At 40.5% G+C, this 57,671-nt stretch carries 50 protein-coding genes, 1 tRNA gene, 1 riboswitch and 1 other annotated feature (2 of these 53 cut by a window edge); of the genes, 10 read left to right on the top strand and 41 right to left on the bottom strand.

Annotated elements, in window-relative coordinates:
* From cas7c to lctB, 9 genes are all read right to left on the bottom strand, one after another.
* Positions 1-659 carry the 5' portion of a type I-C CRISPR-associated protein Cas7/Csd2 gene (cas7c, locus tag FZC41_RS11335; RefSeq protein ID WP_243136707.1) on the bottom strand. The gene continues 220 nt to the left of window position 1, outside the view, so the window shows 659 of its 879 coding nt (coding positions 1-659); its start codon is at positions 657-659; the stop codon falls past the left edge of the window.
* Entirely contained in the window at positions 659-2,425 is a 1,767-nt protein-coding gene (gene cas8c, locus FZC41_RS11330; RefSeq protein ID WP_148567523.1) for a type I-C CRISPR-associated protein Cas8c/Csd1, read from the bottom strand. Before cas8c ends, cas7c begins: the two co-directional genes overlap by 1 nt.
* Positions 2,422-3,105, bottom strand: coding sequence for a type I-C CRISPR-associated protein Cas5c (gene cas5c, locus FZC41_RS11325; RefSeq protein WP_148567566.1), 684 nt, complete (start codon positions 3,103-3,105; stop codon positions 2,422-2,424). Before cas5c ends, cas8c begins: the two co-directional genes overlap by 4 nt.
* Before the next feature lie 11 nt (positions 3,106-3,116).
* On the bottom strand, positions 3,117-5,321 hold the full coding sequence (gene cas3 / locus FZC41_RS11320; RefSeq protein ID WP_148567522.1) for a CRISPR-associated helicase Cas3': 2,205 nt from the start codon (positions 5,319-5,321) through the stop codon (positions 3,117-3,119).
* Between the two features lie 497 nt (positions 5,322-5,818).
* Positions 5,819-7,093: a nickel-dependent lactate racemase gene (gene larA, locus FZC41_RS11315; protein ID WP_148567521.1), complete on the bottom strand. Its 1,275-nt coding sequence runs from the start codon at positions 7,091-7,093 to the stop codon at positions 5,819-5,821.
* 101 nt (positions 7,094-7,194) lie between these two features.
* Entirely contained in the window at positions 7,195-8,736 is a 1,542-nt protein-coding gene (locus FZC41_RS11310) for an L-lactate permease (protein WP_148567520.1), read from the bottom strand.
* Between the two features lie 7 nt (positions 8,737-8,743).
* Positions 8,744-10,144, bottom strand: a complete 1,401-nt coding sequence (gene lctD / locus FZC41_RS11305; RefSeq protein ID WP_148567519.1) for a lactate dehydrogenase subunit LctD — start codon at positions 10,142-10,144, stop codon at positions 8,744-8,746.
* 1 nt (position 10,145) lies between these two features.
* Positions 10,146-11,384 (bottom strand): lactate dehydrogenase subunit LctC, encoded by a 1,239-nt coding sequence (gene lctC, locus FZC41_RS11300; RefSeq protein WP_148567518.1) that lies wholly within the window; start codon positions 11,382-11,384, stop codon positions 10,146-10,148.
* A gap of 14 nt (positions 11,385-11,398) precedes the next feature.
* Entirely contained in the window at positions 11,399-12,193 is a 795-nt protein-coding gene (gene lctB / locus FZC41_RS11295) for a lactate dehydrogenase subunit LctB (RefSeq protein ID WP_148567517.1), read from the bottom strand.
* A gap of 291 nt (positions 12,194-12,484) precedes the next feature.
* On the opposite strand from lctB, the gene FZC41_RS11290 reads away from it, so the two are divergent.
* Positions 12,485-13,192: a FadR/GntR family transcriptional regulator gene (locus FZC41_RS11290; protein WP_148567516.1), complete on the top strand. Its 708-nt coding sequence runs from the start codon at positions 12,485-12,487 to the stop codon at positions 13,190-13,192.
* A 100-nt stretch (positions 13,193-13,292) separates the two neighbouring features.
* Here the strand turns inward: FZC41_RS11290 and FZC41_RS11285 are convergent, their stop codons facing one another.
* The 5 genes from FZC41_RS11285 to FZC41_RS11265 all read right to left on the bottom strand — a co-directional run bounded on the left by FZC41_RS11285 (position 13,293) and on the right by FZC41_RS11265 (position 18,482).
* Positions 13,293-14,783 (bottom strand): phosphohexomutase domain-containing protein, encoded by a 1,491-nt coding sequence (locus tag FZC41_RS11285; protein ID WP_148567515.1) that lies wholly within the window; start codon positions 14,781-14,783, stop codon positions 13,293-13,295.
* 48 nt (positions 14,784-14,831) lie between these two features.
* Positions 14,832-15,815 carry an ornithine carbamoyltransferase gene (gene argF / locus FZC41_RS11280; RefSeq protein WP_148567514.1) on the bottom strand — a complete coding sequence of 328 codons (984 nt, stop codon included), beginning with the start codon at positions 15,813-15,815 and terminating at the stop codon, positions 14,832-14,834.
* Between the two features lie 94 nt (positions 15,816-15,909).
* Complete coding sequence (locus tag FZC41_RS11275; RefSeq protein WP_148567513.1) at positions 15,910-17,142, bottom strand: arginine deiminase; 1,233 nt, start codon at positions 17,140-17,142, stop codon at positions 15,910-15,912.
* Positions 17,143-17,280: 138 nt separating this feature from the next.
* Positions 17,281-17,559, bottom strand: a complete 279-nt coding sequence (locus tag FZC41_RS11270; protein ID WP_148567512.1) for a Veg family protein — start codon at positions 17,557-17,559, stop codon at positions 17,281-17,283.
* 239 nt (positions 17,560-17,798) lie between these two features.
* Positions 17,799-18,482, bottom strand: a complete 684-nt coding sequence (locus FZC41_RS11265; protein ID WP_148567511.1) for an HAD family hydrolase — start codon at positions 18,480-18,482, stop codon at positions 17,799-17,801.
* A gap of 124 nt (positions 18,483-18,606) precedes the next feature.
* Here FZC41_RS11265 and FZC41_RS11260 point away from each other — a divergent pair, with 124 nt between their 5' ends.
* On the top strand, positions 18,607-19,242 hold the full coding sequence (locus FZC41_RS11260; RefSeq protein ID WP_148567510.1) for a lactate utilization protein: 636 nt from the start codon (positions 18,607-18,609) through the stop codon (positions 19,240-19,242).
* Positions 19,243-20,139 carry a prephenate dehydratase gene (pheA, locus tag FZC41_RS11255; RefSeq protein ID WP_148567509.1) on the top strand — a complete coding sequence of 299 codons (897 nt, stop codon included), beginning with the start codon at positions 19,243-19,245 and terminating at the stop codon, positions 20,137-20,139.
* A gap of 105 nt (positions 20,140-20,244) precedes the next feature.
* Here pheA and ileS read toward each other — a convergent pair whose 3' ends face one another.
* Positions 20,245-23,340: an isoleucine--tRNA ligase gene (ileS, locus tag FZC41_RS11250; protein ID WP_148567508.1), complete on the bottom strand. Its 3,096-nt coding sequence runs from the start codon at positions 23,338-23,340 to the stop codon at positions 20,245-20,247.
* Positions 23,341-23,395: 55 nt separating this feature from the next.
* Positions 23,396-23,603: a binding site (T-box leader), on the bottom strand.
* A gap of 148 nt (positions 23,604-23,751) precedes the next feature.
* On the opposite strand from ileS, the gene FZC41_RS11245 reads away from it, so the two are divergent.
* Positions 23,752-24,354 (top strand): hypothetical protein, encoded by a 603-nt coding sequence (locus FZC41_RS11245; RefSeq protein ID WP_148567507.1) that lies wholly within the window; start codon positions 23,752-23,754, stop codon positions 24,352-24,354.
* A gap of 91 nt (positions 24,355-24,445) precedes the next feature.
* Positions 24,446-24,943, top strand: a complete 498-nt coding sequence (locus tag FZC41_RS11240; protein ID WP_148567506.1) for an ECF transporter S component — start codon at positions 24,446-24,448, stop codon at positions 24,941-24,943.
* Positions 24,944-25,016: 73 nt separating this feature from the next.
* Here FZC41_RS11240 and FZC41_RS11235 read toward each other — a convergent pair whose 3' ends face one another.
* Complete coding sequence (locus FZC41_RS11235) at positions 25,017-25,490, bottom strand: gamma carbonic anhydrase family protein (RefSeq protein ID WP_148567505.1); 474 nt, start codon at positions 25,488-25,490, stop codon at positions 25,017-25,019.
* A gap of 133 nt (positions 25,491-25,623) precedes the next feature.
* On the opposite strand from FZC41_RS11235, the gene FZC41_RS11230 reads away from it, so the two are divergent.
* Positions 25,624-27,513: an ABC-F family ATP-binding cassette domain-containing protein gene (locus tag FZC41_RS11230; protein WP_148567504.1), complete on the top strand. Its 1,890-nt coding sequence runs from the start codon at positions 25,624-25,626 to the stop codon at positions 27,511-27,513.
* A gap of 175 nt (positions 27,514-27,688) precedes the next feature.
* On the top strand, positions 27,689-28,450 hold the full coding sequence (locus tag FZC41_RS11225) for an exodeoxyribonuclease III (RefSeq protein WP_148567503.1): 762 nt from the start codon (positions 27,689-27,691) through the stop codon (positions 28,448-28,450).
* A gap of 265 nt (positions 28,451-28,715) precedes the next feature.
* Here the strand turns inward: FZC41_RS11225 and FZC41_RS11220 are convergent, their stop codons facing one another.
* The 6 genes from FZC41_RS11220 to FZC41_RS11195 form a co-directional block, all read right to left on the bottom strand.
* Positions 28,716-30,188: a UDP-N-acetylmuramoyl-L-alanyl-D-glutamate--2,6-diaminopimelate ligase gene (locus tag FZC41_RS11220; protein WP_148567502.1), complete on the bottom strand. Its 1,473-nt coding sequence runs from the start codon at positions 30,186-30,188 to the stop codon at positions 28,716-28,718.
* A 145-nt stretch (positions 30,189-30,333) separates the two neighbouring features.
* The gene (locus tag FZC41_RS11215; protein WP_148567501.1) at positions 30,334-31,023 is read right to left on the bottom strand and encodes a DUF1638 domain-containing protein; all 690 of its coding nucleotides are present in this window, start codon (positions 31,021-31,023) and stop codon (positions 30,334-30,336) included.
* 22 nt (positions 31,024-31,045) lie between these two features.
* Positions 31,046-31,750, bottom strand: a complete 705-nt coding sequence (locus FZC41_RS11210) for a GntR family transcriptional regulator (RefSeq protein WP_148567500.1) — start codon at positions 31,748-31,750, stop codon at positions 31,046-31,048.
* Positions 31,751-31,767: 17 nt separating this feature from the next.
* Positions 31,768-32,427, bottom strand: coding sequence for a cobalamin B12-binding domain-containing protein (locus FZC41_RS11205; RefSeq protein ID WP_148567499.1), 660 nt, complete (start codon positions 32,425-32,427; stop codon positions 31,768-31,770).
* Positions 32,428-32,634: 207 nt separating this feature from the next.
* Positions 32,635-32,820, bottom strand: a complete 186-nt coding sequence (locus FZC41_RS11200; RefSeq protein ID WP_148567498.1) for a hypothetical protein — start codon at positions 32,818-32,820, stop codon at positions 32,635-32,637.
* Between the two features lie 287 nt (positions 32,821-33,107).
* A complete protein-coding gene (locus tag FZC41_RS11195) occupies positions 33,108-33,737 on the bottom strand; it encodes a cobalamin B12-binding domain-containing protein (protein WP_148567497.1) in 630 nt (209 codons plus the stop codon).
* Between the two features lie 241 nt (positions 33,738-33,978).
* Here FZC41_RS11195 and yedF point away from each other — a divergent pair, with 241 nt between their 5' ends.
* A complete protein-coding gene (gene yedF, locus FZC41_RS11190; RefSeq protein ID WP_148567496.1) occupies positions 33,979-34,590 on the top strand; it encodes a sulfurtransferase-like selenium metabolism protein YedF in 612 nt (203 codons plus the stop codon).
* A complete protein-coding gene (locus FZC41_RS11185; protein ID WP_148567495.1) occupies positions 34,587-34,847 on the top strand; it encodes a putative Se/S carrier protein in 261 nt (86 codons plus the stop codon). The genes yedF and FZC41_RS11185 overlap by 4 nt, the downstream gene beginning before the upstream one ends.
* Here FZC41_RS11185 and FZC41_RS11180 read toward each other — a convergent pair whose 3' ends face one another.
* From FZC41_RS11180 to fdhF (FZC41_RS11135), 10 genes are all read right to left on the bottom strand, one after another.
* Positions 34,848-36,020: an aminotransferase class V-fold PLP-dependent enzyme gene (locus FZC41_RS11180; protein WP_148567494.1), complete on the bottom strand. Its 1,173-nt coding sequence runs from the start codon at positions 36,018-36,020 to the stop codon at positions 34,848-34,850.
* Positions 36,017-36,778, bottom strand: a complete 762-nt coding sequence (locus FZC41_RS11175; RefSeq protein ID WP_148567493.1) for an acyl-CoA dehydratase activase — start codon at positions 36,776-36,778, stop codon at positions 36,017-36,019. Before FZC41_RS11175 ends, FZC41_RS11180 begins: the two co-directional genes overlap by 4 nt.
* A gap of 8 nt (positions 36,779-36,786) precedes the next feature.
* A complete protein-coding gene (locus FZC41_RS11170) occupies positions 36,787-37,938 on the bottom strand; it encodes a double-cubane-cluster-containing anaerobic reductase (RefSeq protein ID WP_148567492.1) in 1,152 nt (383 codons plus the stop codon).
* Positions 37,939-38,165: 227 nt separating this feature from the next.
* A complete protein-coding gene (locus tag FZC41_RS11165) occupies positions 38,166-39,542 on the bottom strand; it encodes a [FeFe] hydrogenase, group A (RefSeq protein ID WP_148567491.1) in 1,377 nt (458 codons plus the stop codon).
* A 17-nt stretch (positions 39,543-39,559) separates the two neighbouring features.
* On the bottom strand, positions 39,560-40,120 hold the full coding sequence (locus tag FZC41_RS11160) for a 4Fe-4S dicluster domain-containing protein (RefSeq protein ID WP_148567490.1): 561 nt from the start codon (positions 40,118-40,120) through the stop codon (positions 39,560-39,562).
* A 22-nt stretch (positions 40,121-40,142) separates the two neighbouring features.
* Positions 40,143-40,931, bottom strand: coding sequence for a formate dehydrogenase accessory sulfurtransferase FdhD (fdhD, locus tag FZC41_RS11155; RefSeq protein ID WP_148567489.1), 789 nt, complete (start codon positions 40,929-40,931; stop codon positions 40,143-40,145).
* A 131-nt stretch (positions 40,932-41,062) separates the two neighbouring features.
* The gene (locus FZC41_RS11150; RefSeq protein WP_148567488.1) at positions 41,063-41,596 is read right to left on the bottom strand and encodes a 4Fe-4S dicluster domain-containing protein; all 534 of its coding nucleotides are present in this window, start codon (positions 41,594-41,596) and stop codon (positions 41,063-41,065) included.
* A gap of 3 nt (positions 41,597-41,599) precedes the next feature.
* Entirely contained in the window at positions 41,600-43,768 is a 2,169-nt protein-coding gene (gene fdhF, locus FZC41_RS11145; protein ID WP_148567487.1) for a formate dehydrogenase subunit alpha, read from the bottom strand.
* 334 nt (positions 43,769-44,102) lie between these two features.
* Positions 44,103-44,639 (bottom strand): 4Fe-4S dicluster domain-containing protein, encoded by a 537-nt coding sequence (locus FZC41_RS11140; RefSeq protein WP_148567486.1) that lies wholly within the window; start codon positions 44,637-44,639, stop codon positions 44,103-44,105.
* Positions 44,636-46,810 carry a formate dehydrogenase subunit alpha gene (gene fdhF / locus FZC41_RS11135; RefSeq protein WP_148567485.1) on the bottom strand — a complete coding sequence of 725 codons (2,175 nt, stop codon included), beginning with the start codon at positions 46,808-46,810 and terminating at the stop codon, positions 44,636-44,638. The genes FZC41_RS11140 and fdhF (FZC41_RS11135) overlap by 4 nt, the downstream gene beginning before the upstream one ends.
* 238 nt (positions 46,811-47,048) lie before the next feature.
* On the opposite strand from fdhF (FZC41_RS11135), the gene mobA reads away from it, so the two are divergent.
* Positions 47,049-47,621, top strand: a complete 573-nt coding sequence (gene mobA / locus FZC41_RS11130; RefSeq protein ID WP_148567484.1) for a molybdenum cofactor guanylyltransferase — start codon at positions 47,049-47,051, stop codon at positions 47,619-47,621.
* Positions 47,622-47,662: 41 nt separating this feature from the next.
* Here the strand turns inward: mobA and FZC41_RS11125 are convergent.
* The 9 genes from FZC41_RS11125 to FZC41_RS11085 all read right to left on the bottom strand — a co-directional run.
* Positions 47,663-47,759 (bottom strand) — tRNA-Sec (locus FZC41_RS11125).
* Positions 47,760-47,893: 134 nt separating this feature from the next.
* The gene (locus tag FZC41_RS11120) at positions 47,894-48,454 is read right to left on the bottom strand and encodes a P-loop NTPase family protein (RefSeq protein WP_148567483.1); all 561 of its coding nucleotides are present in this window, start codon (positions 48,452-48,454) and stop codon (positions 47,894-47,896) included.
* A gap of 53 nt (positions 48,455-48,507) precedes the next feature.
* Positions 48,508-50,397, bottom strand: coding sequence for a selenocysteine-specific translation elongation factor (selB, locus tag FZC41_RS11115; protein ID WP_148567482.1), 1,890 nt, complete (start codon positions 50,395-50,397; stop codon positions 48,508-48,510).
* 14 nt (positions 50,398-50,411) lie between these two features.
* The gene (gene selA, locus FZC41_RS11110) at positions 50,412-51,800 is read right to left on the bottom strand and encodes an L-seryl-tRNA(Sec) selenium transferase (RefSeq protein ID WP_148567481.1); all 1,389 of its coding nucleotides are present in this window, start codon (positions 51,798-51,800) and stop codon (positions 50,412-50,414) included.
* Between the two features lie 63 nt (positions 51,801-51,863).
* Positions 51,864-52,304, bottom strand: a complete 441-nt coding sequence (locus FZC41_RS11105) for an MOSC domain-containing protein (RefSeq protein ID WP_148567565.1) — start codon at positions 52,302-52,304, stop codon at positions 51,864-51,866.
* 354 nt (positions 52,305-52,658) lie between these two features.
* A riboswitch (molybdenum cofactor riboswitch) is annotated at positions 52,659-52,782 on the top strand.
* A gap of 185 nt (positions 52,783-52,967) precedes the next feature.
* Complete coding sequence (locus tag FZC41_RS11100) at positions 52,968-53,204, bottom strand: MoaD/ThiS family protein (protein WP_148567480.1); 237 nt, start codon at positions 53,202-53,204, stop codon at positions 52,968-52,970.
* Positions 53,205-53,256: 52 nt separating this feature from the next.
* Positions 53,257-55,056 carry an aldehyde ferredoxin oxidoreductase family protein gene (locus tag FZC41_RS11095; protein ID WP_148567479.1) on the bottom strand — a complete coding sequence of 600 codons (1,800 nt, stop codon included), beginning with the start codon at positions 55,054-55,056 and terminating at the stop codon, positions 53,257-53,259.
* 284 nt (positions 55,057-55,340) lie between these two features.
* A complete protein-coding gene (locus tag FZC41_RS11090) occupies positions 55,341-57,281 on the bottom strand; it encodes a molybdopterin biosynthesis protein (RefSeq protein ID WP_148567478.1) in 1,941 nt (646 codons plus the stop codon).
* A 44-nt stretch (positions 57,282-57,325) separates the two neighbouring features.
* Positions 57,326-57,671, bottom strand: the end of a protein-coding gene (locus FZC41_RS11085; protein WP_170253962.1) for a molybdopterin molybdotransferase MoeA. 878 nt of this gene lie beyond the right edge of the window; the window shows 346 of its 1,224 coding nt (coding positions 879-1,224); its start codon lies off the right edge, out of view — the gene reads right to left on this strand; it ends in the stop codon at positions 57,326-57,328.

Genomic DNA, 57,671 nt, shown 5'->3' with positions numbered 1-57,671 from the left:
TCGAACATATTAATAATTGCTTCCCACAATAATTCAATATCTATATTTGTAAAACCAGTAACATTCTGAGCCAATGCTGCAGAAACAAAACCTTCTGCTTTATACAAACCATAGGGTACAAAGCTTTTCTTGCCCATCTCAGTGGTCCCTTTACTTGCATCTTTTTGATTTGTTATAGCCATTCGTGTGATAGTTATTTCCTGAGTGGCAATCGGATCAATACTCTTTGCAAAATTAATTTGAACCGGCCCCCGCACAACACCACAAGGATAATCACCAGTACTCATAACTGCACCAAAAGTTCTTACGTCAAAATAATTTTCGCACATAAAACCTTGTGCTATTGCTATTTTATCCTTGTCACCTTTTTTTTCTTTTGTTAGTCCCTTTTCTACGTAAGCATTTTCTAATTTATCATTAAGTATTTCTTTTATGAATATTTTATAACCTGGTGTATCATTCTTTACTAACTCTATATAATTTCTGATTTTTCTTTTTATACAAACATCCGTAACAAGACCATGACCGGTTTCAGCATCAACCCTAGGCATATTTCCTGCATCAGGATCGCCGTTTGGATTTCCATTCTCTACATCAAATAAAACCACAAATTCATATCTGTTTTTAATTGCATTTTCAAATTTCATGGTATCTTCCATTATAAAGCCTCTACTTTCACTTCTCTTTTTTCATAATTTTTTTGATTTTGCTGATAATAACCTAAAATAAAACGCCCTTGATTTTCCATGTCTAATATTTTTGGAAACGTATCGCCTTCTATAAGACTCAAGCATTCTCCCAACTTTATATCCCAGTAATTCCCCTCAATTTTCGCCAAATGGTGCTGGGTCAATTTTAATAAATTGGGAAATACTAATGAAGGATTGGCGCAGGCTGAAGCAAAATACTTGTCCTTTATTGTTGAATTAATACTGTCACCAAGTGCATTTTTTTGAATCATTTCAAGAATTGCAAATGTTCTTCCTAATACATAGGCCGGTTTTGTCGATTTTTCATTAAGATACATTGTTAATTCCTCCTTCTTTTTTTGAATTCTATTTTTTCTTATTAAATAGCCTTTGATAATTGAAGCCCTTGGCTGGGTTATCTGTGTTTCAGCTTTTACCCGTATGATGGTTTGATTTAATAAGATTTGTGGATACTGTTCTCCTGTGAAAATTGAACGGGCCACTGCACCACCTAAAAGTGGGTTTACTTTTTTATCTTTACTTTTTGAGCTGATGGTAGCATTTAAAAGACTCCATATTTTTATATGATCTTTTCCGCTTCCCCCCCCATAAATCGAAATATCATCATAATGCTGTTTAATCTTGTCACAAAAATTACCAAAGGTATCCCTATAGAAAAAACGGACCGATAATCTCCCGGCATTGGGTGATAAGCCTAATATGAAGAACTTCGTGTTGGAATCGAGTTCCGTATCATTGTATATTCCTTTTGAACCATCTGCCAAAATACTCTTTATCTTTTCTCTTGTTTTTACATCCTCAGCAACTATGTCCTCTTCAATGGCCTCCGGATTGTTCATCATACTTTTAAATATATTGGTATAGGCGCTTTCTATTTTTCCTGCCCAGAAAACAGTGGTTGCATCACCAATTTGAATTTTTTGTTCTCTGTCTGAAAGCATATATTGAAGAGCAGTATAATATTTAAACGCAACCTCTTCACTGACTGCTGAATTTCTTGATTGTTTTAAACCGTATGATTCATCTGCATCCTTATTAAAACATACCAATGATGCTCCCATAGTGCTTGCCCCATCTACACCTTTAAACTTGTCATGCAAACGTGCAATTGGTGCTGTTACACCAGAAATGGCACACTGTGCTACTTCCATTCCTTCTTCTTTTAATTTTTCTTCATTCTGTTTTTTCCAGATTTCAGTGATTTCGTGCTGTTCGTGAAAATATTTTTTACTCCCCAAAAACTTAAAAACCACATTTCCTGAAAAGGCTTTTCCTTTATCTGAGTAATGTTTTAGGATATAATCATTTTCCCAAGCCTTATCGATATCCCAATTTTCGAAATATTTTCTAATTGCGATTCCTTCAGAAGAGCTTGCTTCTTCAAACATTTCTAAATGCAAACTCTTGGCCTTTTCGAATTTCGTTTTCTCTATTGCTTTTTCACCCTTCTCACCACCAACACCAAAAATATATTCAAAATTATCACAAACCGGTGATGATGAAATGCTTGAAGTCTTCATACTTATTGGCATTTTAAAGCTTTGAGATCGATTATTATTTAATTCTTTTAAGGATATTATATCCAATAATTCTCCTTCTTCTGATAATGTTGCAGCATAACTTACTGGTATATTTTGAAAACCAAATGGACAAATATCTATATCCTTTTGTTGACTTAGCAAGTCGTAATAGTCGCATAATGCGTTTAAAATCAAATTTTCACCTCATTTCTAACTTTTGATAAATTTAACACTCCATCCTCAAGTTTAGCTCTGAAAAAGCTCGGATTAACGGTTTGTTTTGTTTTACTCTCATCCAACGTAAAGTTCATATCATATAGCATATAACCCAAATCAACGTCTCCGATAATTTTACTTTTTGGTACAGCCGTTTCATCCTCAATCAGTTCAAAGGATGCACCAAATTCCCTGGTACCCAATGAAGGATGATGAAAATACTGTCCTTGTCTTAATCGCCTTAACGCAATATTATAGTGTTTTTCCACAGTGTCAGTTTCCCCAGCCTTCTCCTTATTTAAATCAAAATGTGCTTCTATTACATATTCAACATCCCTAAGAATAAGAGCTGCTCGTTGATGTCGATTTTCCGGAGCAATGATGTGATAAGGTTCTGATTGATCCATTGCTTTTTTGATGCTTCCTAATTTTGCAACCTCTGATACTTCATTTCTTCGAACATTTGTGAACCTAATTGGGTTAATTACATGAATTTTATCAATAGTCCATTTTATCGCCGGTTTCCAATAAATTGCTTCAATAATGCCCCTGGCAGCTGAAGGAGTCATCATGTCATAACTCACCCTTTCCACTTTCATTTCTGGACGTGTAAAACATGCATAATCGCCCCAAACCCGAATTTTCACACCATAACCCATACTTAATCCTCCTAAATTATACTGCATTCTGCATTTTTATTATTATCTGTGAATATATCTAACCCTGTTTCACCTTTGTAGTACTGATTATTATTGAGTATATTAAAACCACTATCTAATACTTCTAGTGCATTTTCTTCTAATAATTTTTGATATTCATTTTTATAAATAGAAACCGAATACTGTTGCAGTTTTCTAGTGCTAACCCTTTTAAATATATGCTGTCGTAATTCTTCAGTTAATTCCTTTGATTCCTTTGAAAGGTTGATAATAATATTTTCTGTATTATCTTCAATGATTTTGTATTTTTTTGCTACTGTTTCAAAATTAAATCTATAACTGTTTCCTTTAATTTCGAATTCATCTAAAATATTTTTTGAATCTAAAATATTATCAGAACTTGATGCATGATATAAATTTTCAAAATACATTGTTACCCCTTTCATTTCAAAAGCCTCTTCGCCTAATACTGCGATCACCTCTTTTGTAAGACTGGCCATGCTTTGGATGACTTTTGGTATCTTTCCGGCATCACTTGTCGGTTCAAATACTAAAACCCGCCCCTTTTTCAATTTTCCTTCCCGATTGGCTCGCCCTCCTGCCTGTATAATATTATCTATCCCAGCAATACTTCTCATCACAACAGGAAAGTCGATGTCTACTCCTGCTTCCACCAATGATGTCGCAATTAAAATAACATCATCATTTTTTTCCAGTCTTTCTTTGACTTTTTTTAGCACTTCACGCCGATTTGTACAGTGCATCAAGGTACTGAGGTGATAAATATTCTTAAAACGTTCATCCTCGGATACTAACTTGTAAAGTGCGTAAGCATGTTTACGGGAGTTTACAATACAGAGTGTTTTTCTATTCTCAGCAAACATTTCCAAAATATCTTCATCACTCTTTTTACCAATCACTTCATATTCCACACGCTTTAATTTCTTTGCAAGTTCTCCTGGATTGCCTATGATTTCTGAAATTTTTAATTTTTCATATTTATATTGACTGATTGCCGGTTGAGTTGCACTGCACAAAATCGCTGTTACTTTATAATTTGTGACTAACTCAGAAATGGCATACATGGATGGGGATAACAATTCTCTAGGCAACATTTGTGCTTCGTCAAAAATAACCACACTTTCTGCAATATTATGTAGTTTTCTTGCTTTTGAAGGTTTGTTTGAAAAGAAAGATTCGAAAAACTGAACATTTGTGGTTAAAATAATCGGTATATCCCAATTTTCACTGGCCCACTTTATTCTTTTTTTTATATCTTCCTCAATATCATCTTCTCCAAGAATTCCCTTGGTTTCATCAACCTGGCTATGGTGTTCTAAAACAAATTCTTTACCAAGAATATTAGCAATAACATCTGCATTTTGTTCAATAATGCTGGTATAAGGAATGACATAAATAATCCGTTTGAGATTATGTTTTAAAGCATGTTGTAATGCAAATGACAAAGAAGACAATGTTTTGCCACCGCCAGTAGGTACAGTCAATGTAAATAGTCCCTGTTCCCTTTGGGAAGCCTCCTGACAATCTTTCAGTATTTCTGCACGAATATTATTAATAAAGGAACCATTATTGGCTGGTATACCACTAATTAATTTTTTATCTAATTCTTGAATTGTATACGGAAGACTGTCTCTGCTTATATCTGTAATATATTCTTCGGTGTCTGTCCAGTCAGCATCCACCAAGCAAGAGAAAAGCATTTTAAAATAGGTTGCAAAGGCAAAACTCATTGTCTCATTATCACAATTAATCATCTTAGGTTTGAAATCACTGGGTATATTTATTTCATTACTATATTCTGTATCTTGGCCCTGATAATTATTAATTCTTGAAGAATATGTATTATCTCCCATATTTGACCCACATCCACTATCTTTAAGACCGGTATGATGACCAGCAACCACCATTCCATGAAGCCAGCCCATTTCTTTCCAGCTTTCAGCTAGTACTTTTGCACCTAATGTGGCATGATCTACTTTTACTTTACTTCTTCCTCTGATTCGATCCTGAAAATTTATTTGATATTTGCCAAGATCATGAACCAATCCTAATAATGCACCCATTTCACCAGCATCAAAACTCATTGCGAACTTTTCAGCATAATTTGACACATTTTTGAGATGAGTTATTAATTCTTGCGAATTCTCCTCTCCTGTAAAACACTTACCATCTTTTGTATGACCTAAGTATTTCAAATTATCACCTTCTTTTAATAAAGATCATCGACTTTTACAATCGTTTTCTTTTTTTGTATGCATATGCCTTACAAGATTCTTATTCAACTAAATTCAGTATCTTTGTTGTATATAACGCTATTATACTCCTTTAATTCTCAAATAAATATGATAAAGTTTCACTATTTTAATTTCTCCTCTCTCATGTATAAATTCATATTAACAGAAGCATCCTCCCATTTTTGGTACAAGCGAACTATTTTTTTGTTTTTTTTATCTAGGAAGCTATAAATACTTATGAATGAAGTGTAAATTTTTTCAGCACTGAATAATTATTTTCCATTCAAGATCCTTTATAACTTATCATCATAAAAAATCAAAGAGGTCCTTTGACCCAATAGTATGTTCTCTATTAGACCAAAGCACCTCTTGACGATATGCTCTTTCTATTTCATTTTCAATCTCAGTTATATCCGCTATCTGAAACCCTCATAATATAACTACACTTTAATTTCTCTTTATTCAACAATCACCGCTACCCCATCCGGAATAAGCGTTATTCTTGCCTGGTCATTGTTCAGGTATTCTCGGGCGATTGACAATGCTTCTGCTAAATCTTTTGCCGGTGTCATCTGAAACTCGCGGATCATTGCTTCCGGTGCCGCAGAAATATAGATGACTTTCGCTTTTAACAGAATTCGTGCCAGAATCTGAGCTTCCCACTGATCGGGAATGGTTTCATTTCTTGGTGTTTTTTCAAAACGCTCTGACATTGCCTCAATATTTTTCTCATCTTTAAAGGTATTAAAAAAAGAATCTCCCCCATGGCCATCATTTGACTTTGCTACCATAATAATAACGCCCCCCGGCTTCACGGCGGCTTCCGCTGCCGTCATCCCTTTAACGGCCTGGTAGATGTTTTGGTCCAGAGGATACCCGCCGTTGGAGGTGATAACAATATCGCTGGGGATTGCCTTAACTCTGCAGAGACTTTTTAAAAACTCACACCCCTTTGCATGGGCGCTGCCACAATCACCGGCCACCGCATGGATCACTTCTTTTTCAGAATTAATGACCACATTAACGACAAAAGCCAGCTTTGCGGCTCTTGCGGCATAAAGCATGTCGATATGGAGCGGGTTTCCCTCAATGCATCCTGTTCGGGCCTTGGGATGGGCGATAAATTCGCCGCAGTGATTGGCCAAAACGGTGACCCGGCTGGCGATTCCCGGCAGCACACTTTTTCTGCCTCCGGAAAACCCGGCAAAAAAATGCGGTTCAATGAAGCCTTCCGAAACAAGCAAATCAGCCTCTTCGGCTAACTGATTAATAATCAGCTCGCCCCCTGAAGGTAAAATCCCAATCTTTACAAGGCTGTCGGCATCGCCAGAATCATGAACCACAATTTTTTCTTTTTCAACAATTGCCTCTCCAAATTTCTGAATCATTTCTTCTTTGGTAGTTAATCGATGAAAGCCGGTGGCAATGAGGATGGTAATTTCGGCATTGGGATTGCCCGCGCGAATTTCCGCCAGCATCAATGGCATAATGATCTTGCTGGGGACTGGTCGGGTATGATCACTGGCAATAATCACGACTTTCTTCTTTCCTTTGGCTAGTTCTCTGAGTCCTGGGGAATCGACCGGATTTAACAACGCTTCTTTGACGATGTCAATTTGTGATTTTTGAGGATCATAATTCTCAATTTGTGATACCAGGACACCATTTAAGATGGACTCATCTAAATCTGCAGTCAGCTTTTCTTTTCCATAAGGCAAACTTATTTTCATCATTTTTTCCTTCTTTCTTTTAAAAGAAAGGCATCAGAGGAAAGCGTTCTCCCCTAATGCCCTTTATTTGATTGAAACAATTTATATTTTTTTTAATTAAAATTCTAACGGAAGGTACTCAAAAGGCCTTCGATGAGCGGTGCTCCAAAATACACAACCAACCCAATCACAACAACATAAGCCAGACAAACTTTAAGTGTGGTCTGTAATATTTTTCCCTCGCTGCCAATAATTCCAGTCGCCGCTGTTGCCACAGCAATGCTTTGGGGCGAGATCATCTTTCCGGCCGTGGCACCGGCTGTATTGGCTGCTGCCAGCCAATAGGGACTAATCCCGATAGCCTTGGCCGCCTCCACCTGAAGGCCACCAAAAAGAACGTTGGCTGACGTATCACTGCCGGTTACAAAAGTCCCCATCGCTCCGATAAACGGCGAAATCAGCGGATAGTAACTTCCCGTTAGTAAAACTAAAATGGTTGCAATGATACCAATCATGCCGCTATAACCCATTACTTTGGCTACTGCGACAATGGAGATAATGGTTATCGCTGATTTAAGCATCTGCTTAATGGTGTTTCCGAGAATTTTACTGATTACCCCAAATTTCACGCCCTGGATCAGACCCGCCAGGTAAGTGGCAAAAATGATCAGTGTCCCGGGAGTTGCCAGCCAAAGGAATGTAAAAGGCTTTCCGTGAGGGCCGGTATAGATCTGTACCGATGTTTTAACCTGAGACAAAGCGCCATTAATTGCTGGAAATAATGAGGAACAAAGAATAATAATCATAAACACCAATATGAATGGCAGCCATGCCATCACCGCCGTTTTTAGATCAATTTTCTCCTGATCCTTTGAGGCAGTATCTTTATAAAAGACCTTGGCAATGAATATGGTTACCGCCATGCATAAGACGGATCCTACAATTGCCGGTAACTCGGCCCCTAAAAACTTTGCCACAAATATTTGCGGCAATGCAAAGGAAATTCCGGCAAAAAGGGTGATCCAGAAAACACCTTTAAGTCCTTTAATTCCTTTGCCCGTGAACATAACCAGAATAAACGGCACCACGACAATCATAATAAAAAGTTGAATCGCAATGGTGAAGGATAGATCGTTTACATTAAGTCCGGTAACCTGTGCCAGGGTACTCACCGGTAAACCGATCGCCCCAAAAGCGGTTGGGGTCGTGTTGGCAATTAAACAAATAATAGCGGCAAACACCGGATTAAACCCAAGTGCTGCCAGAATGCTGGCGGGAATGGCTACCGCTGTTCCAAACCCGGCAATGGCTTCTAAAAATCCGCCAAAGCCCCAGGCAATAATCAATACCAATATCCGTTGATCCGTGGAAACCGTGGTCATCATCTTTTTAATCGTTTCCATTCCTCCGGTATGCGTGACCAGATTATAAGTGAAAACAGCTGCGACAATGATCAGCATGATCGGCCAGATGGCCATCGCTCCGCCTTCCAACGCCGCGGTAAGACTATCCACCACCGGCATTTTCCATACCAGCAAACTTAAGATAATGGTAATGACCAAGGCAATGGGACAGGCTTTGTGTCCGGGGATCTTTAAGATCCCCAGAGAAACAATCAGCCATAATACCGGAATTAATGCGATTAAGAAAAGTACAATATCATTCATACTCCACCTACATCTGACATACTTTTTTAGGATTAAGTAGGTTTTTGGGATCAAAGGTTTGTTTGATTCCGGCCATTAAAGCCAGATGTTCAGTTCCAAAGTCATTTAGAAGATACTGCCGTTTAGCATAGCCGATGCCGTGTTCTCCTGAAACCAAGCCATGGAAGGTGAGTGCTTTTGTATACATACGACCCATCGCTTCGTCAAGTTTTGCATTCCATTCTTCCTGGCCCAGTTTGTCCCGACATACATAGATATGAAGATTTCCATCTCCGGCATGTCCAAAACTCGGAATCCGCAGATCCATTTCTTTTGCTAAGTCATGGGTGAATTCAATGAATTCAGCGATTCGATTTCTTGGCACCACCACATCACATTCATCCATTTCAGTAGTGGACGCCTTGATTGCTTCTAAAAAAGCGCCCCGGGCCGACCAAACGGAATCTTTCCGTTCATCGGTATCGACAATAAAGACATCCTTGGCACCTTCTGCCAAGCAGAGATTAGCCACCACTTCATATTCGGCTTCTACCTGTTCTTTAGTATTGCCATCAAAAGTTAGCAGGATATAGGCGTTGCTGCTGGAATCCGGGAATTTTTTGCCCAGGAATTCTTCAGCGAATAGAATGGTTTGCCGTTCCATAAATTCAATCGCTGTAGGAATCGCTTTAGATTTGATGATCTTTGGCACAATTCCGGCAGCGGCCCCAATATTGTCAAAGGGAATCAATAAGCTCAGGGTCTTTTTAGGTAGCGGCAAAAGCTTTAAAATGGCTTCGGTAATGACACAAAGCGTTCCTTCTGAACCAATAACCAAATCTTTCAAGCTGTAGCCCGAGCTGTTCTTAACAATTTTTCCACCCAGCTCAATAATTTCGCCGTTGGAAAGTACCACCGTCAGCCCGCGGACATAGTCCCGGGTGACCCCATATTTTACGGCCCGCATCCCGCCGGCATTCGTACTGATATTTCCGGCAATCGTCGCCGATTTTTCGCCGGGATCCGGGGGATAGAAAAGATCACTTTCTTCCACAAATTTTGACAGTTCCATCAGGAGTACCCCTGGTTCGACCGTTACCGTCAGGTTTTCCGTATCCAGCTCAAGAATATTGTTCATCAGGGTGGTTTCCAGCATGATTCCGCCGAATAACGGAACGCAAGCGCCAACCAGGCCGGTACCGGAGCCTCGCACGACCACCGGAATATTATGATCATAGGAGAATTTCATGATTTTTGAAATCTCTTCTGTCGATTTTACCTTAATCAAAACTTCTGGATAAGAATGAATGGTTGCCAATTCATCATGGCTGAAATCTTCACCAATTTCGGTGCCCACAAAAATGCGTTCAGCCGGAATCAGTTCCTTTAAAAAAGTGATATCCGCTGCTGTAACTTTTTTATAATCCATCTTATACTGCCATCCTTTCTTCAGGCTCGGTTATTTCCTGCTCTGTTATTGTTTCCGACGCTTCGATCATTTTCAACAATTCCGGCAGTATCTCATACAGATCACCAACCATCCCACAGTGGGCAACATTAAAAATGGGTGCCTTGGGATCATTGTTAATGGCAATAATGTATTCGGAATTTTGCATCCCGGCGGCAAACTGTACCGCGCCGGAAATACCAAGGGCAATAATCAACTTTGGTTTTACCGTTCGGCCGCTAAGCCCAATTTGCAGCTTTGCGTCGAACCAGCCGGCTTCAATTCCGGGCCGGGTACAGGCCACGACAGCGCCAATTTTTTCGGCAAATTCATTAATCATATCTAAATCTTTTTCGCTTTTTACCCCTCGGCCGACCGCCACAATGGTATCCGCCTCAGAAATATCCAGTCCTTTTTCTTTTTTAATCACTTCCAGGACTTCAATGGATGAAATCAGTTTTTCTTTTTCGATTTCCATCATTTCAATGGTTCCCCAAGGATCTTTCACAAATTCAGGCGCGTTAAACACTTTATAGCGAACGGTGCAAAACTGGGGACGATTATTTTCGGTAACAATTTGGGCCATAATATTTCCGCCAAAAGCCGGACGGATCTGTACCAAATCGGTATTTTCTTTCATTTCTAAAATCGTGCAATCAGCGGTCAGACCGGTGCGGTAGCGGGCTGCCACTCGCGGAGCCAGCGAACGGCCGACATTGGTTGCGCCAACCAAGATGGAAGATGGTTTTATTTTTTCAATAAAATCTTCAAATGCGTTGGCATAGGGTTCAATCACAAAATGCTTTAATTCCGGTTCGTCATACACAAAAACCTTATCGACGCCGTAATTCAAAAGTTCCTCTGCCGGCTTCTTAATATTGGTTCCCATTAACAAAGCATAAACCGGATGATTAGTAACCTTTGCAAGTTCTCGGGCTTTTCCAATCAGTTCAAATGTGACGGGGTGAATCTTTCCTTCGATATGATCCACATAGACCGTAATTCCCCGGTATAAATCCTTGTCAATGGCGACTTTCTCGTCCTCTTCAAGAATGAGAATGCCTTCCGGTCCTTTTTTTAAACACATTTTGCACATCTTACAGGCGGCCGTCACTTCAAGCTTATCATTTTCATAACTGAAGGCTCCGAAAGGACAAATCTCTGCCAGTGCTTCATAGATCTCTCGACCTGCATTTTCATTAATTATTTTTATTCCTGCCATGATTTTTTTCCTTTCTAGCCTAAATATTTTTTCTCTGACAAAATTCCAAATAAGGTTTTCGCCAGGGTTTTGCCATCTCCGGCAAAGCTCGTTTTTTCAACATTGCTTTCCGGCGGAAAAATACGTTCAACCTGAGTGGCTGATCCGCTTAATCCATATTTTTTTTCATCGGTGTCATACATATCTTTTAACGTCAGAATTTTTATTTCCGGGTTTTCTGTAATTGCCATTTTCCGCTTGTACGAGGGTAAGCGTGGTGTGTAAATATCCTTGTCCACGGTAATCAGACAGGGGTATGGAATCCGTTGGATTTCAATCGAATCATCCATGTTCATCTGTAAAGTCAAGCCTTTTTCATCTGCCAATAAAATCTTAATGACATTTGTAATATGCGGGATTCCTAAAAACTCGGCCATTTCTGGTCCGACCTGAGCGGTATCACCATCGGTGGTTTGCTTTCCACAAACGATGAGATCAAAATCACCAAGTCTTTTAACTCCCTGGGCGAGTGTGTAGCTTGTTGCAACCACATCCGCGCCGCCAAATTTCCGGTCTGATAATAAACAGCCTTCATCTGCACCCATATAAAAAGACTCTAATAATACTTCTTTACTCTGCATCGGCCCCATCGTCAAGGTGGTAATGGTCCCGCCTAATTGTTCTTTCAGCCGGAATGCGGTTTCTAAAGCATACAAATCATAAGGGTTCATTTTTGATTCAACCCCATCACGAATCAGGACACCAGTCACTGGATCAACTTCCACATTGGATGTTCCAGGGACCTGTTTAATACAAACCAGTATTTTCATTCTTACCCTCCATTAAAATCACTCTGATAAAATCTCTTTGATAAAATTTTGCTATTGGTCAGTGGTCTGACCACCAACCTGTTGCCATTATATTCTTTTCGTAAATTCTTGTCAAGTATTAAAATAACGTTTTCATTATTTTTTTTATATTTTTATGATTTTGCATTTAAAAATCTCTGTGCTACAATTAAAACAAGCATTGAAATCTATAACAATTTTCTCTCTGCTATCATAATTCAACAAGCTGCTATCATGATGATATGAGCAAATAAAATGAAATGACGTGTATATATGTTTAAAGAAATCGAACAAAAAAAAATATATTTGCAAATCCTCGAGCAAATCAAAGATAATATTATCGAGGGAAATTTAAAAAGCGGTGACCGTCTTCCTTCTGAGCGGCAATGGGCAGAACAATTAGGCGTTTCCAGAGCAACCATCCGGGAAGCCGTCCGAGCCCTGGAAATGATTGGGTTGGTGCGATGCCAGCAGGGCGAAGGCAACTTTATTGCCGTCGATTATGAAGATACCCTAACCCAGCCCTTAACCATTATGTTCTGGCTAAGCAAAGCAAAAATCAGTCAGATTCAAGAACTCCGTCGCGCCCTTGAAACCGAATCTGCTAAACTGGCTGCCAAACATATGACCCCTGAGCGCTATGAAAAGATTGAAAAAATTTGTCGGGCGATTGAAACCGAAACCGATGAATCCATTCGGGCTGAATTGGACAAACGTTTCCATTATGAAATTGCCATCGCTTCTGAAAATATCATGATTAAAAATGTCCTTTTGTCATCCGCTTCTCTGATTGAAGCCCTGATCAAGGATATCCGCATCGCCATACTTGACGATCCCCACAGGGGCCCGCTCATCGATCAGCAGCATCACATTATTCTCCAGGCTTTTCAAAACCATGATCCCCTTAAAGCCGCGATGGCCATGTCCCAACATATGGATTTAATTGATGACTTTGTTTCCCAGCTGGAGCCTGATGATTAATCGGCGCAAAAAAAAACCGCAACAGGACTTTTACCCCTGTTGCGGTTTTTGCTGACTATATCTTACTTTATCTTACTATATCTAACTTCAATGGTCATTGCTATTGTTTCAAAGCCTCGAATTGATCTAAATACGCCATCAACGTTGTTTGGATAACGTCGCATCCGCCAACCGCGTCGGATTCAATATTTAGTGGCATAATGGGATCATGAAGGGACATTCTGAGTAAACACCAGCCATTTCCAGCCGTTTCATCACAGCTTACCCGGACCCCTTCATAATTAGGTTCGACCAACGTCCAGCCCGGCTGACTTGCTGCAAAGATTTTAAATTCTTCTAACACCTTTTCACCATATGCCTTAAAATCTTCATCTGCGATCTTAAAACGAATTTCTTTTGCTTCTTGCGGTTCCTTCATGCCCTTTAAAAAAGAACTAATCGGTTTGCCGGACTGATGAAGTTCGGCAAACTTTATGAGTGCCAGGGTAACAAGATGCGCACCGTCATCCAGAAAATAATTTTCTTTGATGGCTCCGTGTCCGCTGGTTTCCATTGCTAAATGTGTTTCAACTCCGGCTTCATTTAAACGAATAGCTTCGTTAATGACATTTTTATAACCTCGTTTAAAGCGGTGATGTTTCCCCCCTAAATTTTGGATATACTCGGTTAACCCGGTCGAAGTAATGGAATCGGTCACAATTGTTGATCCCGGATAATCCTTCAACAACAGGCTTGCAATAAAGGCAATAAATCCATTCCGATTAATGGCATTTCCCTTTTCATCAATAATCGCGGCCCGATCCACATCGGTATCAAAAATAATCCCCATATCCGCCTGATTATCCAAAACCGCTTTGGTGACGTGTTCAATGGCTTGTGGATCTTCCGGATTCGGAACATGATTGGGAAAATTTCCATCCGGATCAAGATAGAGACTTCCCTTGGTATCGGCCCCTAATGGTTGCAGAACCTGTTCGGTAAAAAATCCACCGGCCCCGTTACCGGCATCTACAACGATATGGGTTCCGGCTAACGGCTGCTCATGCTTTGTTTTTTCACGGATCAATTCTACAATATTTTTTGCATAAGAGGGGATAAAATCGTAGTCGACGGCCTGCCCCCCAAGAGTAAACGATGTTTCGACTGTTTCCGCCAGTTCCAGAATTTCGGCAATATCTTCTTTATTCAAGCCGCCCTCTTTGGTGAAAAACTTAAGTCCATTCCGATTGTAAGGCAGATGGCTGGCCGTTACCATCATCGCACCGTCCGTATTCAGGACCGGATCTACCGTGGTCATAAACATTGCCGGGGTGGTGGCAATGCCGCATTGATAGACCTTGTTTCCCTTGCTCACCAATCCCAGCGCCACGGCCTGGGCAAAGTGCGGCCCGGAAATGCGGCTATCCCGCCCCACGGCAATACTTAGCGGCGCTTTTTTTGCCAACTTATTCTCTAGCCAGATGGCAAAGGAAAAGGCGATTTTCATGACCATTTCCTGGGTGAAATTAACGGTTTCCCCAGGAACTCCAGCAATCGCAATGCCCCGTACGTCTGAACCGTTTTGCAACTTCCTAATATTTTTAATTTCCATAATTTCTTAATCTCCTGGCGATGATTCTAGTGAATACAGAGGGATAGTTTAGCCAACCAGAGAGGCACACATTACCGCCTTGATCGTATGCATCCGATTCTCCGCTTCATCGAAGACAACCGAGTGCCTGCTTCTGAAGACTTCATCCGTCACTTCCATTTCACTTAATCCAAATTTCTCTTTGACTTCTTGCGAAACCGTGGTTTCTAAATCGTGAAAGGCCGGCAGACAATGAAGGAAGATTACCTTATCATTTTCTGTTGCCTTAATCATTTCCATATTGACCTGATATGGCGACAATAATTTAATCCGTTCCGCCATTTGAGCCTCTTCACCCATCGAAACCCAAACATCGGTATAGATCACATCCGCCCCCTTCACACCGGCTTTAATATCCGTACTCAGGGTAATCGATCCTCCGGTGGTTTTGCACAAGGTTCTCATTTCTTCCACCAAGCCTTGTTCCGGGAAAAGGACTTCCGGTGCCACTGCCACAAAATGCATTCCCAATTTTGCGCATCCGATCATCAATGAGTTGCCCATATTATTTCTGGCATCTCCAACAAACACCAGTCGACGGCCTTTGAGCTCGCCAAAATTTTCCTGGACAGTCAGCATATCCGCTAATATTTGAGTCGGATGGTCGGTATCCGTCAGTCCGTTCCATACCGGTACGCCGGAACAGTCCGCTAATATCTGTACGGTTTCCTGCTGGAAACCCCGGAATTCGATGCCATCATAAAAGCGGCCTAACACCTTTGCTGTATCCTCAATGGATTCCTTCTTGCCCATTTGACTATTCGTTAAAAATGTGATGTTTGCCCCTTCATCAAAAGCTGCCACTTCAAAAGCGCAACGAGTTCGTGTTGATGTTTTTTCAAAAAGAAGCACAATATTTTTTCCTTTAAGAAGATTTCCCACCTCACCTGCTTTTTTCTTTGCTTTTAACTCTGCCGCGTAATCAATTAGATACTGTATTTCCTCTGGGGTAAAATCCTTTAGCGTCAAAAGATGACGTCCTTTTAAATTCATAGCGCTTCCTCCGTTTATCACTTCTTTTATCTATATTTTAACTGATATTCAGTCTATTTCACAAGGAAAATATTCTTCTTCATAAATTGACTGACTAAAATGAATCTCGATACAAGGGCATGGTCATGCATCGGGGGCCGCCGCGACCACGCACCAGCTCTGAGGCTTCAATCCCAATGACTTCAATGCCATTATCACAGAGCACCTCATTGGAACGTTCATTCCGTTCGTACGCGACAATCACACCGGGGGCAATTGCCAGGGTATTGGTGCTGTCATTCCATTGCTCTCGGGCGGCGGCAACCGGGTTGCCGCCACCGCTTTCAATCAGATTAATGGCCGGCAGCTCCAGAACCGATTTAAGAGCGTCTTTGAGGCTGTCCGCCCACTCATAAAGAAGATAGTCTTTGCCGCCTGGCGTCATCACGACGGTTTCAATTTGTTCTAGAATACCAGGGTAGACAATAAATTTATCATAATCCACCATCGTGAAAACAGTATCTAAATGCATAAAGGCGCGATTATTGGGAATTTTTACGGCCAGTACTTTTTCAATGCCCAAGTCCGCATTAAAAAGGTTTTTGGCCAGCTCTTCAACTCCCTGTACAGCAGTACGCTCGCTGCAACCCACCGCAACAACTTTGGGACTGAGAACCAGGATATCCCCACCTTCGAGAGAAAAAAAGTTAGTATCCTGATAAAATTTTTTATTTTCACAGGTTGCAAACAGCGGATGATTTTCATAAATGGCCGACATGTAGCGACTTTCCCTTTTTCTCGTCCGGGTAGCCATTGCCGAAATACTCAGTCCATCATGAATGGTAACGGCAGGATCTCGCATGAAATAAAGATTCGGCAAAGGATTTAAATAAAATGCATACGGTTCCGGCCCTTTTAAATAGTCCGTTAACACCCGATGCCGTTCCATATGATTCAGTTCTTTTTGCAAAACGCCGGCAATTAATGCCTCTCCCAAATCCTCACTATTCAAGGACATTAAATATTCACTCAAAAAGCCATCAATATAATTTCCGGATGATGGATTCTGGTCGATCACTTCATTGATTAGTTTCTCTCGGACGGATGTTTTTTTGAGAATATCTTTTAATAAATCTTCAACATAATAAACTTCTGCTCCCCGCCTTTTTAATATCGCGGCAAAAGCATCATGCTCTTCCTGCATGCGTTTCAGCCATGGGATATCCTCAAACAATAATTCCTTTAAGGAATCCGGAACAATCCGTTCCAGTTCTCTTCCCGGTCGATGAACCAACACTTTTTTTAATTTTCCTATTTCTGATTCTATATTTAAATTTTTATCTCCCATTTTTCATCTCCATTCTTCCCAATTCTTTTTATTATATCACCGCTTTGATGAAAATCCTATCAATTCGAAATAATTCAAAAAACAAAAAAAGAAGAACATCAGCCCTCCCTTTTTGTGCGGAACTTTTCTATGTTGTCATTATGAAACTAATAGTTTCTTTTCAGCTACAGCTTCATCATCATCAAGTAATACTATTTTTACGCTTTGAGTTAAAAGATCGGAATAACTAAAAGATAACTTTTGCTCTTTTCTTTTATCCTCTTTAACTCTTACGGTAAAAATACTGGGATAAGTTTCCTCAATAATCCCTTCTTTTTGGTAAAGTTTTTTCTTGCTCTTATGTGCTTCAAGTTTGACTCGTCGACCAAGATAATTTTCCACCTCGCGTCTAATGTCCATAATGGTTGCTTTTGGCATGAAATTCACCTCTCTTATGGTTTTCTCTTCCTTAGTATAGCACATATTTAATGGAAAGTAAAACTTTTTTATTATAACAATACCTAGAATCTTTGTCAACATGTAATTTATATTTCTATTTACATTCTGTTCGACGTTTACATTTCCACGCCTGCTAACTCTTAATCTTATCTCAAAAAAATCACCAATCCGGTGAAACCGCATTCGCCTGTTTTCCCGGATTGAAATCAGACTTTAGCTTAGACAGAATACACTTCTTTGCCATCACGCAATGCCTCAATAATCCGCATGGGGTTGTCTATCCAAAACGCATCTTCAAACTTTGAAATCACCTCAGGCGACTCAAACCCCCAGGTGCACAGCACCGGCAGCATTCCCGCATTTGTCCCAGTTTCATAGTCGACCATCGAATCCCCCACATAGAGACATTCTTCTGGATTGACGCCCATTTTTTTTGCTAATGCCAATGTTGTCGTCGGGTTTGGCTTTCTTAGATCATCACTGGTGAATCCCACTACGTCAACAAAATCATATTCCTTAAACAAAATTTGGATCAGCGATTTTGCCTCTGAATCCGGTTTGTTGGTGCAAACCCCATAGGGAATACGATTTGTTTTTAAATAATCCAGTACTTTTGTGATCTCCGGGTAGGGTTTGGTTTTTTTTAAATAGTTAACGCTGTATTCGGCCCGAAGCAGATCCGTCAGTTCATCGACGAAGGCATCATCACTGCGATATTTTTCAGGCATTGCATCACGGGTTAAATTTCTAAGACCCCTGCCAATTAATTTTTTGCCATCTTCATAAGCATAAGTTGGAAATCCATGCTGCGCCATGACGGTATTGCAGGAATCAATAAGATCCTCCAGAGAATTAATTAATGTGCCATCTAAATCAAAAACGATTCCTTTATATTTGTGCATTTTTACCTCCAATTATCTTTTGTTCATCATTTTTATTTTATTATAACCTAATTCAATAATTATTTTTGTTTTTTTTACGCTGTTGGTTTATAATAAGATTATCATTTTCCTTGGAGGTATTATTTTGGGTTATAAAGAAGAAAATTATTTGAATCTCAGTAAATCTTTAATTAAAAATTTTGAAAAGCGGAATTTTGAAGGCTATTACTGCAGCTCGCACGATGAAGCTTTAGAACTTGCTTTATCGTTAATTCCAAAGGGCGCCAGCATTACCCATGGTGGTTCCCAATCCATCAAAGAAATCGGTTTACTCGATGCGGTAAAAAACGGTAACTACACCTACCTTGATCGCGGTCTGGCCAAATCATATCCGGAAAAAAGAGACTTTCTCGCAAAGGCGGTTCTAAGCCACACGCTTATAATGGGGACCAATGCCATTACCATGTCTGGCGAACTCGTAAACATCGATGGTATCGGCAACCGCGTGGCTTTGCTTTGCTTTGGTCCTGAGCAGGTCATTATCATTGCCGGGATTAATAAAATTGTTGCCAATGTAGATGCCGCCATTTTCCGAACCCAGAACGTTGCCGCTCCGGTTAATGCTATCCGCCTGAGCCGAAAAACGCCATGTTATGATACCGGCCACTGCGGCAACTGCCATAGTGAAGATTGCCTTTGTTGCGATATTGTCGTTACCCGACACAGTGATATTCCCGGCCGCATTAAAATTATTTTAGTCGGCGAAAATTTAGGTTACTAAATGAAGATACTGGATGCTTTAAACCAAGCATTTTCAAAGTATCCTCAAGTTGTCGAAGCGAAATCCCGGGTTGCTTACGGCGGTGCCTGTGGTTCCTATTGCGAAGAAGCCAGCATCTCTTTTTTCAATGATTCATGCACGCTTTTTCCCTGTAAAACGTTTGAGGATGTCTTTGAGGCACTGAATCAGGGAAAAGCCGATTATGGGGTTGTTCCCATTGAAAACTCTTCCACCGGTTCCATTGCTGTCGTTTATGACCTGCTTTCCCGCTACCAGTATTATATCGTCGGTGAGGAAGAAATCCGGGTTCGTCACTGCCTTCTAGCTCCAAAAGGAGCGACTCTTGAAAGCATTGATGAAGTCTATTCCCACCCCCAGGGGTTTTCTCAATCTCAGGAATTTCTGAACACCTATCCGAACTGGAAATGCATTCCCTATTTCAATACGGCCATTGCCGCCGCCTACGTAGCTGAAAAAAACGAACCCCATATGGCAGCCATCGCCAGCAAACGAGCCGGTGAAATTTACGATCTTGAAATTTTGGCCGAAAACATCAATTTTTCACAAACCAATGTCACCCGATTTGTCATCATCTCCCGTGAACTTAAACTTTTTAATAAGCCAACTTGCGTCAGTATTGCTTTTCATCTGCCGCATCGTCCGGGATCGCTTTTTGAAGTCATTGGGATCTTTTCGGTCTTTTCGCTCAATTTATCCAAGATTGAATCCCGACCTTTGGCAAATCACAATTGGGAATATCTGTTTTTTATTAATTTTACCGGAAACATTTCTCAAAACACCCTCACCACCCTGCTTCCGATCATTGCGGAAAAAACTGATTATTTTCAATTTCTGGGTTACTACCCGCAATTTATCGAAAAAGGTCCAACTGTTTAAAAAATTAGTTTTAGTAACAAAAAACGTCCTGAAGACAACTGATGTTCCCATTGTCTTCAGGACTTACTTTTTGAATTATATATTCAATTTATAGGGACTTTTACTTTATTTCTTTTCAAGCTCAATCGTTGTATCATGTCCGTTAAGATTGAACGTTTCACCAGCTTCAGGCTTAATCGTAATATGATCGGCCAAGGTTTCGGTTTTTATGAAATCTGAATAGACTTCAATGGCCCGATCCATTTGTTCATCACTGGCATAAGTAATGTCGATCCGATCCATCACTTCATATCCATTGGATTTTCTTAACTGCTGAATGCGTGAAACGAATTCTCGGGCGCAACCCTCGTCCAGCAATTCCTGATTAAGAGTCGTATCCAAAATGATAAATTTGTTATTGAACATCTGGACATTGAATCCTTCCTTTGCTGAAATCCGAATGTCGATAAAATCCTTTTTAAGCTCAATGTTTTCGCCATCCAGATTGACCACGACACTTTCTCCTGATTCCAGTTTAGCAACCGCTTCGGCTGGATTCACTGTAGCAAGTGCTTTTCCCAGGAGCTTCACATTTTTTCCCAGAATCGGTCCGGCTACTTTAAAGTCCGGTTTCAGGGTGTAGTTCATGAAATCTCCAAGATTATCCTCAAAATCAACTTCCTTGATATTGAGTTCCTCTTCTAATAAAACACGTAAATCACCAATGGTTTCACGGTACTTGCCATCCACAATAATTTTGGACAAAGGCTGTCGCACCTTGATTTTCGCATCTTCTCTGGCGCCTCGTCCCAGACTGACCAGATCTCTCACTAAATCCATTGGTTCTTCAATGTCATCTTTAATCAGCGCTTCATTAACCTCCGGATAATCGGCTAAATGAACCGATTCACCGTCAGTCAGCTTTTGATATATTTCTTCCGTTACGTAAGGTGCGAACGGGGCACAAAGGCGGGTAATGCCCTCCAGTACTTCCCAGGTCGTATTGTAAACGGCTTTCTTATCCGCCGTCAGTTCGGTTCCCCAGAAACGGCGACGGTTGCGTCTGATGTACCAGTTGGATAAATCTTCGTTGACAAAGTTTTGAATCTTTCGCACGGCTCTGGTCAGATCGAAAATATCCATTTCCTGGCGAACTTCTTTGACCAGGCGATTGTATTTCGATAGAATCCAGGCATCAATGACTGGACGCTCTTCATAAGGGACAAAGAACTCCCGCGGATCAATCTTATCAGTATTGGCATATAAAGCAAAGAAATGATAGGTGTTTTTAAGGGTATTGAAAAATTTACTTTGAACTTCCTTTAATCCCTTGATATCAAAACGGGTGGGGGTCCAGGATGGTGATACATACAATAAATACCAACGCAGGGCATCCGCTCCGTATTCTTCAAACATTTTAAAGGGATCAACGGTATTTCCCTTGGTTTTGGACATTTTTTGTCCTTCCGCATCAAGGATTAAATCATTGACCAATACCCGTTTATAGGGCGCTTTTCCGGTAACAAAAGACGAAATCGCCAGCAGTGAATAAAACCAGCCTCTGGTCTGATCAATCCCTTCGCATATAAAATCGGCCGGGAATTGTTCTTCCCAAAGTTCTTTGTTTTCAAATGGGTAGTGGTATTGCGCAAACGGCATTGACCCGGAATCAAACCAGCAGTCAATGACATCTTTGACGCGATTCATCGTCTTCCCGCAATCCGGGCATTTGAAATGGACATCATCCACATAAGGGCGGTGAAGTTCAATGGTTTCATCGATGTTTTCAATGGCGCGTTCGACTAATTCCTTTCGGGAACCAACGGTTTCAATATGGCCGCATTCACAGCGCCAGACATTCAGCGGAGTTCCCCAGTACCTGGTTCGGGATATTGCCCAATCATTTAAATTTTCCAGCCAGTTGCCAAAACGTTTTTCACCAACATAATCCGGATACCATTCCACCCCATTATTGTTTTCAATCAATCGGTCTTTAATTTTTGTTATTTCGATGTACCAGCTTGGTTTTGCATAATAAAGCAATGGGGTTTTACATCGCCAGCAGTGCGGATAATTATGAACGATCTTTTCCTTCTTGAAAAGCTTGCCTTCGGCTTTAAGCCATTTTATGATGTCCAGGTCGGCATCCATAACGAATTGGCCCTTCCAGGGGGTATCGGTATATTTTCCATTTTCGGCAACCGGCTGAAGCACCGGCAATTTATACTGGCGGCCGACTTTATAATCGTCCTCGCCAAAGGCTGGTGCGATATGAACGATACCGGTACCGTCTTCTGTGGTAACATAATCCGCACAAGTTACATAAAATGCTTTTTTATCCGGCGTCACAAAAGGCATGAGCTGTTCATACTCAACATATTCCAAAGCGCTCCCTTTCATTTCTGCAAGGATTTCATAATCTTCGCCAAGCAGTTTTGGCGCCAAGACCTTTGCACAGATATAAACGTTTCCGTTGCTTCGGGCTTTAATATAATCCGCCTCCGGATGAACGGCAAGGGCAACATTGGCGGCTAAAGTCCAGGGGGTTGTGGTCCAAACCAGAAAATATTCATCGGCATCCCGGCGTTTGAATGCAACGACAACGGTATTGCTCTTGATTTCCTGATAACCCTGGGCAACCTCATGAGAGGCGAGGCCAGTTCCGCAGCGCGGACAAAAAGGCATGATTTTATGTCCTTCGTAAAGGAACCCTTCCTTGTTGAACTTATCTAAAATCCACCATACCGATTCGATATAATTGTTGTCCAACGTGATGTAAGGATCTTCCATGTCAATGAAATAGCCCATTTTTCGGCTCATTTCTCGCCATTGGTTTTCATAATTGAAAACCGATTCCCGGCATTTTTTATTAAACTTCTCCACGCCGTACGCTTCAATTTCCGGTTTGCTGGATAAGCCTAATTGTTTTTCAACTTCGATTTCAACCGGCAGGCCGTGGGTATCCCATCCCGCTTTTCTGACCACGCGATAGCCATTCATGACCTTGTATTTACAAACGGTGTCTTTTAATGTTCTCGCCAAAACGTGGTGAATCCCAGGCCGTCCATTGGCGGTTGGCGGTCCTTCATAAAATACAAAATTTTCTTTTCCTTCTCGATTATCAATGGTCATTTTTAAAAGATTCATTTTTTCCCATTGCTTCGAAATATTATCTTCCCGTTCTCCAACATTTCCTTCTGTTAATGTTTTAAACTCTGCCAAATCTCTACCTCCACTAACTATAGCTATATTAAACCAAAAAAGCCCCTTGAAAAATTCAAGGGACGAAAAATCGCGGTACCACCCAAGTTGACAGAAACTGCCCACTCATATGAATTTAACGATTCCCCGGGGTTCCCTACTTCATTAATTTCAGGAATCCTGTTCAAAGGTGATCTCCTTGAGGTATCTTTTAATAATCTTTCACCAAACCGATTACATCTCTGTTAAAGTTTTCCACAAGGCATCCTTATCATTACATTTTATATTGTTTCATTAATATTATTAATCGAAACGTCTGTTTCATATTCTATACAAAATCTTTAATAAAATCAAGTTTTTTGAAATCTTTATTCAAATATTTAAGAATATCGGGTATAATGATGGCATTATTAGAATAAAAAGGAGTTAAAAATGAAATTACGTTATATTCTGATTTCTGTCTTCATCATTGCGATTCTCATTGTTGGCACAATTTTTGTTTTTCCAAAGCTGATAAAAAATACAAATACCAGTGGAACAGCGAGCACTACTACACCAGCAACAGCACAACAAGAACAAACAACCAATACAACCAATACAACCAGCAATCAGCCATCTGCTACAGCGACAACAACCGTTACCGTGCCCCAAGAAATGCAGACTGTTATTGATACGAATACCGATGAAATCTTCGTTGATAATTCTAAAAAATTAGCCACCAGTTATCCAAATCAACTGATCCCACTTTATGGGGTTCTTGACGTTGCCGATTCTTATCAAATCACGAATGCAAACGGCGATCCCGGTTGGACGACGACCTATGTTTCAGGACTTGCAACGGGAGACATTGTATCTTTTTATCGTCCTCTTTTGGAGAATCAATCCAATTATTCTGAAGATACGGTATCCGATTCCACCTACCTCGATGCAACCGTTAGCGGATATTCAATCAGTATCACTGTATCTCCTAACAATTCGCAAAAAACGGATATGCCCGGCAACAGTTCCGTTACTATTTTCATCGAGCAAATCTAATGAAAGTCATCAAATATTTTCATCAGAATCTTGCATTTTGAATGAAATATGAGATAATCTATAGGAATACTATAGAAACTGAGGGCCTTTAATGAACAGTCAAACAAAAAAAATTACTTATTCCGCCTTAATGATGGCACTCGTCTTCATCATGACGTTTATCATCAGAATTCCCGTTTTCAATGGTTATATCCATTTAGGTGATGGCGCCGTCCTTTTATCGGCTTACATATTGGGACCCTGGGCTGGCCTTCTGGCCGCCGGGATTGGATCTGCCGGCGCGGATTATTTTGGCGGTTACAGCATTTACATGTTCCCTACATTTATAGCTAAGGGCTTGATGGCTTTTATCTTTGGATACTTCATCAAGCGCTATCCGGCAAAGAATATCCTATTCTTCGCATTTCCCGCGGTTATTGTCATGGCACTTGTCTATTATGTTTCGGAAGTAATCATGTATGGCAGCATCACCTCACCGCTTATCAATGTTCCTTTCAGCCTTTTACAAGGTTCAGTTGGGGTTGTCATTGTGACCATTCTCTACAAACCACTGGAACAATTTCAGTTGACTCCAGTGAAGTCGAAATAGAAAAAAGCTGTTGCAAACCCTATAAAGTGGTTTGCAGCAGCTTTTTTAATCTCATTTTTCAGCACCCCGTATTTTACATATAACGTTTCATCGTATCCAAATACTCTTCTGCATTATCGCGAATGGACTGCACTTCATCTTCATTTAAGTCTCTGATTCTTTTGGCCGGGCTGCCGAGAATCATCGAATTTGGCGGATATATCTTTCCCTGTGTCACCAAAGATCCCGCCCCAACGATGGAATTATCCCCAATTTTTGCACCATTCAGGATAATCGCACCCATCCCAATAAGAACATTGTCGCCAATTTCGCAACCATGAATAATGGCGTTATGTCCAATACTTACACCATTTCCTATAATAGTAGGATATCCCGGTGCCACATGGACCACCGTTCCATCTTGAATATTTGTTCGATCTCCGATGGTGATGGTATCCACATCTCCCCGGATCACCGTTTGAAACCAGATGCTGATATAATTTCCAAGCGTCACTTTTCCAACCACATCCGCACTTTTTGCAATAAAAGCAGTTTTCCCCAGCATCATTTTCCTCTTCGCCCTCATTTCTTAAGATGTCTTCATAATACCCTCTTTCGAACATTTTGTAAATAATTTTCCCGACTTCACCAACTACTTATGATAAAATAGACAATAAAACGAAAACACAAAGGATGAATCCATGAATATTGCAAGTATTGAAAATCTAAAAAAAAGCTATGGTGTGAAAGCACTTTTTAATAATATCTCCTTTAACATCTCCGATACCGATAAGATTGGTGTTATCGGAGTCAATGGTTCAGGGAAAACTTCTTTGTTGAAAATCATTGGTAACCTGGATACTCCTGATGAAGGCGAAGTGAAATTCTTTGGGTCCAAACGAGTGGGAATTCTGCCCCAGGACCCGGACCTTGATCCTGACATAACGGTTCTCGATCAGGTATTTAGCGCCAATTCCCCGGAAATGAATCTTGTCAGAGATTATGAATCAACCCTGATGGCGTTAGAGCAATCTCCTGAAGATGTCTCCTTGCAAAAGCGCATGTTGAGCTTATCTCAAAAAATTGATGATGAAAATCTCTGGAACCTTAAATCTCAGGTGGAAACCATTCTGTCTCAACTGGGCATTTCAGACTATGACAAACGCATCGGGCATCTTTCCGGCGGACAGCGGAAACGTGTTGCTATGGCTTCTGCTTTGCTCACTCCCTGTGATCTGCTGATTCTTGATGAACCGACTAATCATCTTGATAATGATACCATTGCCTGGTTGGAAAATTACCTGCTAAACCGTCATGAAGCATTGCTGATGGTAACCCATGACCGTTATTTTTTAGATCGGGTGGTTAATCGAACCATTGAGTTGGATAAAGGAAATCTGTATGAATATGACGGAAACTACTCGAATTTTTTAGAACAAAAAGCGAACCGAAAAGTTGTTCAGACCGCCATTGAAGAAAAGCGCCAAAATCTTTATCGCCGCGAGCTTTCCTGGATACGCCGGGGCGCCCGGGCGCGAACGACCAAGCAGAAAGCACGGATTCAGCGTTTTGACGAAATAAAAGATCGTGCCACAGACCTGAGCGAAACGCAATTGGAAATATCGGTTGGTTTTACCCGACTTGGTAAGAAAGTCATTGAAATCGATCATTTAAAAAAATCCTTTGGCGCCCAAACAATCATTGCCGATTTTAGTGTCATTCTTGGTCAAAACGAACGCATTGGCATTATTGGTAAAAATGGTCTTGGAAAATCAACCCTTCTCAATCTCATTTCCGGGAAACTGAAACCCGACTCGGGCACTATCTCCCTTGGCGAAACCGTCAAGCTCGGTTACTTTTCTCAGGAATCTGAAGATATGGATCTTAACCTTCGATGTATTGACTATATTCGAGAAAAAGCCGAGTACATGGAAAATTCCCATGGCGAAACCGTTACCGCGGCACAAATGATGGAATTGTTTCTATTTGATAAGAATAGTCAGTGGGTCTACATCTCCGAATTATCCGGGGGAGAACGCCGACGTCTCTATCTCTTAGGCATTCTGATCATGGCTCCGAATGTTCTTCTCTTTGATGAACCAACCAATGACCTGGACATTGAGACCCTGACCATTTTAGAGTCCTACCTTGATGATTTCCAGGGCGCAGTATTGATTGTTTCCCATGACCGTTATTTTCTGGATCGCACCTGTGAACAGATTTATTCTTTTGACGGCAACGGCGTGATCACCACCCAAACTGGGAATTATTCGGACTACATTGCCAAACATCCATTAGGATTTAATAAACAGGAAGAACCGGTAGAAAAAGCGGTCAAAGCAAAAGTCGATAAACCCAAAATTCGAAAGCCTGGTTTGACCTATAAAGAAAAGAGAGAACAGGAACTTTTAATCGATACCCTGGAAAAGAAAGAAAAGCGGCTGGATGATGTGACGCAGGAAATCGCTATCGTCACCAGTGATTACACCACCCTCCAGGAATTATCGGAAGAAATGGCTGCTTTGGAAGAAGAAATACTTGAAATCATGGAACGACTTGAAACTCTGGAAACACTGGAAAATGGAATTTGATATTGAATCTTGACAAAATGCAACCGTAAGTCCGGGAGATAATAGTAACATCAGTTGTCGGCATCATGCCGAACAGGCGTTAGCCTGTCCGATTATGCAGCAGACAACGATTTACTATTATCTCCCAGACGATTTATAACTTATTGTAATTATTATACAAATTGAAAGGTGACTTATGAAAATTATTTCTTGGAATGTTAACGGCATCCGCGCCGTTGAGAAAAAAGGGTTTATCCCCTTTATTGAAGCAGAACAGCCGGATATTTTATGCCTTCAGGAAACGAAAGCCCACGATCATCAACTGGAGGAAAGTTTATTGAATATTCCGGGCTATACCGCCTATTTTCATTCAGGCGAACGGAAAGGTTACAGCGGAACCGCCGTTTATTATAAAACAGCACCACTCACCATTAAAACCGGCCTTTCCGACCCAATTTTCAACAACGAAGGGCGAACCATTATCTTGGAATACCCTGACTTCATTCTCTATAATGTCTATTTTCCAAACGGACAAAAAGATGATGAGCGCCTTCAATTTAAAATGGATTTTAACCATTGTCTTTTAAAGGATGTCCAAGCTCTCTTAGAGTCAGATAAAAACGTCATCGTCTGCGGCGACATCAATACCGCTCATCGGGAAAGCGACTTGAAAAACCCTAAAGAAAATTCCAAGCGATCCGGTTTTCTTCCGATCGAACGGGCCTGGATTGATGATTTTCTCAATATCGGCATGGTGGACAGCTGGCGTATCCAGCACCCGGATGAAATTAAGTACAGCTGGTGGTCTTATCGGTTTAATGCCCGAAACAACAATGCCGGATGGCGGATTGATTCCTTCTTCGTCTCTGAAAAGTTTATGCCAAAAGTTGATTCCACCGATATTTTAAATGATGTAACCGGCTCTGATCATTGCCCCATTGTATTAACCCTCAAATAAATTAAATCGCCCTGTTGATTATTAATGTCGAAAAATCATATTGGGGTATATCTAATTTATGCCTGTAGGGGCGATCCATTGATCGCCCGAAAACGTTGATTTTTTGTAACAACGTCACGAGGCGATCATGAATCGCCCCTACAGCATGGTGTTTTGCACAATCTGCAACAAACTAAACATTAATCATGGCAAATAGGCATCAGCCTGTCCGATCATGCCTCCGACAACGATTTACCATTGTCAGCCAGGACGTTTTTAGACAACCCTATTTAAGCCTGGCTATGGCTTCTCTGACCGTATCCCATTCGTTGTAATATAACGTTTCATCTTTCATAATCTCTTGCTTTTCATGGCCTTTTCCGGCTAGAACCAGTACATCACCAGATTTACACAAAGATGCGCCAAAACAGACGCCTTCTTTACGTGTTTCAACAGTGTAGTACTGATCGGTTTTCTCTCGAACACCTGCTGCCACGGCATTAATAATATCCATCGGATTTTCACTGGCAGGGTTATCTGAAGTTACTACCACGATATCTGCGAACTCTCCGGCTATTCGTCCCATAATCGGTCTCTTTTCCTTATCGCGGTCACCATTGCATCCGAAAACCAGGACAATTCTCCCTTTAAATATCTCTCTAATTGATTTCAGCAATTTTTCCAAAGAATCTGGGGAATGTGCATAATCAATAACGACATCAAAAAGAGCATCAGCATCTAAATGCTCCATTCGACCTTCAACACCAGGCATTGATGCCATTGCTTTTTTTATAATCGCCATCGGCACACCTTCTTCAATGGCATTAATCATCGCTGCCATTGCATTGTAGACCATAACCTCGCCAGGAATACTTAAAAATATTTCTTCCTCCCCAACTGGCGTAATAAGGGTGAAAGTCGTCCCGTTTATATTAAAAACCATATCACTGGCTACATAATCATTTGTTGAATTTTTTCCATAGGTAATGATCGGAGTATCTGTTTTTTCTTCAAGAATTTCACATAACATTTGCCCCCATTGATCATCTCCATTAATAATATTCGCTTTCTTGACATGATAAAAAAGTTTGGCTTTTGCGTCAAAATAGTTCTGGAAAGTCTTATGATAGTCCAAATGATCTTGGGTAAGGTTGGTAAAAATGCCATAATCAAACGCCACCCCGTTTACCCGATCCAATGCCAGGCCGTGAGAAGATACTTCCATAAACAAATGTGAACAATCAGCATCTTTCATTTCTTTAATGATTTCTTGAATCTCCAAAGATTCAGGTGTCGTCCGCCCGCGATTGTCAATGACTTCATCTTCAACCAAATTTTGGATTGTTCCAATTAAGCCGCATTTTTCTCCATTCATTTCGAAAATATGTTTAAGCATATACGTTAGCGATGTTTTTCCATTTGTTCCGGTCACGCCTGTTACCACCATCGATTCTGATGGTTTATGATAAAAACGATTTGCCAGTAAACCAAGAGCAAAGCGAGAATCCGAAACTTTTATATAGGTAACGTTTTTATCATACTCGGCCAAATCATTTTGATAAACGACCGCGCATGCTCCCTGATCGATTGCGTTTCCTATGTATTTATGACCGTCTGTTATATATCCAACAATCGCAACAAAAATGCTTTCTTTTTCTGTTTCTTTAGAGTTGTATACGACCTTGCTTATTTTCTTCTCAGATATATTGTTCTTTATTTCCAGAACTTTTAAATCTTGAATTAATTCTTCTAATTTCATCCTGTTTCCTTCCTAATTTATCCTTAAAAGACAGTACTTTCTTATTATTATACTTCTTTGCGAATTCACTGTCTATAAAGGTATTTTTTAGCAACTAAAAAAGAGACGCTTATTCCGGCATCTCCTTACTAATTATTAAATTATTTCAAAAGACATTTTGGGTGCCGGTAACCGCACATTGCACACCAAAATCATCCTTTGTGATTTCTGTCCCTGGCGAGATCAGGACGACATGATGATCCCATTTAAGAGAAAGGAACATTTCCAAAAGTTCAACATCACCATTGGTAATTACAAAATCCAATTTAAGAACCTGGCTTAGATGTCTGGCACAATGAATCCAATTTTCCAAATCATAAGATCCATCGTCAATCATCATCAGCGACCCATAATTTTTAAACATAATTTCCATAATCATTTCGGCTCTTTTAGGACCGTATTTATTTATGGCATAATGATATTCTTCTTTTAATGACTTTTTTCCTTCCATCCAGCCTTTAGTGATAAAATAGGTTTCTCCCCGGAGTGCCTTTAGTCCCTTTTTTTTATGAAGCAGCATGTGAATACAATCTTCTGACCGCAGGAATGCCAATTTTGTATTGGCGCTGATCAGCCCAACTAAGCCCTTCCCACAATTTCCATATGCCAATAAAATCATTTCATAATCTTGATGGTTATTAATTTCTTCTTGCAGTGCATTTCTCAAATAATCAGGATTAATATGAAGATCCGAGCTCATCCAAATTGTATCATAAGTTATGTCAGTATTTTTCATAGCTAGGGTCATCTCATCTTTAATCATACTACATGCGATTAATAAGATACTTTTTTTCATCCCATACCTCTGTTATTCATAACTAATCAAAGGAAGCAATGGCCTCCAGTCCAGAATCATCTCCGGCAAAATACATGGATCCCCATCCAATTGGGTGATCTTTTTCATCAAGGAGCTTTTGCTCCACAACCAAAATAGCGTCACCTTCCATGACATCTAGGATTTGACTGACTTCATCCTTTGCTGCTATTGCTTTAATCTTCAACTTCTTGGTCATCGCAAATATTGAATTTTTTTTTGCTACCATTTCTGGAAAAGTCGCGTAACGAATTTCCTTTTCAACAATAGGAATACCGCGGTAATAAGGAATATATTTAACATCAAACGCCTTAACGTGTCCATCACTCAGAAAAACACGTTTTACCACAATAACGTGTTTATTTTCCGGAATTTCTAAATTAAAGCCAACCTCATAACTGGGTTTGACTACATTCACTTCAATAAGACGAATTTCTTCACCTTTCTTATCGGTAGCCATCATTTCATCAAAATGTAATGTGTACGAGTCTAAGTTCGGCTCACAAACATAGTTGCCTTTTCCCGGAATTGAATAAATATACCCTTCATTCACGAGAACCGCCAGGCCTTTTCTAACCGTCATTCGACTTACATTAAATTCCTCGCAAAGAAGATTTTCTGACTGAATAGCATCACCCGGTTTAATTTCTTCACTTGTTATTCTACCTTTTATCGCCTCAACTATTTTTATATACTCGGGGGATCCCATGTTCTCACCACCTTGGTCTATCTTCTAGTATTTTTCTGAGCGGACTTCTCTACCATCCATAATTTGCATTTATCAACACCCATCGTGACATCTTTTGTTGCATAATCTGCCCCAACAATCTCACCTGCTTTTTCATCTATGACAGCTCCTCCAATAATGATACGATAATCATCTCGGATTCCTTTGTTTATTAACTCACAAACAACCGCTCTCATTTCATAAATGGTCTCTTGCTGCATACCACTGAGTCCAATAATATCAGGTTTCACCGTTTCAACAGCTTCCATTGCCTGATAAAGTGAAACATCAGTCCCAATATCCACTACATCAAATCCAGCTGTTCTGGCAAATGAGCCGAATATATTTTTTCCAATATCATGGCAATCACCCGAAACTGAAAAGAGCAATATTTTACCAATTTTATTTTTTGGGGTAACCTTAGTAATTTCTTTTAGTTCGTCTAATTCCATCACTTCTTGAAAAATAATCCCAGCGAAAATCAAATCAGCAATAAAATAATCACTTGTCTCATATAATTTTCCCACCCGTTCCATTCCGATTTGCAACCAATTAAATATATCAATCGGTTTGAATCCTTTACGAATGGCAATTCGCACAAGCTCCAATGTTCGGTCTTCATATAATCCTTCAATGGATCTTACAATGCTCTGTTTCATATTTAAGCTCCACTTCCTAAACGGTGCAAAGTATTGACCTCATGCCATTCTCATATAAATATCGTGGCTCTGTCTAAGCAATTACACCTGAAATTCCTTATCAATTCTTCTTTATTATACCCTAATTTAGTTCTTTTGATAATGGTATAATCTGCCTTTATACAATAAAATTTAAAACTAGCATTCGAATTTAGAGACTTTTGCTTTTCATACATAAAGAGCAAAAGTCTCTAAACTATTATCTTTTTGACAGCGCATAATAACAAGCATCCAGTCAATAAATACACTTACTGCAATGCTTGATGCTAAAATTTTTTCTATCGGTTGCGAAACTTTTTTACCATTATTTACCCATACTTCAGCAATTTTTTGTTGAGTTGAAAAACCATTCACGATTTCATCCTTTTAAATATTGATTAACCATGAAATCGTTTGTCGAAATTATATCATACTTATATCGACCTGTATATACAAATATCTGCAAATTTTTATTTTTAAAAGAAAAATTTGCAGATTAAATGACAATTTCATATGATTTCAAGCGCTATTTGTCTCTTGATGCCTTCGCACAAATTTAAAAGAGGGAAGAGAATCAAAATTCTCTCCCCTCTTATGGATAATGCCCATGGCACTATCCATAGTTGAGTAATTATTTATATTTTTTATATTTAATGGAAGTTTTATACCCAAGCTTGACAGATCTTAACGCCTTCAGCCGCATTGGTAGTAAATTTATCGGCTCCAACATATTCACAAGATTCTTTAGTTACAGGATTTCCGCCGATAATAATTTTAGCATCAATACCTGCTGCTTTAAGTGCATCAACAGTTTCTTTCATCGAATCAATCGCTAGCGTCAACACGCCACTCATGCCAATAATCGCCGGTTTGCAATCTTTAGCTTTTTCAACGAAAATTTCTGGAGCTACATCGATTCCTAAATCAATGACTTCAAATCCAGCTGCTTCTGACATGCTCTTGAAAATATTTTTTCCAATATCATGTAAATCTCCATGCACAGTACCCAGAACAATCGTACCTGCAACGGTAGATCCGCCCCTGCCCAAAGCTGGTTTCAACACATTGATGGCTTCAGTTAATAATTCACCTGCAAAGATTAAATCGCCAACAAAATATTCACCTTTTTCAAAAAGATCTCCAACAATCCCCATACCAGCCTGACACGCGCCGACTGCTTCTAAAGCATCTTCTTCAGTTGGATTTGTTGCTACATATTCATTCAGTAAATCTATTACCTCATCTTCTTCTAAATCTCCAAGCGCTTGTGTTAATACTTTTAAATCTAACATTCAAATAACCCTTCCTTTTTTACAATATTTTGGAAATAAAAATACATGTGTGACATGTGTGTACATGTTTGCAATAATATGTTACACCTTTACATAATGTTTGTCAAGTAAACGCTTCCATTTTTTTGATATTTTTCCAAATATCCAACTCTAATTATTTGACAATTTACTTCGCTCTTGATTAAAATAACTGCCCTTGTTATAATAAAATACAACAAATACTTATCCTAGGAGGCTTGTTATGACTATTGATGCTCGCGGTAAAAATTGTCCTATTCCAGTTATTATGGCCAATAAAGAAATTGAAAAGAATGTTTTATCATTTACCATTTTGGTGGATAATGCCATTGCTGTAGAAAACTTAAAAAAGTTAGCTCAAAACAAGGGTTATGGTGTTGAAATTAAAGGCGTCGATTCTGACTATTCTGTCGATTTTATTGGTAATGAAAGCTCATTCCATGGAAACACTTCGGCTCTTTCTGATCTTTTCCCTGAAACAAATATTTCTACTCCCACTGATGACTGGGTCTTATTCATGGGCAAAGATATCATAGGTGCCGGTGACCCGGTTCTCGGCGGCAACTTAATAAAAATGTATTTTTACACTCTTTCCCAGGGGACCTCTCTTCCCAAAGCAATTCTTTTTATGAATGCCGGGGTTAAACTGCCGACGACGAATGACCAGGTTATTGAACATCTTAAAGTCCTTGCTGAAAAAGGCTGCGAAATTCTGGTTTGCGGTGCCTGCTTAGATTTCTATCAACTGACTGACCAACTTCAGGTTGGAACCATCAGTAACATGTATGACATTACCGAGAAAATAAACGGTGCTTCAAAGGTCGTCACTTTATGACGTATTATGTCATTACTTTTGCAAACACCCACTCAGCGATTACCACCCAGTCTCATTTGGAAACCTGCGCAAACATTTCAATTATGCCTACCCTCCGGGAGATTTCTGCCGGATGCGGCATCTCCATTCGTTTTTCACCTGAAGAGCTGAAACCTGTCATGGCATGTTTAGAGACTTGGATTTTAGCTCCTGAGATGTTTCAAATTTATGAAATAACTGAAAAAGACGGGAAAATCTTCCCATCTCCATTCAAATAATTATTTCGTGATTTCATTCAAAGCATTTAGACAATAATCCACTTCTTCACTCGTGTTAAAATGTCCCAACGATAGACGTATGGTGCCTTGAGGATAGGTGCCTAAAGTCTTATGGGCCAAAGGTGCGCAATGAAGACCCACTCTGGTCATAATCCCATAGCTCTGGTCTAATTCAAAAGCGACCTGGGCATTATCTTTCTTAACGCTGACAATGGATACTACGGCACTGCGATTATTAATATCAGGAATGCCGATTAAATCCAAGTTTTCAATACTTTGTATTCCTGATATCAATCTCTGCGTTAATTCCATTTCCATATTTAAAATACTTCCCAGACCTTTTTCTTGGAGATAATCCAAAGCCTTTGAAAGTCCATAAATTCCCGGGATGTTAAGTGTTCCGGATTCAAATTTGTCCGGTAAAAAATCCGGCATTTCAAAACTTTCTGATCGGCTTCCAGTCCCCCCCTGTACAAGAGATGTAATCTGCTCTGCCAGATCATCTTTCATAATCACTCCGCCAATCCCCTGCGGCCCCAACAAACCCTTATGCCCGGTAAAACAAAGGCCATCAATCGATGTTTCCGCCATATTGATTGGAAAGATCCCTGCCGTTTGGGCACTGTCTACAACAAATTTCAACTGGTGTTTACCGCAAATCTCGGCAACCTTTTCAATGGGCAATACTGATCCGCATACATTAGACCCATGGGTCATAATAATAGCTTTTGTGTTTTTCTGAATCAATGGCTCTATTTTATCCAGCTGTAACTTTCCCTGGATATCACAAGGCATAACGCTTATGGCAATCCCCTGCTGTTCTAGAAAATAAAGCGGCCGCATCACAGCATTATGCTCCATGCTGCTAACCAGAACATGATCTCCCGGTTTAAGCAAGCCTTTAATGACTAGATTTAGCCCTTCAGTTACACTTGAAGTAAAAATAACATTTTTAGATGGGTCCGAACCTTGATTAAATTGGAATAGTTTACACAGCTTCTTTCGGGTTTTATAAACCGTTTCTGCTACTTCATACCCCCATTTGTAATTTCCTCTTCCGACATTACACCCTCTGGTATCTAAATATTCCGCCATCGCATGCCCGACTCCCGGAGCTTTTGGAAAAGATGTGCTGGCATTATCAAAATATACACTTTTATCTGCAGTTTTCATAATCTCTCCTTTTGTTTCTCCCATCCGATAACAGCTGCCCCAATAGCTCCGGCATACTGACCTAATGGATGGGTTTTAATCGGTATTTCCAGATACTTTTCCAATATATTTCCAATGATTTTTGAATTAGACAATCCCCCGCTGAAAAAAATATTTTTTTTAAGCGGCAATCGTTGTGCAAAATGAGCCGTTCGTTCTGCAATAGAATGGATCACTCCTAATGCAATATCACCTGGTGAAATATCCTTTGCCAATAAACTGACTATTTCACTTTCGGCAAATACCGTGCACATACTGGAAATATGAACAGGAGTACAGAACTCAATTGTTTCATCCAGCTGATCCATTTCTATTTCTAAAATATTCATAGTATTTTCAATGAAGCGTCCGGTTCCTGCTGCGCATTTATCATTCATCAGAAAATCGATCACCTGGCTTTTTTGATTCAACAAAATGACTTTGCTGTCCTGACCTCCAATGTCGATAATTCCCTGAATATCAGGATTGAGAAATATGCTTCCCTTAGCATGACAAGTAATTTCAGTCACCTGTTTTTCAGCTTCTATCAGTAATTCTCGACCATAACCAGTCACAACCGTATAATTCACATCCGGGCGGTAAAGCTCATGATACAATCCATACAGACTTTTTTTAGGGTTGGCTGAAGTTGGAACAAGCATGGTTTTTACAATGCCTGTTCCGTCAAATAATACTGCTTTTGTTGTTTTTGAACCTGAATCAATTCCTAATGTAACCATTTTTTCTCCTAAAGCATTTCAATAAAAGCGGCCATTCGAGTATTTAATTGACCGACATCTGATTGGGAGAAATCTGTTTCAATACTCATATATGATTTTTCTTTCTTATCATTGACAAAACGTTTAATGCTCAACGTTTCCACATTATAAGTATGACAGGCTGTCAAGATCATATCCACAACACCATCCACCTGATATTCGTCAATCATGCGGTCCAGCATTTTGATACGATTCGGATTGGGCGTCATACAGGAACAACCAATATTTAGATATTTCTCTGCTAAAGCAGCATAAACATCAGGATTGCTTTCGTCAACCATCTCTTCAACAGCTTTTGCACCGCTGCAGTTTTCAAAAGCTACCACAACAGCGCCGTTATCTTCAATCGCCTTAATGACTTTTTCGGTTGCACCGCCAATTGGACATCCCGTAAGCAAGATACGCGGTTTTTGGGAGTATTTCTTTTCTTTCTTATATTCTGCAAGTACTTTTTCCTTTACCGCTTCCAGTTTTTCCGGAATACTTTTTCGATCAAATTCAAAGGTAGTTCCTGAAATAACTTTGAACACATCCTGTCCCAACATAGGTACTGGATCAAGCTTGGATAGTTCATAGAATTCTTTCAATGCTTTTCGTTCTTTGTTTTTCACTACAATGGCTTCTTTAACATCTTCTTCTGTAATTGTAACCCCGAACTGTTTTTCAAGCGTTTCTTTTAATCGGATGATTTCACTTTTCCATAGTTTATAGCCTTCTTCGCTTTGCGAATTCGGAAGTTCCATAACATGAACCGGCTTAAACTCTCTGAGATACTCATACATTTTCTTCTTCCCGTCACAAGTTGTTTCTCCCACAACCAAATCTGAAAAATAGAAATACGGACATTTGTCAGTTTTTCCAAATCCGTAACTTGATTTAATCAGCGGACAAAGGTTCCTGGGAAGATCTTTTTCTGCTTCAGAAATTGTCTCATCCGAAGATGCACAGAGAGAAACTGTGGCAGCTCCCATTGCCAATGCCATTTCCTGGGGAAAATAAGTGCAGAATATGCCAATAACAGGTATTTTCTGATCCTTAATTTTTTTCACTGCCAAGAATCCATTTCTTCTTGCTTCCGCAAATTCTTCGAAAATTTCAGGTAATTCGGTTTGTAATTTCATTGTTACACTCTCTTTCATTTATTAATTTTAATCCTACCATATAAGCAATGAAACATTTAAATATATTACCGCATTATAACCAACTGGAATACTTCAAATTTAAATATAACATTTCGTTATAACTAATTTAGGAGAAATAAAAAACAAACTCCTTAAGGAAATTATTATCCCTAAAGAGCTTGTCAACCGTCCAAAACAATCATTTTAATGCTGACTCAATCAATTTACTATTTTTTAAATTCATTTTCCCCGATACAATACTTAGTATGTAACATATGATGGGATTCTTTTCCGTTTGGAGTCAGTAAATACTCTTCATAAATTTTCACAATAGCTGGATTTTCATGAGATTTACGAATTGGCAGCTCAGCATCATGTGCATAAGTTCCTTTTGTTCTTGCCTCATAAGCCGCTTCTCTTTCACTGTCAAGAAGAAGCTTTGGCTGACCACCGCCACTGACGCATCCCACTGGACATGTCATTACTTCAATAAAGTGAAGGTCAAGCTTACCTGCTTTAATATCTTCAAGAACCGGTATGACATTTTTAAGACCGGTTACAATTCCAACTTTTAATTCAATGTCTCCAACCTGTAAGGTTGCTGTACGGAAGGTATCACTGCCGCGAACAGCAGTTACATCAACTGCCGGAATAGGTTTTCCGGTGATCAATTCATAACCCGTTCTGATTGCTGCTTCCATAACCCCGCCGGTAACACCAAAAATAGTTCCTGCCCCAGTATACATGCCCATTGGCTGATCAAAATCTTCATCCGGCAGGTGATTAAAATCAATGCCCATATCCTTAATCAGATAAGCCAGTTCTCTTGTCGTGATGGCAACATCTACATCTTGATATCCGCTGCTGTTCATTTCTTCACGGTTACACTCAAATTCTTTACAGGTACATGGCATAACTGATACGGTGAAAATTTTGGCTGGATCATAATTATCAAGCTTTGCGCCATAGGTCTTGAAAACTGCACCCATTTGCTGGGGCGACTTGCAAGTTGATAAATTATCTTTCATTTCCGGATAATTTCTTTCCAGGAAGGAAACCCAAGCTGGACAACAGGATGTGAACATTGGCAGTTTTCCACCTTCTGTGACGCGTTTTATCAGTTCAGTTCCTTCTTCCATAATGGTTAGATCCGCTGTGAAATTGGTGTCATAAATTTTATCAAAACCAATTCTTCGCAGTGCTGCCGCCAATTTTTTAGCTTCAACAGTTCCCAATTCTGCCCCAAAGTCTTCGGCAATCGCCATCCGAACTGCCGGTGCACACTCAACCATTGTAATGACGTTCTTATCGGCTAAAGCCGCTTTAACTTTATCTAAATTACAATTGTTGTAGGCTGCAAAAAGTGGTTCCTTAACGGTGGCCGGAAGATTACGTTCGGCTCTTTTTTGATCGTATACTTCTGCGCCATGTTCAACAATTGAAACATAAGATTTGCATTTCTGGACACATTGACCACACATAACACATTTATCATAATTAATTTCCTGTGCTTTTCCCTGTTCACCCTCGATTGCAGACACTGGACATACTTCTGCACATTCTCTACAACCGGTACATATATCTTTATCAATATTAATTATCACTCATTTGTCCCCCTTTCTTATAAATTTCCTGTTAATGATAATGCAATGGCAGCTTTGATATTCTTTTCTCGACGGTCTTCTTCCAGATTCACAAGTTTTAAAACATCGTGTGGACAAGTTTTTATGCAAGCGGGTCCGCCTTCAATATTTATGCAAAGATCACATTTATATGCGGATTTTCTCACTTCATCACTTCCGATTTGCTTAACCGCTTTGCCTTTTTTGGCAATCGGAAGCATTTCCAAAGCACCAAATGGACAGGCCATCATACAGTTTTTACAGCCAATGCAAAGGTCTTCATTGACATAGACAACACCATCTACTCTGGCAATTGCTTTTGCTGCACATGAATTGAGACACGGTGCATCTTCGCATTGTTTACACTGAACCGGCAAACAAAACTCTTCAAGTCTGGTTAAAAACAATCTGGGTGTAACCGGTATCTCAACGGTACCAACGGTGTGTGCAACTTTGTTGTCTTTTTGATTGTGTACGGTAAAACAGGCCACTTCACAGGCTCTGCATCCGGTACACTGATCATTACATGCGACAACAAATGAGCTTAAATTATTATTCATTTTACCCTCCATTTTCTTTTTATTATCTTAAATATTGAAAATATTTTCTCAAGTAATTTATTCTTTTTTTTTTAGTTATGAGTCTAAATAATTCATCTCCCAAATCGATTCGGTTGGGATGCGTGTATACATTCATCCGCTCTCCGCGAATAAATCCAACCAGAGTAATGCCTGCTTGATCAGCTTTCTCAATACTTAAACTCGTTGGCGCCGATTTTGATGCTACAATTGGAATGCCTGCCTTTTCTGCCTTCTGAAGCATATCCGATGAAATTCTTCCGCTCACTACAAGGATCTTATTTCTGGTATCGATGTCATTCAGGATGCAATACCCGATCACCTTGTCCACGGCATTGTGCCGTGCCACATCCATGATGGTTACCACTTCTTTTCCGCCATCATAAATAGCGACCTGGTGAAATCCTCCCGTCTCAGTAAAAAGTTCCGTTGGGGCGATATTCTTTTTCATTATTTCATAGATCGTTTGAATTTTCACGACGATTGGTTTCTCTAATGGTTCCTTTTTCGGGCTAGGGGCATATTCAGCAAGTTGTATTTTTGCAGTATACTTTTTTTCATCTATTTCGATATTTTGAATATCCTGCCTGGTGCCTGACATGCCGCAACTCGTTAGATAACCGACGACTAGCTCTTTCAGATTTTCGGGTGTACAGTTAAGCGTACAAAGGTCGTTGCCATTAACCTTCAGCTTAAAAGGATATTCAGTAATAATTGTCTCGTCAACAACATCCGATTGTTCACCCTGGACTTTTATAACTGCTAGCTTTAAAAAGGTATCCAAATTTGCCATCCCCTCCTTTTTCTCCTCGTTATGTTTTGCTATCAGAAATCAGACTGCATCAAAGGTTTGCATGAGTAAACGTTGAGAAGACTCCGCCTTGCTCTGATACAGTCATCATCACTTATTTTGAGAAGATTTTATTATTCTTTCACTTGAGTCAGAGAAATTGCCGCTGCCATTCGTTTGTTTGAAACAGAAGTTTCCACCGCTTCTTCGGTTACGAGTTTTAACGATGCCGTTGGGCAAACTCGAACGCAGGCAGGTCCCCCTTCGATTCCGGTACAAAGATCGCATTTATTAGCAACCATTCGGCTGTTGCCGTCCAGCTGCTTGCTGCCGTCACTGGATACCACCATATCAATCGCACCGTAGGGACAGGCAATCATACAGGTTTTACAGCCGATGCACTTATTCTGAGAAACAACCACCGCATTGTCAATGACTTCAATGGCACCCACCGGACAGGCATTCATACAAGCCGGATTTTCGCAATGCTTACATTGTACGGGTATGGTAATGGTCGCTGTCTTTACAATATCCAATTTGGGATTAAACACATATTCACCGGGCTTCATCTGAAAGATTTTTGCCCCTTCATGCGCAACCACGCATCCGATCATACAGGTTCTACAGCCAATGCATAAGTCTGGATTACCTTTTACAAAATAATTCATGTTCTACACCTCTTTTTTGGCAGTATCGATGCCCATATTTTTTCGAATACTTTCATACGAATCCTTAATACACTGTTCAGCCCAGGCCTGATCGTTGATCTTTTCAAGATTAATGGCGCAGTACTTGGATTCCGGCGTATTACTGACTGGATCAAGATACGGCGTTGTCAATTCATTACAGGCACCAACCCACCACTGATAGGTCATGTAAGTGGCACCTGGTTTAACACGTTCAGTCGGCAAAACTCTGGTCATAAGACTGCCACGTCGCGAGAATACACGAATCAGTTCGCCTTCTTTAACATTTAATTTGTCACAATCTTCCGGACTCATTTGAATCCAGCCTGGTTCATCTTCCAGGTTCGCCAAGGCACGACAGTTACCGGTCATGGTTCGAACGGAATAGTGTCCAACTTCTCGAACCGTTGATAATGAATAAGGATATTCCGGACTTTCAACTTCACAGGGTGGTCTCCATTCTGTTGCAAAGAATTTGCCTCTTCCATCCGGATGAGAGAATTTTCCACCGGTGAACAGGTATGGTGTTCCCTTATCTTCCATTGATTCATCACGGCAAGGCCACTGAATGCTACCCAGCGCTTCAAGCTTTTCATAAGTCGCGCCGTGGAAACTCGGGGTCAAACTTCTCATTTCATCCCAGATCTCCTGGGTGTTGTTGTAGTGCATCGGATAACCCATGGCTGTTGATATTAGACTGATAATCTCCCAGTCGGTTTTAACATCGCCCTTTGGTTCAATTGCTTTTCGTATTCTTGCAAATCCACGATCACAGGCGGAATAAATTCCATCATGTTCGCCCCAAGCGGTAGACGGTAAAATAACATCCGCATGGAGACCGGTTTTATTCATGAAAATATCCTGCATGATGACAAAATCAAGTTTATCCAAGGTCTCTCTGATTTCATTAAGATCAGGATCGGATTGTGCCGGATCCTCACCAAAGATATAATAAGCATGGATTTTCTTTTTTTCATCTTTTTCTTCAAGGACACGATGCGGCACATGGGTCAGTGGAATACCAACTTTATTTGAAAGTTTAACTCCCCAGGCTTTTTCGAACTTCTCTCGCACGGCATCATCGGTAACACTCTGATATCCTGAATAACAGTTTGGCAGGGCCCCCATATCACAGGCTCCCTGAACGTTGTTCTGTCCACGAACTGGACCGATACCCATATTGGGTCCGCCAAAGTTTCCGGTTAAGAGTGCCAGACTGGCAAGTCCTTTTACAACATCAACGGCCTGGGCAAACTGGCAGACACCCATTCCATAAAGAATCATCGATGTTTCTGCTTTTGCGTAAGCTCTCGCTGCTTCCCGGATTTGTTCAGCCGGCACATGACAAATTGGTTCCGCATATTCTGGTGTATATTTTTTAACAAATTCTTTATATTCTTCATACCCGTTGGTATGATCTTCAATAAATTTCTGATCAGCTAAGCCTTCATTGATGATGACATTCCCAATCGCCTGTACCAACGCCATGTTGGAACCGCCTTTTAATTGAAGATGCATATCTGCGATTCGGGCTGATTCCGTAATACGAGGATCAACGACGATAAGCTTTGCACCTTTTTGCTTAGCTTTTATAATTCTTCTGGCAACGATTGGATGTGAATCCGCGCCATTATAACCAAATATAAATAATAATTTTGCGTTTTCAATTTCTGGGATGCCCATTGACATGGCACCGCTTCCTAATGAGTACTGTAGACCCGCTACAGATGGAGCATGTCAAACCCGGGCGCAGTGATCCACATTATTCGTACCAATAGCGGCACGCATAAATTTCTGCATCACAAAGTTTGCTTCATTTCCTGGTCCACGGGCGGAGCCTGTCCCCATAATTGAATCCGGACCGTATTCAGCTTTAATCTCCGACAGCCGTTCTGCCGTATAGCTGATGGCTTCGTCCCATTCGACTTCTTCCAATACCCCATTCTTTCTGATCTGTGGTTTGGTAAGCCTTTTGGTCAGAATCTGTGGATCATTTAAAAAATCCCAGCCATAATGTCCCTTGAGACACAGGTTTCCTTCATTGGTTCTACCGTTTGCAGGGGTAGAACTGACTATCTTACCATCTTCGACGTTAAGATATAACTGACAACCCGCTCCGCAATAGGCACAAGTCGTTAATATTTGTTTTCCCATAATACATCCTCCTTATCCGTGATATCGTTTGCCTTATTATGTCATATCAGCAAATAAATATCAAGTCATAGCAAATATTTATCTGTTTCTTGAACCCTCTCAATATCCTTAAATATTTCAAATTATTCATCGATAATTCGCCTATTTTTTGACCTATTTTTACTCTTTCCTTCTGCAAATAATAATATCTAAATATTAAGCTGACCATTATGCTATTTTTTCGTATTTTCATAAATTACTGTATTATTAAAAATTGACTGCAGCAAAATATAATCCCTCATTTCAACAACAATGGTCATATTCTAATACAGTCATCATTCAATTCTTAAAAATATTAATATTCTTTTACCTGTGCAAGCGAAATTGCTGCTGCTGTTCGTTTATTTGAAACAGACGTTTCCACCGCTTCCTCCGTAACAAGTTTTAATGCGGCTGTCGGACATACGCGAATACAAGCAGGTCCGCCTTCGATTCCGGTACAAAGATCACATTTATTAGCCACTACCCGTTCACTGCCGTCCAGTTGTTTTTTTCCATCACTGGATACGACCATATCAATGGCACCATAGGGGCAGGCAATCATACAGGTTTTACAGCCAATACACTTATCCGGTGATATCATCACGGCATTGTCACTCATTTGAATGGCACCCACTGCACAGACATTCATACAGGCTGGATTTTCACAATGCTTGCATTGCACCGGCATGGTAATGGTCGCCGTTTTTATGATATCCAGTTTCGGATTAAACACATATTCACCGGGCTTCATCTGAAAGATTTTCACCCCTTCATGAGCAACTACGCATCCGATCATACAGGTTCTGCAACCGATGCATAAGTCTGGATTACCTTTTACAAAATAATTCATATTCGACACCCCTTTTCTGCCGTATTGATACCCATATTTTTTCGGATACTTTCATAGGAATCTTTGACCTGTTTTTCAGCCCAGACCTGGTCGTCGATCTTTTCAAGATTGATGGCGCAATACTTGGATTCAGGTGTATTGCTCACCGGATCGAGATACGGCACAGTCAATTCATTACATGCCCCGATCCACCATTGATAGGTCATATAAGTCGCTCCTGTTTTGACACGTTCTGTCGGCATAACCCGAGTGATAACACTTCCACGTCTCGAATTGACTCGAATCAATTCACTTTGTTTAAGATTAAGCTTTTTACAGTCCTCCAGACTCATTTGTATCCAGCCAGGTTCATCTTCCAAATTGGTCAGGGTACGGCAGTTTCCTGTCATCGTCCGAACAGAATAATGCCCGACTTCGCGAACCGTTGATAATGTAAAAGGATATTCAACATCTTCAATTTCACCTGGCGCACGCCATTCGGTTGCAAAAAAATTGGCTTTTCCATTTGGGTGCGCAAATATCCCCCCCTTATGAAGGTATGGTGTTCCTTTATCTTCCATCGATTCATCACGACACGGCCACTGAACGCAGCCCAGTTCTTCCATCTTTTCGTAAGTTGCGCCATAGAAACTGGGAGTCAAACTTCTCATTTCGTCCCAGATTTCTTTGGTATTTTTGTAGCTCATCGGATAACCCATGGCTGTTGATACTAAGCAAATGATTTCCCAGTCGGTCTTCAAATCGCCTTTTGGCTCAACCGCTTTTCTGATTCTTTGGAATCCACGATCAGCGGAGCTATAAACGCCATCATGTTCACCCCAGGCTGTTGCCGGCAAAATGACATCTGCCTTGAGGCCGGTTTTATTCATATAAATGTCCTGCATGATGACAAAATCTAGTTTGTCCAGCGCTTCTCTCATGTCGTGGAGATCGGGATCCGATTGTCCTGGATCTTCACCAAAGATGTAATATGCGTGCAATCTTTTCTTCTCATCTTTTACATCAAGTACATGATGAGGAACCTGTGTCAGGGGAATCCCATTTTCCTTCGGCAATTTTACGCCCCAGGCTTTTTCGAATTTTTCACGTGCTGCATCATCGGTAACATTCTGATATCCAGAATAGCAGTTCGGCAAAGCACCCATATCGCAGCCGCCCTGAACATTATTCTGTCCGCGGACCGGACCAACGCCCATGCTTGGCCCGCCAAAATTCCCGGTTAACAATGCCAGACTGGCAAGTCCCTTAACGACATCAACCGCCTGACCAAATTGACAAACACCCATTCCCCAAAGGATCGCGGCTCTTTCAGCTTTTGCATATTCTCTAGCAGCCTGGCGAATGGTTTCGGCTGGCAGATGACAAATCGATTCGACATATTCTGGGGTGTATTTTTCAACCGTTTTTTTATATTCCTCATACCCTAAAGTATGATCATCAACAAATTTCTGATCAACCATTCCTTCAGCAATGATGACGTTTCCCATGGCCTGTACCAATGCCAGGTTAGAACCGCCTTTTAGTTGAAGGTGCATATCCGAAATTCGGGCCGTTTCGGTAATGCGAGGATCAGCAACAATAATCTTTGCGCCTTTTTGTTTGGCTTTTACAATTCTTCTGGCCATAATTGGATGCGACTCTGCCGGATTGTACCCGATTACAAATAGTAATTTAGTATCTTCAATTTCTGGAATACTAATTGACATGGCACCCGAACCTAATGAGTACTGTAACCCCGCAACTGATGGTGCATGACAAACACGCGCACAGTGATCAATATTATTCGTTCCAACAGCGGCACGCATAAATTTCTGCATGACGAAATTTGCTTCATTTCCTGAACCACGGGCACACCCTGTTCCCATAATTGAATCCGGGCCATATTTTTCTTTAATCTCATTAAGCCGTTTTGCTGTATAGTTGATGGCTTCATCCCATTCAACCTCTTCCAATACCCCATTTTTTCTGATCTGCGGTTTGGTAAGCCTTTTTGTCAGAATCTGTGGATCATTTAAATAATCCCAGCCATAATGCCCTTTGAGACATAGGTTTCCTTCGTTGGTTCGACCATTTGCCGGGGTAGAGCTAACAATCTTGCCATTTTCAACATTAAGGTATAATTGACATCCTGATCCGCAATAAGGGCAAGTGGTTAATACTTGTTTTCCCATAATATCCTCCTCCTCAGTTTTTGTTAAATTATTCACACACTCCGATTGTCACATATTTCCCGGCATAAAGTCAATCAGAAATGCCCCGCTATTACAAACCGTTATAATCCCTTCTCGATTATGCATTTTTGTTCTCATCTCATTTTTTACTCTTGACTTATTCTCTTCATATTCCCTATAATTAATTTTTAAGCATTATTCAAAATTTAAAATGATACCAGTTAGAAGGAGGCTTTAAATGCAATATAGTGACTTTTCATTTCTTATTCTGGCTGGCGGAAAAAGCAGCCGTATGGGAGTTGATAAAGCAGATCTTAATTATCACGGTCAAACTTTTCTTGAGACCCTGATTTTCAAGGCCCGGAAAATGGGTTTTAGCGACATTATCATATCCGGTTATCCCCATGAAATTGAAAGTATCACACCGGTTGCGGATGAATTTAAAGACCGGGGCCCTTTAGGCGGGATGTATTCCTGTTTTAAAGTTGCTAAGAATAAATACTGTTTTATTGTTTGTGTTGACGTGCCACAGCTTGTTGAAGAAACAATTTTTTCGTTAATCGACTATCATATAAAAGTACAAAGCGAACTGACCTTGCTATCTCAAAATGGCAAGGCTGAACCTTTAATCGGAATATATCCGACCGACAGCTATGATAAAATTTATGCCATCATCAAAGACGGTTCAGCAAAAGTATTCCGTCTTATCGATCAGTACGACTATAAACTTTTTTCTATCGATGACGAAACTAAAATAATGGATAATATTAATACCCCGGAAGATTATCAGAAAATAATAAAAAAGCCCTAAAATGCGTTTTTTCGCATTTTAGGACGATTGCTATTCAAAATTGGCGGGAATATGTGGGAATCGAACCCACCTAAGCAGTTCTTCACTACTAATACTGGTTTTGAAGACCAGAGGACACACCAGCGCCCATCTACCCCCGAGGATAAATATTATTGGTATAATATCACATATTTTTTTTGTTCGCAAGTTCTTCCGAACTGTAAATCTGCACCTAAAACGTCCTGAAGACAATCCCTGATAATAATTTGCGATTGTCTTCGGAACTTACTATTTTACTTTGTCGGCATGCTGACTGTTACGAATGAGCTCAGCCGTTTTTCTATTTCATTAATAAGCGCTTCAAAATTTCCATCAAAATAGTTATCAAAAACGATATCCGCCTGGTCGATGACTTCCGCCGCGGTCTTTTTTATTTTGCTGTCGGCAGTATTTCTGACCATAACAAAAACAGCGGGATTCACAAATTTTCTTAAAGTATTCGATTCACATATTATTAATGTATCTTTTGGTATTTGGGCTATCAATGCTTCAATTCCTTCATCGATATGAGTATTGATCGTTTTTAACCAGTATACCTTTTCTGCCCCAGCTGCTAAAAGCATGGCGGTGTCTTTATTCGGGTTCTGACCTTTCTCTTCGCTTATTTCAAAATCACCCTTTAAACTCGAACACGCCCCACAGCCTTCTCCGCCATGAATGCAGCTTCGATTATTTTCATCAATCGTTGTTACCTTTATCCCAATTACCGGCATTTGCTTTTTATACTTTTCTATTAATGAAACCGCCAACGTCGTTTTTCCGCTGTTTCTAGCAGTTGAACCAATTAAAATCATATTTGGTATATCATGAATTTTAGTTAGTATTATCCTCACCTCGCCATCATTTTTTATTTATAAAGCCTTCTTGCCTCGCCAACTTTTTTCGTAATCCGCTTCTTATCAAATTCCTCAAGCAGAGCAACTGCGTATTTTCTTGAAACACCCAAAATATCGCGGTAGATTCCTAATGCAATTTCATCATTTTCCTTAAGATAGTTATTCATCAAATCCAAAGCTTTTTGATAATAATCCTTATGGATGCAGTATTTTAAATCCAGCGCGATGATTGTCCCCGATTTCTTCAACATCGTGATTGCTCCAGTGTATTGCTTGTTTTTTCCGTAGTATTTTGCCAGATCGTCCAATGACGGCGGTGCAAATTCGCCATTTTTATAGAGCTTCTCAACCTCGTTCAGCAACTCCGTATCCGCTTCTTTATAGACAACCTTAAAGTCCGGAAGACTGATGAACTCGGATTCCCATTTCACTATTTTTTTATCGATAAAGTAATTGATAATACTGTCAATCGCAGCAACAGACGCTCTGGGAATCAGCTTTCCTCTGACTTCTTCGCGATTTGCACCTTCCTTCAATGGATAGGTTTTATGGTATTCCCGAAGAATTTTAAGCAGCTTATTTTTCAAGGATGCCAGGTATTCCTTTGAAAGATACAACCCCTCGCTTAACTGGACGATCTTCTTTTCTTCAACCAACTCATCCAGTTCTTTTGTGATGGACTCATTTCCAATGTGGTCTCTAATGTAGTCGATGTCCCTCAGATTTTTGCTTTGTTCAAAAATTGCCAGCAGCACTTTATCTTTTCTGGTGCCGTTTTCTTTGATTTTCATGGCACTGATGACAGCCGCCTGGTTTCGTCGATGTTTAACCGGATTGGCATCCAGAACAACACCGCCGCCAATCGTTTCCAGGGGCGAATAAAAACGGATGACAAAATGGTCCCCCACCTTTAACGCCAGTTCTTCTTCAAATCGGAACTGCACATAAGCCGATTCCCCCGCTTCCAGTTCATCCTTGGCCAGGAGAATGACCTTGGCCAGAATCTCTTTTGTTCCGTGGTAGAAATGCACCCGGCTGGCATTTTTTACAGACCGGTTGCTGCTCTTTAGAATATTGAGCTTCACATCAACCATCATGCTGTTTTCCATACTGGTTGCGGGAGCGATGGTGTCTCCCCGCATCACCTGCTGTTTTTTGATACCCGTCAAATTCACTGCCACCCGCTGCCCGGCAACGGCTTTCTCCACCGCCGTTCCATGGACCTGCAAACTTCGCACCCGGGCCGTTTCCAAGGTGGGATAAAGCATGATGTTCTCGCCCACCTTGACACGTCCCTCAATCAAGGTTCCGGTTGCGACTGTTCCAAAACCATCAACCGAAAAAACACGATCAATGGGAAGTCGAAACGGGGTCGATAGTTTCTTCGCCTTAACTTGTGAGACGATCTGTGAAAGCGCCTGTTTCAGTTCTTCTATCCCTGCTCCGGTATAAGCCGAGACTGGGATAATTGGGGCATTTTCAAGAAAACTGCCTTTAAATTTTTCACGGATTTCATCTTTAACCATTTCGATCCAATCCGCATCAACCAAATCTGTTTTTGTTATTACAACCACGCCATGCTGGATTTCCAAAAGGGATAAAATGCCAAAATGCTCAATCGTCTGGGGCATGATGCCCTCATCAGCGGCAATCACCATCATCGCCAGGTCAATGCCTCCGGCTCCCGCCAGCATATTATTAATAAATTTTTCATGTCCGGGAACATCCACAATTCCAATTCGATTGCCACACGAAAGATCAAGATAGGCAAAGCCCAATTCAATGGTAATGCCACGTTTCTTTTCTTCTTTTAAACGATCGGTATCAATGCCGGTTAAAGCCTTGACCAAACTGGTTTTGCCATGATCGATATGTCCCGCTGTACCTAAAATGAGATTCATTCATGCCTCCCCCATCACTCAGCCAGATTTGCAAGCGCCATTGCAATAGTTTCAAAATCCTTGCTTTCAATCGTTCGCATATCCAGCAAATAAAGATCTTTGTGTATTCTTCCAATGATGGGTGTCTCGGCATTATTTAATTTCCGATCCAGAGCATTTTCAGAAAACCCTTTGGCTTTGATGGACACACATACACTTGGAATCATCTGATTCGGCATTGAGCCTCCGCCAACCTGTCCAAAATCCTCAATGATCTCGCAGGCAATCATCGCATTGTTTTTCAGTAAGGCGGCGAATTGTTCAGCCTTTTTAAATAAGGACTCTTTTGTGACTAAAAGATTTGCAAGAATCGGAATTTCTTTTTCCGCTTTATCCCGGTCCAGATAAAGCATGAGGGTGGCTTCCAGGGCTGCCAAGGTCATTTTATCCACCCGGATCGCCCGGGTTAATGGATTTTTTTTCATGGCATCAATGTATTTTTTCTTTCCCACAATGATTCCTGCCTGAGGTCCCCCCAATAGCTTATCTCCACTGAAACAAATGATGTCCGCACCGGTTTGGATGCTTTCCGGCACGTTTGGTTCATCTTTCAAATGATATTCCTCAGCTTTAAAAAAGCCCCCGCTGCCCAGATCATATACAACCGGGATATCATGATTTTTTCCAATTTCGGCAAGCTCCTGAAGCGTTACTTCTTCCGTAAATCCGATGATTTTATAATTGCTGGTATGGACCTTCAGCAAGGCTCCGGTGTTTTCATAAGAGAGTGCGTTTTCATAATCCGACTTTTTTGTTTTATTGGTGCTGCCAACCTCAACCAGTATGGCGCCGCTTTGTTCCATTACCTCCGGCACCCGAAAAGCTCCGCCAATCTCAACCAGTTCGCCTCTTGAAACGATGACCTGCTGATGTTTTGCCAGGGTATTTAATACGAGCAGTACCGCCGCTGCATTATTATTGACGACCATGGCACTTTCACACCCGCAGAGCTCTTTCAAAAGCGAATCAACATGGCTGTATCTGCTTCCCCGTTCGCCGGTAGCGATATTGTATTCCAGGGTACTATAATTTCTTGCCACATCATAAGCCGCCTGAGCAGCGCTTTCACTCAGCACGGCTCGGCCTAAATTCGTATGCAGAATAATCCCGGTACCGTTAATCACTGGCCGTAAATGTCTTTGCATTTTATTTTTTATCAAAGCTTCTATTTCCTGAATTAGTTGATTCCGGTTAATTGGTTCTTTATGATTTCCCAAAATAATTTGCTGCCGTTTTCTGTCCGTGACACTCCTGGCACAGTCAACAACCACTGTTTTTCCATGCTGTTCGATGGCCATGATCATTTGGGGCTCTTTTAATAACTCATCAATTTTGGGTATGGCTCTTAAACTATCTTTATCCATTGTCATTTTCCATCACGCTCTCTTGTTTTGCTTTGTTGCCCACCAAATCAATGGTCCGGCTTTTTAGTCTTCCAAATGAAGATAATCCCCTTCGGTGACAATGCCGCCCATAACAACTCGGCAGAAAATACCTTCCTTTTGCATCAGACATTCGCCTGGCGTTTTTTTCATTTCGCAGACTTCACATGCCTCGCCTTTGTGGGTGATCTCCAGAATCACGTCACCGGATCTGAACTGAGTGCCCACCGGATAAATCGAAAAATCGATTCCCTGGACAACCAGATTTTCACCAAAAGCCCCTTCTTTCACCTCGGCGTCTTTTCCAGTAAACGCCTGAATCTTTTCATAGGACAATAAACTGACCTGTTTATCCGTATGGGGACCTCCATGTCCATCGCCTTCAACACCAAAGTTTCTGATTAGATTTGCCTGGTGTATATTTCTTTTCGGTGTTCCAGTATCAACACTTGTGCATATCCCTATTATTTTTCCCCTGACTTCCATCACTGTTCCTCCATTTCATATTTAACTAGTATTCTAAATATTTTTTTGATATTGCGACAATATTTATAAGTTTACAACGTTTTCAGCTGCAACTTTTACAGACCTGACAACTCACTTTCCGGTAATATAAGTTTGCTCATTAATCTACACACTACAAAGTTATTACCATAGAAAAAACAGGCAAAGGTGCAGAAATGTAACGTTTATTAACTAATCTATCATTGTTTAAATTATAACAATCAGCTCATTATGTGTCAATTGACTTCTTTCATAATGACAATATCGAATATTGCTACTACAAAAATTTCTGACTCAAGCCCTTTTTATGTTTGCATTTCCAACAATAATAATGTATAATAATAAAAACTCCGAAGTTTAATGTTTCTAAAGTCGTCAAGACTAAGAACTTAAACCCGTAGGGTATAATCGGAAACGATTATGTCTCCCATTGTGGAAAAGGGGCTTAACAGGGTGTAACCCTCGTTATTTTTGCATTTTTCTAGTGCAGAATAAAAAGGCCATTTCTTTGGAGTGGTCTTTTTATTTTTCCCATATGTCCCTAAATTTTATTTATTTGTAACCAGGATATTTATTAATTGGGACGCTTTTTAAATAAAACCAGAGTCGAATTAACCAATCGACTCTGGTTTTATTTTTTGCAGCTCAGCCTCCTGCAACAGGTGGAAATATTGCCAGATAACCGCCATCTTTAATTGGCACCGTAAGCATGCTGTCAACCTTGCCATCAACACCATCCACAATAATTGCTGCAATTTCAGGTGCTGTTATCCCGAGCGTATTAATAACATCCTGCCCTGTCATCCCCGGAGTGTAATCCATTGGGACGATTTTTCCACGGCCTTCTCTGAAGTATGCAAATAGTTTAACCTTTATAGCCATATTCTCTCCTAACAAAAAAGGGACGATACTAAGATCGTCCCTTAAATTTATCTTATAATAAGCCTAATTTTTCAAGACGTTCTTCTGTGGGAATACCATCTTCATCCCAACCACGTTCTTTATAGTAGAGGGGAAGCAATTTATCCAGTTTATGAACCCAACCTTTAGTAGGCCCTTCAGGCATTTCTTCTTCTAAAAAACGTGGTGGCAACGTATCTTCTTCCGGTGAGATGCCAGCTTCCAAATTGAAAAGTTTTTCAAGATTCCAGATGCGTTCGCCTGCCAGCAGAAGTTCTTCTGCCGACCATTCTGTACCAAGCACTTCATTCACCATGTCTGCATATTGTTGTGCCCCTAAAGCAAATGAGGTAAAGAGACATAAGCCTAACGAGTCAATAACGGCTGTCAGATCCTGGAATACTTTTACCCACACTTCTTTACCAGCTAAATCAAAACGATCTAATTTTTCTGGCAAGCCAAGGATTTCCGGAGAAATCAGGTAACCACGAACATGGCATCCGCCTCGATTTGAGGTTGCATATTGAAGTCCCATTCCCTGAATTCCGCGTGGATCGTAGGCTGGCAAATCTTGCTTTTTAACGGACATGGAGTATTCCGGAACGCCATAGAAATCACATAGGCGATAAGAACCTCTGGCTAACATATCTCCGAATCCTTCACGATTACCCAATTTTTTCAGCCAATGTATAACCGATTCAGCATTGCCAAATTTCAGAATTACATCATCATCCAATTGTTCGTCGGTAATATAGCCCCGTTGATATAATTCCATGGCAGCCGCTAAAGTTGCACCCGCTGAGATCGTGTCCAGGCCAAGTTCATTACACCAGTAGTTAGCCTCAATAACGATTTCCATGTCGTTAATCCCCAAATCACCAGCAAATACCCAAAGAGTTTCATACTCTGGTCCGCCGACACCGTCCGGGCTGTGTTCGCTTTTTACCCATCGACCGCAGCCAATTGGACAGTGATGACAGGGATTACGTTTAATCAGATACTCTTCCGTCAAGGTTTCACCGCTGACAGCTTCAGCACCAGGATCTCCACCCTCCTGAAAATTATTTACCGGATAAACACCATGTTCATTAATAATATTAACCAATACGGCGGTACCATATGTTGGCAGCCCGCCGCCGGTAACGCCGTTTTCTTTAAGGATGCCACGGCATTCTTTTGTCACTGCCTTTAATCCTTCCGGATTTGCAATTTCTGGTTTCTGACTTCCGCTAACGGTAATGGCTTTCAAGTTTTTTGACCCCATAACCGCACCAACACCTGAACGGCCGGCAGCACGATCATTTTCATTCATAATGGCAGCCATTTGAGATAATTTTTCACCGGAAGGTCCGATGGTTAAAACGCTGGCTGCAGGATGTTTTTCTGTAAGTGCGGCACTTGTTTCTGAAGTGTACTTGCCCCAGATATCCAGAGCAGGTAAAATTTCGACTTTTTCTTCTTCAATATTGATGTATACCGGAAGGCTCGCTTTACCTTCGATGATAATCGCATCATAACCGGCATATTTTAGATATGCTCCCCATTTTCCACCTGAATTGGAGGATGCTATACATCCCGTCAATGGCGATTTAGTAACTACCATATACCGACCACCAGTAGGGGTAGCTGTTCCTGTTAAAGGACCATTGATAAAAATAATTTTGTTCTCTGCCGCAAAAGGATCAATTTGTGGATCAACCTCATCCATATAAAGTTTTGTTCCTAAGCCTCGACCACCAATATACTTCTTTGCCAGCTCAAAATCCAAATCCTCAGTTCCAATAACACCGGTCGTCAAATTAATACGCAATATTTTTCCCATGTAACCAAACATTTCGTACGCCTCCTAAATTTTATTTATTTGTAACCAACTGCATTATATCTAATTTTTATCTTTTTATCAATATAATTGTTAACGCTTACTGAAAAATAATATCTTTTGATTACTTTAATAAATATCTTTTAAGAATATGGCAAATATTTGCCTCTTTGATTTTTTTTGCAGACGCTGCTGCGAAAAATTTGCTGATTATTATATCCGCTATAAAGTCCACGGGCTGATGTAATTGCGATCAGATAATTTTAACCAGTTAATCAATTTCATAAAACAACGACACCTTAGACTTCCACTATTTCTCCAGGATTTTCGAAGCCATACCCACCCAACTGATTCAGGGCCTCGGCAAATTCAGGGGACTTGAGGACGCTGATAAAGGTCTGAACACGGGGATCATTAAGGTTCTTTTTTAAAACGATAAAGTCATACTCTTCATCTCCAATGGGAATAAAATCCAGATCCATCATATTTGCCGCGGACAATACGCCCATACCCACATCGCAGGAACCGGATTTCACCGCCGATGCAACCATCATATGGGTATTCATTTCGCGGGTATATCCCAATATAGTTGCGGATTCGATAGCATTCTTTTTTAATAGGAAATCCAGCAATACCCGTGTTCCCGATCCACGCTGCCGATTCACAAAACTAATGTCATCCCTGGTAAGATCTTCAATTCCTCTGATGTTTTTGGGATTGCCCTTAGGGATCATCATTCCCTGGGTCCGTTTTACCCCCTTGATCAAAACAGCACCCTCTTTTTCCAGGTAACGTTTTAGATAGGAGCAATTATAGACACCTGTCTCTTCATCCAGCAAATGAACAGGCGCGATATGACATTCGCCTTTTTTGATGGCCATTATTCCACCCAGACTTCCCACATGGGTTGAGGACAAGCTCATAATTTTTCGATTTTTATGAATGATATTTGCCACGATATCCATAAGCACATCATGGCTTCCAATCGAAACCAGGGTGTTTTCGATTTCTTCCTGGGGACGCATCAAAACGATCTCGACCACTTCACCAGCATCGTATCCTTCAACATTTTTGGGAATTTTTAAAATGCCATCCGCATTCACCAGCGACATTGTCACACCGGCTCCGCGATCCAGAGGTGTTGCCACAAACGTATCATTTACCCGTCCGCATTTCATCCGAACGAACTCCAGGTACTTAAGTGACGACATTAAACGTTTTGATAATACAGCTTTAATAGTCAAACCTTTATTAACGGTTTGATGATTAAATGCCAGGATAATCGGTTTAACAAAGCTTTCAAAAACAAAATAGGCTGATACCGGATAGCCGGGAATGCCGATCACCGGTTTTCCCCTGATAATCCCTAACACCACTGGTTTTCCCGGTTTGATCGCCACCCCGTGAACCACCACTTCTCCTAATTCTTCAATGAGTTTTCGGGTATAGTCTTCTGTCCCGGCTGACGAACCGGCTGAAATGAGTACAACATCATTTTCATCCGCTGCTTTTGCAATTGCCTTTTTTATTAGGTCGTAATCATCCCGAACGGCCGGATAACGGTTTGGCTGTCCCCCATATTCTTTGACTAAACCGGCAAACATATGGGTATTGGAATCGATAATTTTTCCCACAGACATGTGTTCTCCGACTTCAACCAGTTCCGTTCCGGTTGGGATAATTCCAACCTTTGGCCTTTCGATCACTTCAATCTCGGTAATCCCACCTGCCAATAAGGCGCCGATATCCATCGGGCGGATACAATGAAAGGCCGGAATAATCAGCTCACCAGCGACGATATCTTCTCCGATGGGCCGAACGTGCTGCCAAAGTGCAACCGGTCCATTGATACTGACCTGTTTATCATCTTTTATAACCACATCTTCAATCATGATCACTGCATTATAGGGGTCTGTAATGACATCTCCAGTATCGACAAAATTAAAATCTTTTTCTTTCACTAGGATCTTTGGATGGCGTTCATCAACATCGATCATTGCCATGGCGTCCACACAGATGCCATCCATTGCCGACGCATTGTAATAAGGCGAAGATATCCTCGCAAACACAGGCTCTTTGGTCACCCATCCCTGTGCTTCCGTCACCGCCAGGAAATGACATTGCTGCTCGGTTGCATCAAATGATAATAAAGCCAGATATTTTTCTACAGCTGCATCTAAATCTTCATTTTTCAAGTATAAATTTCGTTCATCTTTTTTCGCTGTATTTTCTGTATTCATGCATTCGCTCCATTTCTAATTTTCTGTTTTCAGAAAACAATCGTTTAAAACAAGGTTACTTCGACCAGCTCGCCACAGTTTTTCCCTTCTTCATTTTCAGTGATTTCAATATATCCATCTGAATAAGACAATAAGGTAATCATCCCCGACTTTCCATGGGTTGGCATCACTTCAATCTGATCCTGACCTTCTTTGATCGCTACGGTTTGGAAGGTTCGTCTTCCCGGCGCAGCATGAACATTTTCCATTAATTTGCCTTGTATGGTTTGGTATTTAAATTGATCCTGACCGTAGTAAAGTGTCATAAACTCTCTGAGTATGATCATAAAAACCATAATGGCAGAAGCCGGCTGCCCCGGCAGTCCAATGACCGGTTTTTCGTTTGCTATT

It is taken from the genome of Acetobacterium paludosum (genome assembly GCF_008086595.1).
Taxonomy (GTDB): domain Bacteria; phylum Bacillota; class Clostridia; order Eubacteriales; family Eubacteriaceae; genus Acetobacterium; species Acetobacterium paludosum.
The sequence above is the reverse complement of the archived record's forward strand: the minus strand, read 5'-3'. Positions and strand labels throughout refer to the sequence as shown.

Excerpts from the sequence above, each read along its gene's own strand:
- cas5c (WP_148567566.1), bottom strand. The coding sequence starts at position 3,105 with ATGGGTTATGGTGTGAAAATTCGGGTTTGGGGCGATTATGCATGTTTT.
- larA (WP_148567521.1), bottom strand. The coding sequence starts at position 7,093 with ATGATGAAAATAAGTTTGCCTTATGGAAAAGAAAAGCTGACTGCAGAT.
- FZC41_RS11310 (WP_148567520.1), bottom strand. The coding sequence starts at position 8,736 with ATGAATGATATTGTACTTTTCTTAATCGCATTAATTCCGGTATTATGG.
- lctD (WP_148567519.1), bottom strand. The coding sequence starts at position 10,144 with ATGGATTATAAAAAAGTTACAGCAGCGGATATCACTTTTTTAAAGGAA.
- lctC (WP_148567518.1), bottom strand. The coding sequence starts at position 11,384 with ATGGCAGGAATAAAAATAATTAATGAAAATGCAGGTCGAGAGATCTAT.
- lctB (WP_148567517.1), bottom strand. The coding sequence starts at position 12,193 with ATGAAAATACTGGTTTGTATTAAACAGGTCCCTGGAACATCCAATGTG.
- FZC41_RS11290 (WP_148567516.1), top strand. The coding sequence starts at position 12,485 with ATGTTTAAAGAAATCGAACAAAAAAAAATATATTTGCAAATCCTCGAG.
- FZC41_RS11285 (WP_148567515.1), bottom strand. The coding sequence starts at position 14,783 with ATGGAAATTAAAAATATTAGGAAGTTGCAAAACGGTTCAGACGTACGG.
- argF (WP_148567514.1), bottom strand. The coding sequence starts at position 15,815 with ATGAATTTAAAAGGACGTCATCTTTTGACGCTAAAGGATTTTACCCCA.
- FZC41_RS11275 (WP_148567513.1), bottom strand. The coding sequence starts at position 17,142 with ATGGGAGATAAAAATTTAAATATAGAATCAGAAATAGGAAAATTAAAA.
- FZC41_RS11270 (WP_148567512.1), bottom strand. The coding sequence starts at position 17,559 with ATGCCAAAAGCAACCATTATGGACATTAGACGCGAGGTGGAAAATTAT.
- FZC41_RS11265 (WP_148567511.1), bottom strand. The coding sequence starts at position 18,482 with ATGCACAAATATAAAGGAATCGTTTTTGATTTAGATGGCACATTAATT.
- pheA (WP_148567509.1), top strand. The coding sequence starts at position 19,243 with ATGAAGATACTGGATGCTTTAAACCAAGCATTTTCAAAGTATCCTCAA.
- FZC41_RS11245 (WP_148567507.1), top strand. The coding sequence starts at position 23,752 with ATGAAATTACGTTATATTCTGATTTCTGTCTTCATCATTGCGATTCTC.
- FZC41_RS11240 (WP_148567506.1), top strand. The coding sequence starts at position 24,446 with ATGAACAGTCAAACAAAAAAAATTACTTATTCCGCCTTAATGATGGCA.
- FZC41_RS11235 (WP_148567505.1), bottom strand. The coding sequence starts at position 25,490 with ATGATGCTGGGGAAAACTGCTTTTATTGCAAAAAGTGCGGATGTGGTT.
- FZC41_RS11230 (WP_148567504.1), top strand. The coding sequence starts at position 25,624 with ATGAATATTGCAAGTATTGAAAATCTAAAAAAAAGCTATGGTGTGAAA.
- FZC41_RS11225 (WP_148567503.1), top strand. The coding sequence starts at position 27,689 with ATGAAAATTATTTCTTGGAATGTTAACGGCATCCGCGCCGTTGAGAAA.
- FZC41_RS11220 (WP_148567502.1), bottom strand. The coding sequence starts at position 30,188 with ATGAAATTAGAAGAATTAATTCAAGATTTAAAAGTTCTGGAAATAAAG.
- FZC41_RS11215 (WP_148567501.1), bottom strand. The coding sequence starts at position 31,023 with ATGAAAAAAAGTATCTTATTAATCGCATGTAGTATGATTAAAGATGAG.
- FZC41_RS11210 (WP_148567500.1), bottom strand. The coding sequence starts at position 31,750 with ATGGGATCCCCCGAGTATATAAAAATAGTTGAGGCGATAAAAGGTAGA.
- FZC41_RS11205 (WP_148567499.1), bottom strand. The coding sequence starts at position 32,427 with ATGAAACAGAGCATTGTAAGATCCATTGAAGGATTATATGAAGACCGA.
- FZC41_RS11195 (WP_148567497.1), bottom strand. The coding sequence starts at position 33,737 with ATGTTAGATTTAAAAGTATTAACACAAGCGCTTGGAGATTTAGAAGAA.
- yedF (WP_148567496.1), top strand. The coding sequence starts at position 33,979 with ATGACTATTGATGCTCGCGGTAAAAATTGTCCTATTCCAGTTATTATG.
- FZC41_RS11185 (WP_148567495.1), top strand. The coding sequence starts at position 34,587 with ATGACGTATTATGTCATTACTTTTGCAAACACCCACTCAGCGATTACC.
- FZC41_RS11180 (WP_148567494.1), bottom strand. The coding sequence starts at position 36,020 with ATGAAAACTGCAGATAAAAGTGTATATTTTGATAATGCCAGCACATCT.
- FZC41_RS11175 (WP_148567493.1), bottom strand. The coding sequence starts at position 36,778 with ATGGTTACATTAGGAATTGATTCAGGTTCAAAAACAACAAAAGCAGTA.
- FZC41_RS11170 (WP_148567492.1), bottom strand. The coding sequence starts at position 37,938 with ATGAAATTACAAACCGAATTACCTGAAATTTTCGAAGAATTTGCGGAA.
- FZC41_RS11160 (WP_148567490.1), bottom strand. The coding sequence starts at position 40,120 with ATGAATAATAATTTAAGCTCATTTGTTGTCGCATGTAATGATCAGTGT.
- fdhD (WP_148567489.1), bottom strand. The coding sequence starts at position 40,931 with ATGGCAAATTTGGATACCTTTTTAAAGCTAGCAGTTATAAAAGTCCAG.
- FZC41_RS11150 (WP_148567488.1), bottom strand. The coding sequence starts at position 41,596 with ATGAATTATTTTGTAAAAGGTAATCCAGACTTATGCATTGGCTGTAGA.
- FZC41_RS11140 (WP_148567486.1), bottom strand. The coding sequence starts at position 44,639 with ATGAATTATTTTGTAAAAGGTAATCCAGACTTATGCATCGGTTGCAGA.
- fdhF (WP_148567485.1), bottom strand. The coding sequence starts at position 46,810 with ATGGGAAAACAAGTATTAACCACTTGCCCTTATTGCGGATCAGGATGT.
- mobA (WP_148567484.1), top strand. The coding sequence starts at position 47,049 with ATGCAATATAGTGACTTTTCATTTCTTATTCTGGCTGGCGGAAAAAGC.
- FZC41_RS11120 (WP_148567483.1), bottom strand. The coding sequence starts at position 48,454 with ATGATTTTAATTGGTTCAACTGCTAGAAACAGCGGAAAAACGACGTTG.
- selB (WP_148567482.1), bottom strand. The coding sequence starts at position 50,397 with ATGAATCTCATTTTAGGTACAGCGGGACATATCGATCATGGCAAAACC.
- selA (WP_148567481.1), bottom strand. The coding sequence starts at position 51,800 with ATGGATAAAGATAGTTTAAGAGCCATACCCAAAATTGATGAGTTATTA.
- FZC41_RS11105 (WP_148567565.1), bottom strand. The coding sequence starts at position 52,304 with ATGGAAGTCAGGGGAAAAATAATAGGGATATGCACAAGTGTTGATACT.
- FZC41_RS11100 (WP_148567480.1), bottom strand. The coding sequence starts at position 53,204 with ATGGCTATAAAGGTTAAACTATTTGCATACTTCAGAGAAGGCCGTGGA.
- FZC41_RS11095 (WP_148567479.1), bottom strand. The coding sequence starts at position 55,056 with ATGTTTGGTTACATGGGAAAAATATTGCGTATTAATTTGACGACCGGT.
- FZC41_RS11090 (WP_148567478.1), bottom strand. The coding sequence starts at position 57,281 with ATGAATACAGAAAATACAGCGAAAAAAGATGAACGAAATTTATACTTG.